Raw genomic sequence first — 57,671 nt, 5'->3', positions numbered from 1 at the left:
CTTCTCTTTCTTAGATATCTCACATACTTTTAAGGCACTTTTTAGATACTCTTTTCTTAAAAAGATAGTTTCGTCTATATATCTTTGCTTTATAGTTGCTTCTTCGTAATTATAAGCTTTTATTATAGATGTCTCAATTAAACTTACTATAACTTTAAATAGATTTTGATAGTATAAATTCATCTTTGAAAACTTAATTTTATCTACCATTATAATACTTATTATTTTATTGTCTTTTACTATTGGTGCTACCATAGAAGGTAACTTTGGATTTAAGTTTTTATTTATATATATTTCTTTATTTAGTAGTTTATCTTTAGCTTCGTATAAATCATTTATTTTGATACTTTTTAGTGGGTTAAAATCCTTATTATTAGATTTTACATTAAGCCTTAAGTAATCATTATTTAAAGTATATATAGATATATTATTATTTTCTAAAAACTCTTCCATAATATCTATAGATGATCTTAATATATATTGAGGCTTTAAACTATCTAGCTCTTTTACATAAGAATATATCTTACCAAAACTATCCTTAGAGCTTATAACTTTTTCTTCTAACTCTCTTTTTTCTTCGTATGTTGAGTTGTATATATCTTCTAAAAATTCATATTTACTATTTTTTTCTTCATTTATTCTTTTTAATTCTTTTATTTGATTGTTCTTAAAGTCACTAGCATATCCTGTATATATTCCTAGCAATACATACATTAACATTTGAACTAAAGATTGACTAAGTACAAATATTGATATAATAGATATTCCCTGTGATAATTGGTTTAATATTAATAATAAACAAGATAATATAGATGCTATTACAGATTGCTTCATTCCATGCATCATACCTATTACAATTATATATATAATTTTTAAGTCTATTATAGTAAATATTGAATTATTCCTAGATAAAAATGATGATATAAAGCATACAATCAAAAACATACCTATGTTTTCTACATAGGGCTTAGTTACTTTTATAAATTCATTTTGTTTTTTATCTTTTTTAATTTCTTTTATTTTTTCAGTACTATTAGATTCGTTTATATACTTATTGTATATAGTTATTATCTCTTTACCTAAACTAAATTTTATATAAAAGTTAGTATCTTCTTTAAATTCCTTAAATCCTTTAGTATTTATTTTTTCTAATGTATAGCTATCTTTATTTTTTATAGTACTTAATACTAAATTATATATGTCTTTATCGCTAGCTAATTCATACCCACAAATATAATACTCTTTATTTTTATTATATTTAGATAATAAATATACAGCCTCTGCCACATCTAAATAGTGAATATATCCATTTTTTAAGCTATTATCATAATTCTTATTTTTATTATCTACTACATCTTTAATTATGTTTAATACTATATCTTCTTTTTCTTTTAAATCTACTTCACCATATACTCTATCTATGTATAAAATAGACATATTTATATCATATAATCTTTTAAATTCTCTAAAAATATTCTCACAAAGTATATGTTCTTTACTTTTATTCTTTAAATTTACCATTATAATTTGAGAGGTTTCATAAGTTTTAGATAACTCTAAAATATTTAACAATATACTACTTTCAATATTATGATTTATATATATAACTTTATCAAAGTGTGTATTTTTAAATATATAATCATATTTATGATTTAATGAATCTAGTTTATAATTTTTATAATATGGTTCTCTTAATTCATCATCACTTAAAATAAACACTTTGTTTCCCTCTTTATAGAATCTATGAGCTATTGATTTTATTAGAGAATCAACCCTCCCCACAATAAGTATTTTCATCTTACACCACCTTTTTATAAATATTACTTTCATCATAATATTTTAGCACTTTTTATTGATTTTTTGTGTAGATTAATCTATTTGTCATATATTTCAATAAAAGATTAAATATTTCAAATTATATATAAAATGAAAAAATTATAATTTTCTTTCTATTAAAAAAAGTAGCTAATATAAGCTACTTTTCATCTTTATCACTTTCTTTTTCTAATGCATATTCTTCTAACTCAGCTTTTAATATATCTTCTCCTTCATCATTTAATATCTTATAACTTCTTAATTCTTTGTATAAGACTATTATAGTAAGTATAGTAGATATTAAATCTGCTAAAGCTTGAGATAACCATACACCATTAAGTCCTAAAAATTGTGGGAGTATTAATATAAATGGTATTAAAAGTATTACTTGTCTAAGTAAACTTAAGAGCATAGCAATTTTAGCCTTACCTATAGACTGTATAAAGTTACTTCCAGTTATTGATATACCAACGATTGGCATCATAAATAGATATATTCTAATTCCTTGTATGGATATTTTCATAAGCTCTTCATCTTTATTGAATAATCCAATAAAAAATTTTGGATACATTTGTATAAAAAATGTACCTATAAACAATATAATTGTTGCTACGCTTAAAGACATTAAATATGCTTTTTTGACTCGATTGTATTTTTTAGCTCCATAGTTGTATCCAATTATAGGTTGTGCACCTTGGTTAAGTCCAAATATAGGCATTAAAAATATCATAGCTATAGAAGAAATTGTTGTCATTGCACCAATAGCTAAGTCTCCGCCATAAGTTCTTAGTGCATTATTAGATATAACTTGAACTAAGCTTGCAGCTAACTGCATAAAAAATGGCGACATACCTATAGCAAATGTGCTAATTACTAAATCTTTTCTTAATATTAAATTATTTTTCCTTATTTTTAAATTAGATTTTTTAGATAAATAATACAAAATAGTAAGTATCGCCGTTACACATTGCGCTATTATAGTAGCTAGAGCCGCTCCTTGTATTCCTAAATTAAAAATAAATATAAATAAATAATCTAAACTTGCATTTAATATGCACCCTAGAATCATTATTCCTGATGATATCCTAGGATTTCCGTCTGCTCTTATAGAATGATATAGTGAAAAAGAAAGTAAGTTAACTACACTTCCTACAAGTATTATATCTATATAAGTTTTTGCATATATTAAAGTATTTTCACTAGCACCAAATAGTATAAGAATATCTTCACTAAATATAATACCTATTATAGTTAATATAATACCTATTATTAAGGATAATGTTACTGCATTTCCTAGCAGTACTTCTGCTTCATATTTTTTCTTTTGACCAAGTTTTATAGATATGTTAGTAGTTGTACCAATACCTATTAACATTCCAAATGCAAGTATTATGGTAGCTATTGGCATAGTTATTCCAAGGCCTGTTATAGCAAGTGGTCCAACTCCAGGAATTTTTCCTATAAACATTCTATCTATTACATTATATAAAGCATTAACAAGCATTCCTATAATTGCTGGTACTGAATACTTAAATAATAAAGAATTGACATGTTTTACTCCTAGTTCAGTTTGTGAATGCATTTAGACTCTCCTTTTATAATTTTCTTTATATTAATATAGATTCTAAATTTTAATATATATTTATAGTTATTGTTCTACTATTTCTTATAAACTATTTGTGACAAGTTTTGTGATACTTAAAAGTTTTTAATCTATATTCCATTATTTATAATATGACTTAAAATTTTTTTAAATAACTTTTGTTTAAATTTTTCATTAAAATTTTATTTCATTTTAATTATGCCTATTTATATCACTTTTATAAATTATACAATTTTTTTATATATAAAAAATTCGCTTCGCTCATGTCTCCAACGACTTTCTCCGTTGCTCAAAATGTCTTTTTTACGCTCTGCAAACACTTAAACCTCAATAGTTATCCACAGTTTTTTAAGTATCATAATTTCCTTGAGCGTAAAAAAGGCTATCTTTTAAAGATAGCCTTACTTACTATTTATTGCTAAAATGTCTTTTTAATAATCCTAAAAATGCTTTACCATGTCTTGCTTCATCCTTACACATTTCATGAACTGTATCATGTATTGCATCTAAGCCTAATTGCTTTGCTTTTTTTGCGAGTTTTAATTTTCCATCTGTTGCACCATATTCAGCCTCAACCCTTGCTTCTAGGTTAGACTTAGTATCTGCAACAACAACTTCTCCTAAAAGTTCAGCAAATTTTGCTGCATGTTCAGCTTCTTCATAAGCTATTCTTAAATAAGCTTCTGCAATTTCCGGATATCCCTCTCTATCTGCTTGACGGCTCATTGCTATATACATTCCAACTTCAGTACATTCTCCAACAAAATTAGCTCTAAGCCCCTCTAGTATTTCTTCATCTATCCCCTTAGCTATACCTATTCTATGTTCATCAGCCCATATTAATTTACTATTCATTTCTTCAAACTTTTCACTTCCTACATTGCATACTGGACAAGATATAGGCAAGTTTTCACCTTCATAAACATAACCACAAACTGTGCATACAAATTTTCTCATAACAACAATACCTCCAAAATTTTTAATTTATCTTAATTTTTAGTTAATTTTAATTATTGCATTTTTTATATATTTGTATTTTTTATATACCCTTGCTTTTTATTATATAAACAGAATATATCATTAAAATTTTATCTTTTATAATATTTAGAAATATAGTTATATTTCTAAATATTATAAAAGAAACGCAACATTATCACTATAATTAGTTTTCTTACTATATTATACATTTTTTTTCCATTTTATAAGTAAAATTACAATATTTAGAAATATTTTTTATTTTTTAATTTTAAATAAATTAACCGTATATTTTTTTGTATACTTAATTAAATTTTAAGATGAAAAAAAATTTTAATTTCATGCAAAAAACCAGTAAAAAATAATTACTGGTTTTTTATTTTATATATGCTTTTAGCTACTAATTCTTCTCGTTCTTTTTGATTGTTATTATCTAAATATACTCTATAAGTATTTACATATATTTTTTCTTCTTCATGTTTTTCATCAGTCCTTATATATAACTTCTCTCTATCTTTATCACATCCATATATTTTAGTTGTTATAGCTCCATTTTTTATTATATTTTTTATATAAACTGGATGACTATATGGATTTTTAAACTTAAAATCTATATAACCGTAGGATACTGCTGCATCTTTTCCTCTAGGTGCATATCTAGATGGATAAGTATGATTGTGTACTTCTACTATTTCCATATTAGATATAAGAGCTGCATTATATATTGTAGTTGAAACTTGACAAACTCCTCCACCTTCTCCGTTTACATATTTACCTCCTACTATAACTTTTGCACTTTTATATCCATTAGACCAAGTTCTAGGTCCTGTAGCTGAATTATATGAAAAAGTTTCATTTGGCATTATAACTATATCACTTGTACTCTTTCCTGCTATATATATATTGTTTCCTCTTGAACTTTTATCATTAAAGCTAGTACTATATTGGCCTAATATAGCATTAATACTTTTTACATCTGATGTATTAATTTTGGGCTTTATTACTTTAACAGGAAGATATATATCTTTTATTTCTTTTTCTTTTATCATTTCATATATTTTTTCTTTTAACTTAGAAACATCTACTTCTAACCCATCTTTTGACTCAGTTGTTTTTATTTGTGAACTTTCACTTATACTTACAGTAGCATCTATCTCACTTTTATCTATTTCTTCTTTTATAGATTCTATTATTTCACTAAGCTTAGCTTCATCATATGATGCTTTTAGCTTTATTTTATGTTGTTTTTTTATAGCTAAATCAAATATTCTTCTTAGATTTAATAAATTATCCTCAGTTCTTGTATAATCTTTTGCTAATTTTACTGCTTTATCTACATTATAATTTAATTTTATTATATCTTTATTTATTACCCATGTTTTTTGATTGTATCTTATATTTATATTTTTAGGATGATAATATTTATTTATTTTATCTTCTGCTTGCCTTGTAGTTAAGTCTTCTACATTAATATCTTCTATATATATATTTTTAAATATTTTAGGATCTTTTATAATTTCATTTTTTTTCATACCTAAATTAAAAAGTGATATTATAACTAGTATAAGTACAATAGTTATTTTGTTTATTTTAGTAGTCATATTTTTCTCCTTAATTTGTTGTCTTTATTATTTTCTCCTCTTAAATATTTTATATTCCTATATATAGCAATGATTTCAAATTGATTCAACTTTAATTTCAATTTTGAAATTTGAATTATTATGGTATTTTTGAAATTTCATTTAATATTTAAATTTTTTTATAAAAAAATATAATTTTTAATATACTTTTTTAAGTATTATGTTATAATAAATTATCAATGAATATTAAATTGAAATCCATCTAATAATATTTGTATTTTTAAAATAAGAAAAGAGGTAAGCTTAGCCTCGTATGTAGAGAAATCTGCATATGGTACAACCTGAATTGCAGGTAATTCCTAAAGCCTAAGTGCCACAACGTAAAAGCGAATAGCTTTAAGCGTGAAGGAACGAAAGTAGAAAGAAGTCTTAGGATGGTATATGGTTAAACCCTAAGTACCAAAACAATGGATGTTCTTGCAGGGAAGTCCCGAATAGGGAAACCTTCAACGACTAGAGATTTATCTCGTACACTATAAGCGATTGATAGTGGAAGTAGGTTGCCCCTAACGAGTAATGTCGAGGGTGAAGAAATAGTCTGCTCTCATATGAAAGTATGAGAAGTTTTTTAAGAAACTGCATAAGCCTAGCGAACTTGTGTGAACAAATGGTGTCTATTATGATAAAAAGAGTAAAGTTATCTAAATTTAATGGAGAACTATGTGAAAACTTATATGCTGATGTATGTTATATAACAGCAACTAACTTTAATGATGTTACTAATTTATACAATAGGGTGAGTGATGCTCTAGATAATAAAAATTGGTTAAAGTCTCGTGATGAGCTTTATTTGATGGATGTTTTAGATAAAGGTGGATTTATAATTGGTTGTTATGTTGAAGAAACTTTAGTTGCTTCAGCTCTTTGTGAAGCTCCTAGTGGAGATTATTTAGATTATCTTTACGAGCTAGGGCTAGATGATTTAGATATTAATTCTAGCTATGTATCTGGATATGTGATGGTAGACCCTGTTTATCGAGGAAATGCTCTTCACAGAACACTTATGGAAACTAGAATAGAAGAATCTTTACTTAGAGGTAAAGACTTTATAATAACTGCTATAGCTACAGAAAATATTTTTAGCTTAAATACAGTTTTAAAACTTGGATTTGAAATACAATTTGAGAGAGAAAATGAATACGGTATAAAAAGAAATATACTTACAAAAAGATTAGTAGAACTTTCTGAAGAAGAATTTACTGCATAGTACTATTTTATGTACTTATCTTGAAGGCATCTTTATGCAACCTAGTTATAACACTTGGCTATATAAAGATGCCTTTTATTTATCTTAATTTAAAAATTATTTGAGTATTTTAAGTGATAAATGTATATCCTAACTTTATAACTTTTTATTTATGTATATTTAGGTAATAAATGGTATAATAGTTATAATTCTAATCATTTTCAAATATATATGGAGGTATATATGAATATTTTAAAATACTTATTAATTTTCATACCTATAAGCTTTGTAGGTGAATTTATGCATTTCCCACCTACTCTTATGTTTATTTTGGCTGCTTTATCGATAATACCACTTGCTGGTCTTATGGGTGAAGCAACTGAAGAAATTTCTTTTTATACAGGTCCTAAAATAGGAGGTTTTTTAAATGCGACCTTTGGAAATGCAACAGAACTTATAATTTCATTCTTTGCTTTAAAAGCTGGCTTATTTGATGTTGTAAAATCTTCTATTGCTGGCTCAGTTATAGGAAATATATTATTAGTTTTAGGAGCTAGCATGCTATTTGGTGGTATAAAGCATAAAAATCAAACCTTTAATAAAAAGGTTGTAGAAGTATCATCTAGTATGCTTTTATTTGCAGTTATAGGACTTTGTATTCCTGCTGTTTTTACACATACTATTGATCCTTCCCTTTTAAATACTAAATATGAAGGTCTTAGCGTGGTAGTTGCAATAATTATGTTTACTATATATATATTAAGTTTAGTTTTCTCATTCTTTACTCATAAAGATATATATTCTATAAACCATAGTGATGATGAAGGTAGCGCTAAATGGACATTAAAAAAATCTATTATAGTGCTTGCTCTAGCTACTATATTTATAGCTATTGAAAGTGAATTTTTAGTTAGTGGTATAGATTCTTTAACTAAAACTCTTGGACTTAGTGAATTCTTTGTTGGTATAATTCTTATACCTATTATAGGAAATGCAGCAGAACATTCTACAGCTATTGTTATGGCTATGAAAGATAAAATGGATGTATCAGTTGAAATTGCAATTGGCTCAAGTTTACAAATAATATTATTTGTTGCTCCAGTTTTAATATTTTTAAGCTTACTATTTACTCCTATGAGCATAGTATTTAACCCTTTTGAATTAGTGTCTCTTATTTTTGCAGTTCTTATTGTTAATAGAGTTGCTAGCGATGGAGAAAGCAATTGGCTAGAAGGGGTCCAATTACTTTCTGTGTACTTTATAATAGCAGCAGGCTTTTTCATATTATAAAGTAGTATGATTGTATTAAAATATAAAAGCACCTAAGTAAGTTTTTAGCTACATAGGTGCTTTTATATTTTAATTTATTTCTATTGATTTTTTTAAGTCAATATCATTTTCAAAATTTTCAATTCTATGAGCATTGGAGAAATCTTTTTCATTTTTTATAATTTCTTTATTTTTATATCCATAATCTTTTTTATTATATTTACCTAAATATCCTCCATTTATTATTGTATATAAAGGGTCTCCTTTGACTATATAGTTTTCTATAAATTTATCATAATTTATAAAAAAATCACTACTTCTCCATTTTTTATCATTAATATCTATAAATCCATCTGATTCTATTGATTTATCAAAAAACTCAATTAATTCTTTTTTATCTTTAATTTTTTCATCTGTTTCTGAGAGTATATCTACATAAGCTGATATATAATATCCTACTAAGCTTTTTTTGAGTATTAAGGGTCCATATTCACCTTTTATATGGTTAGGGTTCATATTATTAGCAGCATTAAAAGTTATTCCTTTTATATTTTTATAACCATTGTTGTAAAGTTCATATATAGCGTATTGAGTTAAAAGGCCTCCTAGTGAATGACCTGTTATATATATTTTATCTTCTTTATTTATAAGTGGAGTAAGAAATTCTATACAAGCATTTCTTTGAGGATGAGGCATAAATTGCGTTAAAAAATTACCTAGCCAATCCTTATAATCTTTACTAGCTTGATAAGCTATTATCAAAGCATCTCCATTTTTTAAAGCTATCGCAGAAAATCCTTTAGTATGTCCTGTAGTTCTTATTATAGTAAAATCACTTAAAAGATTATAATTTTTCCCAAATACTTCTTTTACTGTTTTTCCTACTTTCATTTTCTCTATACCTTCATAACTTAACTTACAACTTTCAAGTAACATCTCACCATTTACTTTTACATTTTTATTTCTAAATCGCGGAGTTATAAATTTATCATTTAATTTTGGATTAGTTTTATATTTTAATTCATATCCATTGCTTTTACCATCATCATCAAAATCTTCATCTTTATCTTCTATCCCATTATTATCACTATCTTTTTTATTTGGATTAAGATTTAATTCAATTTCAATCTTATCATTTAATCCATCTTCATCACTATCTTTTTTATATTTATTACTCCCTATTATTTCTTCAAGTGCATCTGTTATTCCATCATTATCACTGTCAATTCTCCATAAAATATTGTCTTCATCTAATAAATTTTCTAGCATTTCTTTATTATTTTTGTTTGTTTTTAATTGCCCATTGCTGTAAACTACAGTGCTAATAATAAAAAATAAAATTAAAGTTGCACAAAATATTCTTTTTATCATAGTTTATCACCTATTTTTTATATAATATTATTTTGTTAATATTTTATGCTATTTGTAATTTTTTATATAATAACATTTCCTTACATGTAAAAAGTAGCTGAAAAATCAAAAAATTCTTCAACTACTTTTTAATTTATAGCTTTATAATTTTATTATCACTAATACTTCCACTAACTTTACTTTCATAAGCATATCTAATACCTAGATTTTCAACAAATGACTTTATCCATAATTCTCTAAGATTATATAGATATTCTAAATCTCCTTTACCTAGTTCATAATTAGATTTGTGTATATCTTTATTTTCTTGATATTTTATATATTCTTCATTTTTTTCTATTACAGAGCTTGCTTTATCACAAGGCATACCAGCTAATATATAATTATTTAAAGAAACATATACATTTTCTGGTGTATCTATTTTATTAGATTCATTTTTTGCACATTCTATAGCTTGTTGAGTATATGCATTTTTTGTAAGTTCTACACTATCTTCTCCATATATCTCTTTATATTTAGTCACTATATATGCAGTTCTACTTTCAACTTCTTTTATTCTTTCTTGTAACCACCCATGTATATTATCTACATCTATTAATTCTTCTAATGGCTTATTTACTAAATATTTTCCATATAAAGTAACTGCTTCTTCTTGTATTTTTAATGCATCTTTTTGATATCTATCTGCGTGTAATCTTACTATATGTTCTTCTAAATCTTGACTTAATTTTACTTTATTAAATAACCAAGTGTGTATTGGTGCTAAAAATCTACTCATATTTTGTCTCCTTTATTAATTAAGATATTGTTTTTAAGTTTTATTTAACTTTATTTAGTAATCTGTTCATTAATTTTAAAATTAATACTATCAATTTATGTATTTATTATATTGCATTATATACCACCCAATCCGTAACATAAGTTACTGTTTTTTCTATTTTTTAAGAGTATCATATTAAATATACTAAATATCAAAAGGAGTAATAAAAATGCAAGATAAAAATAAAACATTAGAAAAACAATTATGTAATTTTACTATAGAGTATACTTCTATTAGATTAAAAGAGCTTGTACAAAAAGCTAAAGAAAATGAAGTGGATTTTAACGACAATCTATTAAAAGATCTAACAGAAATAAAATTCTCTTATAATTTTTTCAATGAGGTTGAAGAGCTTGAATTAGATTTTCCTCTTCATAATAAGGTAGAAAATCTTTTAAATGCTCTAAAAACAATAAAAGAATTAAATAACCTTACTGATAAAGAATGTTACTTAGGTCAAATTTATAATACATATTCTAATTATTGCGATAAGTGCAAAAATGTAGATGATTATTTAAAAAGAGATGAACTAAAAAAATATCTATTAACTAATATTTTAAGTTTCAATGATATAGATCCTTCATCTATTGTAAATAGTAAAATTGAGTCAGTAATTGATTTATGGATTTCAACATTAAGTGATTTTAATTGCAAAAATGAAAATGGAGTTTCTTCAAAATTTCAAGAACAATTAGGTAAACTTTAGGTAGTATGTATATTTTTTTATTTACAATTATAATTTTATTTGTAAATAGTAAAATTTACATAACTAAAAAAGAGATTAAAGTTAAATATAGTATCATAGATATAGGATATTAAGTGTATTATATACTTGTCCTATATCTTTTTTATATAATATAATACAAAATTAAAAAATCCAATAGTTTGTCTATTGGATTTTTTAGTATTACCATATATGTATAATAAATTAAATATAATATTTATTCAATGGTTATTGCACCTACAGGGCAATTTTCCATTGCATCATTAGCTGATTCTATTTCATTTTCAGGGATATCAGTTGTTACTGGTACAGATTTTCCTTCATCATCCATGCTAAATACATCTGGACATATACCTACACAACCTTCACATCCTATACATGTATCTCTATCTACAAATGCTTTCATTTTATATCTCCTATTATATATTCTAGCTTTTAAAATATTATTGTAACAAGAATTGAACTAAGCTCTTTTGCTATTACATTATGTTCTACCCTTGCATCAAATGGTAAAAAGTCTCCTGGATTTAAAACGAATTTTTCTCCTGTCTTAAATTCAATATCAACACTTCCACTTATAACTTGAACAGTAGCATATCCATTATGAGTATGGTTTGGTAAACCTTTACCTTCCTCAAATTTAAAAAGTATATTTTTGAATTTTTCGTTTTGAACTAATATTTCTCTATTTGTTTCTATATTATTTAAGTTTGTAGCAATTAGTTTCATTTTATCCATCTCCTTTTTTATAGGAAACTTTTTGTATTAAGTAATATTAATTATATAAGTAGTAACTTATATAATTAATATTACTTTTATAACCTATTTTTCTCCTAAGAACATTTTTAAATCATCTTCAACATTAGTTATTCCACCTATACCAAAGTTTTCAACTAAAACTTTAGCTACATTTGGTGATAAGAATGCTGGTAATGTTGGTCCTAAGTGTATATTTTTAACTCCTAAGTATAATAATGATAATAATACTATTACAGCTTTTTGTTCATACCAAGCTATATTAAATGATATTGGTAAATCATTTATATCTTCTAATTCAAATACTTCTTTAAGTTTTAATGCAATAAGTGCTAATGAGTAAGAGTCATTACATTGTCCTGCATCTAATACTCTTGGTATTCCATTTATATCACCTAATGGTAACTTATTGTATTTATATTTAGCACATCCTGCTGTTAATATAACAGTATCTTGTGGTATAGCTTTTGCAAATTCTGTGTAGTAGTTTCTTGACTTAGCTCTTCCGTCACATCCACCCATTACAAAGAATCTCTTTATAGCTCCAGTTTTTATAGCATCTACTATTTTATCTGCAAGTGCAAATACTTGATTATGAGCAAATCCACCTACTATTTCTCCAGTTTCTATTTCAACTGGTGCTTGACATTTTTTAGCATGTTCTATTATTTGTGAGAAGTCTTTATCATCTTCTGAATTTCCTTTTATATGAGTACATCCAGCAAATCCTGCTGCTCCAGTAGTGTATACTCTATCTTTGTAACTATCCTTTGGAGGAACTATACAGTTTGTAGTCATTAATATTGGACCATTGAAGCTTTCAAATTCTTCTTTTTGCTTCCACCAAGCATTTCCATAGTTACCTACAAAGTGTGAATACTTTTTAAATGCTGGGTAATAATGAGCTGGTAACATTTCTGAGTGAGTATATACATCTACTCCTGTTCCTTCTGTTTGCTTAAGTAATAATTCTAAGTCTTTTAAATCATGTCCTGATATTAATATACCTGGATTATTTCTAACACCTATATTAACTTTAGTTATTTCTGGATGTCCATAAGTTCCAGTATTTGCACTATCAAGTAAAGCCATTGCATCTACCCCAACCTTACCTGTTTCTAGTGTTAATGCAACTAAATCATCTGCTGTTAAAGTGTTATCTAAAGTCTTAGCTAATGTACTTTGCATAAATGTATTTACTTCTTCACTATCATAACCTAGTGCATTAGCATGTTTCATATATGCAGACATTCCTTTTAATCCATATATTATAAGCTCTCTTAAACTTCTTATATCTTCATTTTCAGTAGCTAATACTCCTACTTTACTTGATTTTTCATCCATTTCTTCTTTAGTTGATGCATTCCATAAAGCTGCTTCTGATAAGTTTTCTTTATTTTCTAATGTAGCTAATAATTCTTCTTTAGTTGATAAAGTTTTTGCAACTCTTTCATAGAATACTAAATCATCAAAGTTAGCATTAGTTATTGTTGTAAATAAGTTTATAGTTACTAAATTATTAACTTCATCTGCTACTTTTTTTCCTTCATTTCTAAGTCTAGTTGTAACCTCTGATAATCCTTTAGTTACATATATTAATAAATCTTGCATTCTTGCTAGATCTGGTGATTTTCCACATACCCCAAATTTTGTACATCCTGTACATCCTGCTGTTTCTTGACATTGGAAACAGAACATTTTATTTTCCATAATTATTCCTCCATCACTGTTGTGTTTTCTTATCTTTAGGATACTCCTTATTGGTTATTTTTTCTGTAACGTATGTTACATTTTATAAAAATTTATAAGATTTTTTATTAATATAAATCATGATTGGTTATATCTATCACAAAAGTTGTCTTAAAAAATATAATATAGTACAACTAAATTAGGATGTGATAATATTGAGAAATTTAAATTTGTCTAAGGTTAATGTAGTTATAGAACCACCATATACAGCTACGTCACCTATTAGATTTAGAAGGTATAATATACTTCACCTAGATAATCCAAGAGAAGTTAATTTATCTATTTCACCATACTTTTATAATCTAGATTTATATACTACTAGTACGAACTTAATATATAGTCAATGGTATTTTATATATGGTGATAGGTATCAAATAACTTTTGCAGTATTTGTTGGTGATTATCCTTATGATGTGGCTAAATATCGATATGAAAAGTTTTTAGAGCTTCTTCCTATGTCTATAAGTGCTGTAGCTAATGGAGATAAAGGTCTTCTAGAAGCTAATCCTAGCTTATATGAAGCTCCTGTATATGTTAGATTCATCTCCTCCTACCCTCAATTTAATAAAATAGTTCCTTATAAATTTATTAAAGACTATATTGATGATAAAGTAGATGTATCTGTTAAATAAAAATAATTTTTTAATTTATTGGTATTTATAAAAAATGATTAGTACTTTGTATAATTTATAAAATAAGGAGGAACGAATCGTTCCTCCTTATTTTATTTAAATATCTCAATACTTCTATCTAGTATCCCAGTAAAGTAAGCTATAACTAAGCCATAGTTAGTTATAGGTATATTTTTTTCTTTGCATAGATTTATTTTGTTTATTACACTTTTTCTATTAACCATACAAGCCCCACAGTGTATTACTAAATCATAATTTTCTATGTCATTAGCAAAGTCATAACCTACCTTAAAATCAAAATCTAGCTTACCACCTGCTATTTTTTCTAGAATTTTAGGTATTTTAACTCTACCAATATCCTCATGACTTATATTGTGGGTACAACTTTCACACATTAATACTTTTTGACCTGGTTTTAAGTCTTTAAGTTTTCTAGCTCCATTTATAAAATCTTTAAGCTCTCCTTTTTGTCTAGCAAATAGTATTGAAAAACTTGTAAGCTTCATATCCTTTGGTATCATAGCATCTACTTCTTTAAATGCTTGTGAGTCAGTTATAACTAAATCTATATCTTTTAAATCTTTTATTGCGTCAACTAGTTCAGTATCTCTTACCACATAAGTCTTTATGCCATGATCTAAACAATCTCTTATCACTTGGACTTGTGGAAGTATTATCCTACCTTTAGGAGCTTCTGAATCTATTGGTACTACTAATACAACTTTAGAACCATAATCTAGTAAGTCTCCTACTATTGGCCTATCTTCTTCTTCAGTTTCTAATTTTTTTATAATAGTTTCTTTTAAAGAATCTATATTAGTATTTTCTTTAGCTGATACATATATTGGATTTTTGAATTCTTTATTTATATTATCTATCTCATTGTTTTTTAGCTTATCTAATTTATTTACAACTACTATATGAGGTATATTATATTTATTAGCTTCCCTCTTCCAAGTCTTATATGTACTTATATCGGGATTTTTACCGTCTACTACATACATAGCAAAGTCTAATCTTTTTAAATAGTCATAGCTTTTTTTAATCCTCATTTTGCCTAATTCACTTTTATCTTCAAGACCTGCTGTATCTATTAATAATACTGGACCAAAAGGAATTAACTCCATAGCCTTTTGAACAGGGTCTGTTGTTGTTCCTTCTACACTAGATACTAGTGATATTTCTTGGCCTAATATTTTATTCATTAAAGAGGATTTACCACTATTAGTATTACCATATATCCCAATATGTTTTCTATTTGCATTTGGAGTATTGTTCATAATTACCTCCTAAAGATAGAAATCTCTTTCTCCAGACTTCATTTTTTCTAAACTTTCCTTTGTATAAGATTTAATATCTTCTCTTTCTATACTTTCGACTTCAGTGTTTATTATTTCTTGTGCTTTATCATATAACTCTTTATCTCCATAGTCTAATGTAAACTCATGAAGTGTCATAAGTGCATTAGGTTCACATACATATTTTATATTACCAGACTTGGCAAGTTGCATAAATCTATCTCCAGTTCTACCTTTTCTATAACATGCTGTACAGTAACTTGGTATATATCCATCATTTAATAATTCTTTTAGTATTTCTATAGGACTTCTCTCATCATTAGTCTTAAACTGTTTAGTTTCTTTTCCTTCTTCTCTTTCCTTATATCCACCAACACCAGTTGAAGAACCTGCAGATATTTGACTTACTCCATATTTTAATAGTTCTTTTCTCATAGCTGGAGTTTCTCTTGTTGAAAGTATAAGTCCTGTAAATGGTACTGCAATTCTAAGTATTGCTACTATCTTTTTAAACATTTTATCACTAAGTAAATGTGGATAATTTTCTAACGTAACCCCCTTAGCTTCTTGAAGTCTTGGTACTGATATAGTATGGAATCCTACACCATATTTTTCTTCTAAGTGAGCATTATGCATCATAAGTCCTAAAACTTCAAATCTAGGGTCTGCTAGTCCAAATAATACTCCAGCTCCTACATCATCTATTCCTGCCTGCATAGCTCTATCAAAAGCTGTTAAATGATAATTATAATCTCCTTTTATAGACTTAGGATGCATTAAATCATATGTTGGCTTATGATAAGTTTCTTGGAATAATATATACGTTCCTATTCCTTTCTCGTGAAGAGCTTTATAATTTTCTACAGTAGTCGCTGCTATATTTACATTAACTCTTCTTATTTCTCCATTTGCATTTTGAGTTTTATATATTGTATCTAAACATTCTAATACATAATCTATAGGTGCATTAACAGGGTCCTCTCCAAGTTCTAATGCTAACCTTTTATGTCCCATTTGTTCAAGTATTCTTACTTCTTCTGCTACTTCATCCATTGTAAGTCTTCTTCTATTAAACTTATTATCTCTTTGATAACCACAGTACACACAGTTATTTACACAGTAATCACTTACATAAAGTGGTGCAAATACTACTATTCTTTTTCCATAGATGTCTTTTTTAATTTGCCCTGCTAATGAATATATCTCTTCTAAATCTTTCTCATCTTCAGCTTGAAGAAGTATTGCTATATCTTTATAAGATAATCCTTCTCTTTTTTTAGCTTTATTTAATACTTCTTTTATCTCTTCATTTGAAGGATTTTTAGTTTCCTCTAATATTTTGTATATATATTCATGATCTATAAACATTTAAAACATCTCCTTTAGTTAAATTTAAGTAACATTTATTAATTTGTGCTTTTAAAACTTATACTATTTTCATATTAGCCTCTAAAATCAGGATTATCTCCTCTAGTTATTTCAACTTCAAATCCAGCTTCTTTTATTTTTTCTTCAGTTAATCTTCTATATTCTGCATCTTCATCTAATATGTATGCTTTATTATTGTATAGAGAATATTTTTTTCTAACACTCATAGGTGATAAATTTGGCATTATAACATTTCCACCAGCTTTAAGGCCTGCATTTCTTCCATTTTTATCAATACTTGATAAGGCAGTTGTTGCAGGAAGTAATACTTTTGGAAGTAATAATCTAACTATAGCTAAACATATTACAGTTTTTTCTAAGCTCCCATGAGGATAGTCCTTAAGTGGAGTATCTTTATGAGGAATAAAAGGTCCTATTCCACACATTGCAGGTTCAAACTCCTTTACAAACCTTAAATCATTAGCTAAATCTTCATTAGTTTGATTTGGTATTCCTACCATAAATCCTGCTCCTGCTTGATATCCTATTTCCTTTAGATTTTTTAAGCAATTAAATCTAACTTCATAGGGTTCTCCTGGATGAATAGATTCATATAGCTTCTTAGATGCACTTTCATGTCTTAATAAATATCTATCCGCACCTGCTTTAAACATTTTTTCATAAGATTCATAACTTCTCTCACCTAAAGATAAAGTTAAAGCATTATTTGGAAATTCATTTTTTATAGCAGTTATAATTTCTACCATAACATCATCAGTATAATATGCATCTTCACCACCCTGAAGTACAAAAGTTTTATATCCTAGCTTATCTCCTTTTCTAACGCATTCTAAAACTTCATCAATATTTAGTCTATATCTCTCGGCACTTTTATTACTCCTTCTAAGCCCACAATACAAACAATCCTTCTTACAAAAGCTTGTAAGTTCTATAAGCCCTCTTAAATAAACTTTATTTGAATAAGTTCTCATTCTCGTTTCATGCGCTTTTTCTATTAGAAGATTTTTTTCTTCTTCATTTATATTATCAAGTAGATAAAGTAATTCTTCTTTGCTTGCGTCATTTTCACTATATAGTTTATTTATTATATCTATAACATTCATTAATATCACCTCTTTAATTGAGTTAAAATAAAATCTCAATACTACTTAAAATAAGTTTTAAGCACTATTAAAATTTCATTTAATATATTCAAATTAAAATTTTATTATTTTAATTAATTTTCAAAAAATTTTTTAATCAATTTATCAGAGTCTCAAAATGCATAAGTTTTATGAATTAACTATAAAACTCATGTATTCTGAGACATATTATATTAAATATTCCTTTGTACTAAATTATTCATATAAATAACTTTTTATCCAATGCTTTTTTCTTCACTTTTAGCATTATCAACTTTAACATCTCCACGACCTAACATATAATATTTAGAATCAAATTCTGTATGTAAAAGTTCATGAGATACATGAGATAATGGTTTTTCAAAGAATTCATCATAAGCTTTTATAACTTCTGGGTTTTCATAGCTACATTTTACATTTATATGAGCATCTTTATTGTATAATCCTTCTATACGCTTTAATCTTATTTCATTAGTTACTTTCTTTTTAGGCTGTTTAGGTTGTCCAGCCCCACCTATACATCCACCTTTACATGTCATTACCTCTACAAATTGATAATCTACTTCACCACTTTTTATTTTTTCCATTAAAGCTTCCGCATTATTTGTAGTTTGAACAGCAGCAACTTTTATAACTTTATCTTCTATTTGAAGTGTAGCTTCTTTAACTCCTTCAAGACCTCTAACTGGCTTAAAATCTAATAATTCTTTAGTTGGTCTCTCTCCTGTTAATACATGATAAGCTGTTCTTACTGCAGCTTCCATAACTCCACCACTATTACCAAATATAATACCAGCTCCACTACCTTGTCCCATTAGGTCATCAAAGTTAGAACCTTCTAAAGCTTCAAAATCTATATCTTCTTCTCTTATCCACTTAGCTAGCTCTTTAGTAGTTAATATGTAATCATTGTCTCTTAATCCTTCTATATTATTGTATTTGCTAGAAGAATTCATTTCAGGTCTACTTATTTCATATTTTTTAGATGTACATGGTGTTATTGTTACATTTACTATTTTAGCTGGATCTATATTTGCTTCTTTAGCAAAGTATGTTTTTATAGCAGCTCCTTGTATACCTATTGGACTTTTAGTTGTAGATAGATTTGGTATAAACTCTGGGTAGAAAGTTTCTACATACTTAACCCAAGATGGACAACAACTTGTAAATTGAGGTAAGTTCTCACTTTTATTGATGATTCTGTCAACTAACTCATTTGCTTCTTCCATTATTGTCATATCCGCACCAAAAGTTACATCAAATACATACTCTCCACCTAATTTTCTAAGTGCAGCTACCATTTTATCTTCAACATATGAACCTACTTCATATCCAAACTCTTCTCCAAGTGCAACTCTAACTGCTGGAGCTGTATTAAATATTACTATTTTTTCAGGATCATTTATAGCTTCTTTAACTTTTTGATAGTCTTCTACTTGAGTTATAGCTCCTACTGGACATGCTACTGCACATTGTCCACAATGTATACATATAGCTACATCACCTGTTTCCTCTAGGTTAAATCTTCCAGCAACAGCTATATCATTATCACAAGTACGTTTACATAATCCGCACTTTATGCACTTATCGTAATCAATTTGTATAGCTGGATTGTCTAATTCTACTGGTACAACTTTTTCTGTAAATAAATGTTTCATGATTTTTCCCCTCTGCTACTTTATTTTATTGTCTAAAAAAATTTAATCATCTTATATGACAACCCTCTAATATTTATAAGGTTGTCATATAGTGCTTTAAACTTTAAACTATGGTTTTTATATATTAGATTTGCCATTTTTCGACATATCTAATATAAATTTATATACCCAAATTTTTAATTTATTATCATATTTTTTAATTTTTTTTATTTTTTATTAAGAAAACGTTTCCCATTTAATTACAAATTTGTATATTTTCCATTTTACTTTGACTTATATAGCCATTTTCAATTATAATCTACTAATGAATGGATTTTTTTACATGAGGAGGAAAATATGTCTTTTTTAGAGAAATTTAAAAACAAAAAAGTTATGATTGGGGTAAGTGCAGTAGTAATAATAGCACTTGGAAGCGGTTATTTTATTTATAGGAATAATAAAATAAATAATGAAGTAAATGAGTTAAATGCTCAAATAGAAACTTACACTATAGCAGATAGTGAAAAGGTATTTATAAATGGGGTTATAGTACCTACTCAAACAAAAGACTTTAATCCTTCTACTGAGGGTGAAATAAGTAAGTTAAATGTTACAAATGGTAAGATTGTAAAACAAGGGGATTTATTATTTACAACTAAAAATCAAAATATACTAGATGAAATAGATGGTCTTAAAGCTCAAGTTAATGAACTTAAAAAAGCAAATACAGAAAATGACCCTACTATAAAAACAGAAATAAACAAAATAAATGCACAAATATCAGCACTAGATAAAAAAGCTTATGTAAATACTTATGCACCTTTTGCTGGTAAAGTTTATCTAAATAATAATGAATCTGAAAATAATAATATGCAAGGTCAAACTTCATCATTTATGACACTTATAAGTTCAACATTTTATATGCAAGGTCAAGTAAGTGAACAAGATTTAGTCAAACTTCAAATGGATGATCCTGTAGATGTATTAGTATTTTCAAATAACAAAAATTTAAGTGGTAGAATTAGCTTTATATCAGATAGACCAACTACTAATACTAATGAAATGAATATGGGCAATCAAGGAAATATGTCTTACTATGATGTTAATGTATCTTTTGAAAATCAAGAAGGTTTAGTTAATGGATTCCATGTTCAAGGTTCTGTAAAAGTTAATAATTCATTAGTTAAGGTACCAACAACTGCAATATTAGAAAATAAAGAAGACGGTACAGCTTATGTATTTAAAGATTTAGATGGAATACTAAAAAAACAAATAGTCGAAATACATGACAAAAATGAAGAATTTAGTGTAATCAGTTCTGGTCTTGAACCAAATGATATAGTTATTAGATATATATCACCTGAAATGAAAGAAGGCGACCCAGTAAATACAGGTAATGCAGGTGCTAATAATACACCTTCAAATGTAGATGATTCTACTGAAACTACTACTGAAGGAGCTGAGAATTAATTTGAGTAATGTAATTAGACTAGAAAATATAGAAAAATATTATAAAGTTGGAAAAGATAGGCTTCATGTTCTAAAATCTCTAAATCTTGAAATAGAAGAAGGAGAATTTGTAATGATAATGGGTAAGTCAGGTAGTGGTAAAACTACCTTACTTAATTCCCTAGGTCTTTTAGATAAATTTGATGAGGGTAAGTATTTCTTTTTTGATAAAGATGTTACTAATCTTAGTGAAAATCAAAAATCTGACTTTAGAAATAAAAATATTGGATTTATATTCCAACAGTTTAATCTAATAGAAAGTTTAGATATTTATCAAAATGTAGAACTTCCATTACTTTATAGCAATCACTTAAATAAGGCTCAAAGACAAGAGATAATACTAGAAAAATTAGATTCAGTTGGTCTTGGTGATAAAGCAAAATCTAGACCTCTTCAATTGTCTGGTGGACAGCAACAAAGAGTAGCTATTGCTCGTGCACTTGTTAACAACCCATCATTAATATTTGCAGATGAACCAACAGGAGCACTTGATAGTGAAACTAGTAATGATATAATGAACGTTTTAAAAAAGTTAAATGAAGAAGGTAAAACTATAATAATGGTTACTCATGATAGTGATTTAATAAAATATGCCACTAAAGTCATAAGACTTAAAGATGGTGTATTATCATCGGAGGTATAACCTATGAATATGATGAAAAATGCATTAACTAATTTAAAAGGACATAAACTTAGAGTCTTTATAACTCTAGTTTGGATAATAATAGGTATTACATCTGTAATACTTGTAAGTTCTATTGGTAATGGTGTTAAAAAAGAAGTTCTAAAATCAGTTAGCAAAGTTAATCCTAACAAAACTCAAATATACTTTGAACCTACTAACTCTAATATGGCAGGTATGACAAGCTTTTTATCTCCATTTAAACTTAAAGATTTAGAAGAGTTATCATTTTTAGAAGGTGTTGAAAAAATTGGACCTGCTAAAGATGATTTTGCTATGAATTCTATGTTTTATTCTGAAGCTTATTTTGATAAAAAAGCTACATATGTTGATGTTTCACCATTAAAAGATGATACTACTTTAAATCCTCTATATGGAAGAAGTTTTTCTTATGAAGACGAAAATAGAAAAGTTATTATAATAACTCTACAAAATGCAACTGATCTATTTGGAACTCCTGAAGATGCTTTAGGTAAAGGTATCAGTATAAATGGAAATATATATGAAGTAATAGGCGTTATAGACGAAAGTTCCGTTGTTAAAAAAGAAAAGGAAGAATCTAATTCTTTTGAATCTATGTATTATGGAGATATGGATTATCTAACTTCATATATGCCAAAAAAAGCTTTAGATGTGCTAATGAATCAAAATATGTATCCAACTGATATATACCAATTAGATTTAGTTGTATCTAATGGATATGATTTATTTGAAACAGCTTCTAGAGTAACACAAAAACTTCATGAACTTCATCCGGATATAGAAGGAACTTATCAAGTTCATGATCCTAGTGAACAAACTAAAGCACTTGAATCTATGGTAAATAATATAAATATGTTTATAACTGTAATCACTGCTATTTCTATGTTTGTTGGTGGTGTTGGGGTTATGAATATTATGTATATATCAGTAATGGAACGTCAAAGAGAAATCGGTATAAGACGTGCTATAGGAGCTAAACCTCGAGATATAATGTTACAGTTTTTAACAGAATCTGTATTTATAACAGTTTTAGGTGGTATACTTGGTATAATAATAGGATTTATAGTTGTAAACTATGCATCTAGTTACCTACCATTTAAAGCTATAGTTAATATAAATAGCTTATTCTATGCCTTTATTGCTACTATTGTAACAGGAGTTATTTTTGGTATAGTACCAGCTTTTAAAGCATCTAGATTAGATCCTATTAAAGCTATATATAAATAAATACTTTAATTTAACGTATATTTCATACTAACTAATAACGGTATTTAAATAATAAAAAAGGGAGTGTCTTTAAAAGACACTCCCTTTTTTATTATTACATGCTTATTATCTTTGCTAATGATACTATTACAATTAAGTGAACTGGATAGAACCAATAAAACATCCATTTTATAAACTTATTAGATATTCCTAATTTTCCATTGTACATAAGTATTGGAATTATTGCAAATACCATCATCCATTGGTAATCCCATAAAAATGAAGCATCTATAAAATCAGGTCCAATCATAGTTACTAATCCAAGTAAACTAAACACAATGTAAGCTAAGACCATATAAACCTTTTTTTCTCTTAAGAAGTAGAATATTAATACCATACCTACTCCATATAAAGATGCTTCTGTAAAAAATCCTGCTATTCCAAATAAAATAGCTAATAAAATTTTCCAATTTAGAATACTAAATTTATTCGTACTTGATTTTGCATATTCTATCATGCTTAACATACAAACTGCAAGTCCTAATGATAAGAATATATTATTTGGTATCTTAAACACTATATCTACCCCTATCATTAATACAGCCATTGAGAAAAGTCTTTGTATATATTTGCTTTTACTTCTTGTATGATAAAAACCTTCAACTATTAAATAGAAAAATATCGGTGCAGCTAACTTTCCTAAATATCCAAACCATATAGGTACTTGATTGTTTAATGCTCCATTCATATAAGTATAAATATGATCCATAGCCATAAATATAATAGCCATAATTTTTAATGTAAAATTACTAAATAATTTCATTTATGTCCTCCTGTATTGATTTGTGATATTATTTTATTATTTTTTGTTAATACGTACCATCGATTTAGATTACATTATACTTACAAATTTGTAATGTAATAGTGTTTTAAGTCAAAAAAATAACATAAGCCTAATATTAGACTTATGTTATTTTTTATTATATACACTCTTTATCAGATAAACTTAGATTACCATCTACTATAGATATTATTCTATCTGCTTTTTTAGCTATATTTTCATTATGAGTTATCATTATAAGAGTTTGATTATATTTTTTTATAGATGTCTTAAGAAGTTCCATAACCTCCTCAGTAGTTTTAGTATCTAAGTTTCCTGTTGGTTCATCTGCAAGTATTATACTAGGTTTTGATGATAGTGCACGAGCTATTGCTACTCTCTGTTGTTGTCCACCTGATAACTGATTAGGAAGATGTGTTTTTCTATCACTAATTCCTAGTAAATCCATTAAGTCATTTATATATTCTTTATCAACTTTTCTATTATCTAATTTTACTGGCAATTCTATATTTTCAGCTACGTCAAGTACAGGTATTAAATTGTATTGTTGAAATACAAATCCAACTTTTTGTCTTCTATATTTTGCTAGTTCCTTATCACTTAAGCAACATATATCTTTCCCATCTACTTTTATAGTTCCACTACTTGGTCTTTCCAATCCTCCTACTAAATGTAGGAATGTACTTTTTCCGCTTCCACTAGGTCCTACTATTGCAACAAATTCCCCTTTGTTTATCTTTAAATTAGCATCATTTAATGCATGTACAGTTGTTTCTTTTTTTCCATATATTTTACCTAAATTAATAGTTTCAAGTATAACCATAATAAATCCCTCTATTCTATAATATTTATAGCATCTACTATATTAGTTTCTTTTATTTTTCTTGCTGGTAAATATGTAGCAAGTAATCCTATTACTATATTAACTGCTATTATAAGTAGATAAAGTTTATAGTCAATAGCAAACTCTATGCCTATAATTTCAAATCCAAGTCTTTTATACATTCTGATTTGAAGTAGTATACCTAACACTATTACTATAGCACTTGAGAATAAACCATAAAGTAGTCCTTCGTATACTATCATGTTTTTAAAGTCTTTATCACTTATTCCAACTGCTCTTAACATTCCAAATTCGCTAGTTCTTGATGTTAGGTTATAACTTACGTTGTTTATTATATTAAACATACTTATTACAAATATAACAGCTACTATACCATAGTTATATATTAAGAATTTTTCACTCATCTTAGCATCATCTTCTTTATCTTTAATCATGTCTATAGTAGTAGTTCCTGGCACTTTACTACCTATTTTACCTAATTGTTTATTTATAGATTCATGGTCTGCTCCATCTTTTATTGTTGCATATACTAAATCATAATTATCTAAATTAGTTATATTTTTAAATTGATTATCACTAATTATAACGTCTACTCCATTTTCTCCACTATACATACTATCATCTGCATAAGGATAATCAACTATTGCTCCTACTTTAAATTCATATTCATCATATTCATAGTTATCTTTACCTTGCCAATATTTTTGTGTATCTATTTTACCTTTTGGATATTTTACTTTTACAGTATCCCCTACTTTTATATCAACTATTGGTTTTCCATAAGTACTATCTCCTACATCATAATAATCCTTGTAATCTTTATAAGGTTCATAAGCATGTGGAATATATACTACTGCTAAATTTTCTTTTTTCATTTTTTCTTTATTTATCTCACCACTTACTATGTGATTATTTAATTCATCTAGCATTTCATCATTATAGCCTTTTAATTTTTGCTTTAATAGATATTCATTATTTTCTTTATCTTCTATTAAAAGTCCATCTAATACCTTTCCTACATATCCTCCCTTAGCTTGACTTTCATAAAATTTCATATTTAAAATATCATCTTTTTTAACTGGCATTCTACTATTTAATATTTTAGCGGTTTGAACTTTATCAATACCATTTATATTTTTTATGTCTTTTATATCTTCATCTTTTAAACCATTTTCTTCATCAATACTTCCATTGACACTTAGCATAAAATCTCCTTGCCAATATAATTTTTTGTAATTATTTTCATTTCTTTCCTTACTTCCCGTTAAGCTATAATCAGTTTTTATAATCATTATCCCACCTATACTCATAGAAAACATAATCATTATAAATGCTTTTTTATTTCTAAATATATTTTTTAAAGATATATTTTTAGTAGGTGATATATTCTTACTTAGTCTTGATATTATAAAATTACTTCTTTTGATTTTATCTTTATTAAAATTTCTTCTTATAGCTTCAATTGGTGATATTCTTCTTATTTTTATATAAGTTAGTATACTTATAACAAACATTACTAAAAGTATGCATACTATAGATAGTAAAATAACTTGTGTTGGTATAACAAATGGTGTTTCCTTTACTGGTCCTTCAAACTCTATATTCCCTGCAAATTTATTAAATAATTGTGCTCCACCAATTCCAAGTATTATGCCTATAGGAATTGATACTACACTTAATGTTAAAAGTTCATATAACATAAGTAAAAATACTTTTAAATTTGTAGCTCCTATTGCTCTTAATACTCCATATTCTCTTATTCTTTGATATATTGATGTAGTGTATATACTATATATTACAAGTCCTGCAAATAAACTAAGTACTATAGATGTATTTTTGCTTTCTGAATCTAGTCTTCCATTATTTCTTGCAGAATCTATAAGCATAGAGTTTTTACCAACTTGTTTTTCTTTATCGATTTTAGCTTCTTTTGTTATATTTGATATATTTTTACTTATATCACTATTTTCATTAAATTCTACATGAGCTGTAAAATTATTAAGCTTATTTTCATCTAAACCTAAAAACATTTCACATCTTCCAACACTTTTATCTTTATACCTATCTTTAAGTATTCCAACTACCTTAAATGTTTCAGGTTTTTCTTTATTGTATAATTTAAAAGTTATTTCTTGATTTAGTTTGGGCTCAATCCCCATACTATTTAAAATCCACTCTTCTACTACTACTTCATTATTTCCCTTTGGAAATCTTCCTTTTAAAAGTTCAGTATCACTATTTAAGTAATTTTTATCTGAATAAAGTATATTTATAGGTAGTTTTTCACCAACATCACTAGATGCATAATAAGATGTTATGCCTAAATCTTTTATGTCTCTTCCATTTTTAACAGTTTTAAGTTGGTCTTTGTTTATATCTTTAAAATATGCATGATACTTTCCAGTTTCTCTTTTTAATCTATCCAAGTCTGCTTGTTGTGCGCTTCTTGATAATGTCCCAACGCCTACTATTAATGCACTAGCAAGTACTACACTAAGTACTATAGCCAATGACCTTGATTTGTAGCTTTTTATATATTTAAAAACTATCTCCAAATCATTTTTCATATTCACCACTTCCTTCCTTTTGATTAATTTGATTATAGCTTCTTTAAAAAAATGTATCAAACTGCATTTTTTCAAGTTTTTAATGGTTTTGTGTACAAATTCATATATCTATATTCAAGTTTAAAACCTTTGTTTGCAAATTTCCACTTTTTACATATTTTTTTATAAATGTTATAATTTAATTAAAGAATCGAAAACTTAGGGGGAATTATGAATAATATTTATATCTTACCTGTATACATACTTCTTTTGTTTATAGGTACTAGCCTTTTATTTAATAGATATGAATTTTATAGGAAACTTTCTTTAAATAAAAAGTCTTTGTTATCATTTTTTGTATCATTTATAACATTTTTATTATTTAATATTTTATATAAACACATATTGTTTGAGGTTATAAATGATTATTTTTTAAGGGGCATTATTAAAACTTCATTATCTTTTGTTTTAATAATTATTTGTATATATATTGGAAATAAATTTATCAAGTTAGTAGATGATAATATTATTAAAGAAAAAAATCTAAATGCTTCAAATAATAAAATAGAGCATAAAGATAATATTATTGCAAAACTTCGAAGTCAAAAACATGATTATCTAAAGCATCTTCAAGTAGTATACTCTTTATTAAATACTGGGCTTACTAATGATGCTAAAGAATATATAACAAATATATCTAATAACTTTAGAAGTAAAACTTCAAGATATGGTAAAGTATCTTACCTTGATGCTATAGCTTCATTAAAATATGAAGAATGTCTTATGAAAAATATAACTTTTGATGTTTATATACAAGATTTTATAGACAATCTAATTATAGAGCCTAATGAAATGAGCTCTGTACTTCTTAATATAATAGATAATGCAATTGATTCATTATCTACAATATCTAAAGATAATAAATACATCAAACTATTTGTCTATGAAGATGAATTTCAATATGTTATATCTATAAAAAACAACGGCCCTAAAATATATAACACTGATGCAATATTTTTAGAAGGCTACTCTACTAAAGATGGTACAGATAGAGGTTATGGTCTTTATTTAGTAAAAAATATATTAGATAAATATGGGTATTATATATTTGCAAATAGTGATGATTTTTTAACAGAATTTACTATACTAATACCCAAATATAATTAACTAGGAGATTTATATGATAAAAGTTTTAATATGTGATGATGATAAAGCTATAAGAGATGATATAGAAAATATATTAAAAGAATCTGGATATGTAGATTATATAAAAAAAGTTAAAAATGGAATTGAGGCTATAGAGTTTATTAAATCTGAAAAAATAGATTTACTTATAATTGATATTGATATGCCTTATAAAAATGGAATTGAAACTGCTAAAGAAATAACTTCTATTGACAAAGATATTCATATAATTTTTGTTACTGGCTTTTCAGATTATAGCTTAGAAAGCTTTAAAGTTCATCCTGTTGATTTTATAGTCAAGCCATTTACTAGGGATAAAATAATTGATTCTGTAAATATAGCTATTGACCATATAAATTCTCATAAGTTAGCTAAAACAAATTTTATAGATGATACCTTATTTGTATATAAAATAAGAAAGCAAATACATATGCTAAATTTTGATGATATAGTTATGTTTGAAAAGAACTCTAGAGCTATAAACTTATATACTAAAGACCACGATATTATAAAATTTTATGAGAACTTTGATGATTTAGAAAAAAGAATACCTCCAAATTTTTTCAAATCACATAAAAGTTACATAGTTAATCTAAAATTAATTCATAAAGTTATTCCTACTAATAGGTCTTCTTTAGAAATAAGGTTTATTAATTTTCAAGAAAGTGCAACTCTAAGTAAAACCTTAGAAAAAGATTTTTTATACAGATTTTATAGAACTAAAAGATTTTAAATATAAAGAAGGTATATAAATTATTGTAATTTATATACCTTCTTTCTCAATTCAATTGTATTTGTTACTCAAATCTTTCATAAAATAGAGAATTTATAATTTCATTCCAATTAAAAATACTATATTCAGATTAAACTTTTCTGTATATAGTATTGATATTATTTTTATTATATTATTCAAATATAGCTGATTGCTCTTTGTCTTTTATTTTAGATATAACCTCTTCACCTTTACTTATAATATATACAACACATATTCCTATAGTTAAAAATCCAATTCTTAATACTATAGATGTTGGCGTATTAAATATAAACATAGATGCCACTAAAGCATTTATAGCTACGAAAAACATCTTTATTTTATATTCGTATATGAATGTATATATATATCCTAAGCTAAGGGTTACAAAAGTAAAGTATTTTTCTGGCACCAATACTTTAAATAATATAACAAAAGCTATAGCTCCTAATATTGTACTTATAAGTCTTTCTTTCATACGCTGTTTTGAATCTTCATGTTGTGGTTGAGTTAGTGACATTACTGCTATAGTAATCCACATAGCCTTTTGAGTATTTAAAACCCTCCCTATAAGTATTGCTATACTTATACCTATTGCCATTTTTACTGCAAATCTAAACCTTTCACTAGAAAAATCTATATTTTCTTTACATAAATCTTCTTTTATAGATTTTTTTGATATTTGTTTTTTATAATGACTTATATAAAGTGTTAAAGCCATTATAACTCCACCTATAAAAGATGCTACTACCCTCATAATAGCTTGTGTTTCATCAATAGGTGTTCCATCTAAGAATACATAAAGTAAAATAAATGGTAAAAATACTTTTGTTTGTAAATTTTCTGATGTTATATAGATTACCATAAATACTGATATAAGGTTTATTAATATCCCAAGTAATATTCCAACTTGACTAGTTAAATATGTAACTATTCCTATAAAAGTAAATAATCCTATAGTTATAAATACAGATTCTTTGACATTGTATCCTAAATCTATATCCTTAAACATTAATGCACCTGTTATTACTGTTACCCCTGTTAGGGTATTTTCCGTTCCAAATAAAAAAGAGAACATATTTACAAATGCTATTATGATAATAAGTAAAATTAACTTATTAATCATTAATCTTTTAGTAATATTTGTTTCCAAATTCATCCCTCATTTCATATTTGTTTAAACTATTATACCGATATGAATACTTAATCAGTAATCATTTTTTTAATTAAAATTATAATTACTTTTCTTATAATCAAGGAGTAATTATACTACTATAAAACTTTAATTTCAAGTACGTAAATTTTTATAAAATTTTTAATGGCTAATACTTATGTTATATGCGCTTATATTATGAAATGTTAAAATACTTGTATAATAAATTAAAGGCACATAACTGTGCCTTTAGTAAAATTTTATATCTACTATTTTCCCCAAAGCTATTAGCTCTTTTTTAAGTTCATTCATAAGATATAGCTTTATACTTAGCTCATTTGGAAAATCAGGATTTTGGTGTGCTGGATTTATTGCCCTTCCAACTATTAAAGTTATATGTGTACAATCCTCATAAAGCATTCTAGCTAATTTTGATGCACCATCTTCTTTATATAAAAAGTTTAAATTAGTTTCATATTTTATTCTTTTAAGCTTTTTTAGTGTTTCCTTAATAGTTAATACACCTTCTGTTACCAAGTCAATCCCCTTTATATAACCTATAGGTGGTATATTTTTATCAAAAATATCAAAACTAGTTTTTAGTTCTACACCTAGTTCTCTTGCTACTATATTTGCAGTAGTACCACCACATACTATCTTTTTGCCATGAGTCTTCATTATAGTATCTACTATTTTACTATCTATAGCATTATCTATTGGAGGACCTGAAAATAATACTGCATTTTTACGCCTTATGGCCTTTATAGTAGCTACCGTTGTGTCATCCCCTGGCTTTTGCATATATAGTTGATCGCAAGCGCCTAATAATAAATCAGTTACTTGTTTAGCCGACATAGATTTATTTATATTTTTCTTTAAGTATTCATCTACATTTTCCCACTGCCACCCTAAATTTAGGATAGTTCCAACTCCAGCATGTATGACTCCATCGCTGACAAATACTAAAGTATCTTTTTCATGAACTTTAAACTGACTTTCTTTTACCTTGCGTCCACCTATATCAATAGTACTCCATTCTATTTTTTTGATTTCTCTATCACTTAAAAAAAATATACTAGGATTGTCAAACTCTGCAATATAGGCAATATTATCTTTTGCTATTTTAACTATTGTAAAAGTTGAATATGCCAAATTACGCTCTGAGCATACTGGTAAGGTTTTTACTATTGTATCTACAACCTCTTCTATTTTAACTCCTTCTTTTAGCATAGTTATAGCTATTTTAGATGTTAAAGTTGCTAATATATTTGCTTTAACTCCACTTCCAAGTCCATCTGATAGCACTGCGATAAACATCTCTTCATCATTATAAAACTCAACTTTATCGCCACATAATTCTTCACCATATTTATTTAAGCTACTACTAGCAAAATCTATAAAAAAATCCATTATAAATTCTCCTCTTCTTTTATAAGTTGTTTAAGATTTGTTAGTGTAACCTTAGTTTGAGCCGTTGTTTCCCCAAGAAGACTTGCTATTTCTTGTGCTACTATCATTTGTTTGTCTATAACATCTTGAGCCATATTAACAGCATCTATTTTCATATTTTTTATTTTATTTTTTAGTTTTTCATCCTCTGTTATATCGTCTCCTATCCAAAGCAATACCTGATTTTTATCTAACCATATTATACTTTGAATTATAGTTGAGTTACTTTCTTTTAGTATTATCCTTTCTTTGTATATATTTTTCTTACTTGTTTTTACATTTTTAAATTTTTCTTCTTCTAGAAACATTCCTATAGGAATATTCTTAGCTTTATTACTAGACATATTAAAAAAATGTTCTGCCGCTGGATTTAATCTAGCTATTTCTAATTCTTTATTTACTACGGCTATCATATTTGGTGTCATCTCAAATATAGTACTAGTTAGATTTTCTGCTTTTTCTCTCATAAATGGTAAACACATATTTATTTCAGCCATATTATTATATACTGCTATTGCTTTTTCCCTGCAAGAATGATATCCACATCCACCGCAGTTTAGCTCATCACTTTTATCGTATTTTCCCATATCTTTTAATATTTCCTTAAGTTCATTTTCACTTGGTTGTTTTAATTTATAATCTTTTGCTGGGAATTCTTTATAAATTGATATATTTATGTTTTTATTTTTTGAAGTGTCGTTTTCAATTATTAGGCTATTATTTTCATCTAAGTATCTTGAAAATTCTTTTATATTTTCTTTTTTTTCATAAACACTATTATTGTCCTCAGGCATACCAGATCCACCAATACAACCATGTCTACAGGCAGTCATTTCAAATAAAGTATTTTTAAATTTTCCTTTTTTTATTTCATCTAAAACCTCTATACACTCCCTAACTCCATCCACTTGTATGATAGTTCTTTTTGGTTTTTGACTTTTTATTTTATCTGTTATACTTCCGATTATAGGCAACATTCTTTTTTCTTTTTCTATATATTTAAATTCTCCATCCTCTAGACTTTCTAAATCTATATTCTCCTCTTTAAACCACTTATCTAATTCTTCAAAAGTTATAACAGAATTTATAGATTTTTCATCGTGTGCGTCAGTTTTTTTAGATAAGCACGGTCCTATAAAAACCACTTTAGAATCTGGATATTTTTCTTTTAGTATTCTTCCATGTAGTATTGACGGTGATGTTACAGGTATTATATTTTTAGTTAGTTCAGGGTAGTGTTTTTGGATTAGATTATTTATAGATGGGCAAAAGCTTGTTATATACACATCATCATTTTCTTTATTTGCATATTTTATGTATTCATCTAATACTAGATCAGTAACCTCTACAGCTTCTTTTACATAATTAAATCCTAACTTTTTTAGTGCTGTTGGAATTTTTAAGCTATTTTTACCATATATTGCGCTAAAGCTTGGTGCAAGTGATGCAACTACAGTTTTCCCCATTTTATTGTAGTGCTTTATCATAGATACTTCTGATTTTATAAGCTTGGCATTTTGTGGACAAGCTTTAAAACATTTGCCACATATTATACATCTCTCCTTTATAATATGTGCTTGTTCTTCTTTTACTTTTATAGCATGTACAAAGCAAGTTCTTATACATGCATAGCAATTTTTACAATTTGCTTTGGAAAAGCTCATAAACCACATAGTCTATTCCCCCTGATAGTTAATTTTATATCTTAAACTCACGCTCAAATATATCTTTTGCATTTTCTTTATCAACAGAAAATACTACTCCGTCCCATCTCATAACTGATACTGCTTCTTTACAATTTCCTATACAAAAGGATGCGCATAATTCTATCTCTTGTTCTAAGTTATTTTCCTTTATTAGTTTTTTAAATACCTCTATAACTTCATATGATCCTTTTAAGTGGCAAGCACTTCCTATACATATTTTTATGGATTTCATATTATCTTCCCCTTAAGCTTTCTTTATAAGATAATTTTAGTTAACTATGTAGCTTATTTCTATAATATTTTTTAAATTTTATATAATTTATTTTTAGTTTTATTTATATATCATAAATATATAGTCTTAAATTTTGTAGTTTATCCCTAACTAAATAAGCAAGTTGATTTTCATTATTTATACTTATAGAACCTATCCTTGTTATTCCACTTATATTTCCTACCTTACTTAATTTAGTATTTTCACTTCTATTTTTAACATCATATATTCCTATTTCCATCTCATAATTGTTATTTGTAGTTATTATCACAAGTTTACTTCTATTGTTATTTAAATAAATTGATTCTACATTTTTTATATCTAGTTCTTCAGATTTATTTTTAGTATTTATATATATTCTATTTATTCCATCTCTATGTTCTAAAGTTAATATACTTCCATTATTGAATACTTCCATATCTATAATATTATTGCTATTTATTTTAATAGTTGACTTATTCATTTTTAAATCATATTCTAGCAAAATACTTTTTGTATGATTATTTTTCAATAGCTTTTCCATAAACATATATAACTTTGTTCCATCACTAGAAAATTCGACTTTATGTATAAACTCATCATCTTTAAATTTATATATCTCTCTTTTAGTTCCATTGATTATATCATAATAAATTAAGCTATTATCTATAGTATATATAAATCCACTACTATCTAAAACCCAGCTTAATATTGTAATAGGCCTACTTTCTAATATCTTAGAACTATTTTCTTTTAAGTTTAATATACTAGTTACTGGTTTATTTTTATAATCTTGTATGCATAGAAGTACTTCTCCATTTGGAGATATACTTCTATAACCATAGTACATAACTTTTCCAGCACTACTGCTATTTATTAATTTTTTTTCTTTGCTTTTAATATCTATAGATACTATATCAGTTTTGCCCTTTTCTGATTCAAATAGTAATATATTATTATCTAAAATCTTCATGGATAATACATTTCTACTTAAAGATATTACTGAGTTAAGCTTTATAGGTTCATCCTTTTTTTTTAATTTATTCTCATTATATATATATTTACTAGAACTTAAATTTACATTTTTAGTGTATTCCTTATCTTTATTTATACCAAAGTATATTATCATAGAAAGTATACCTACAATACAAAACAAAACTATTAAATTACTTTTCTCTTTTTTAAAGATATTAAAATTTTTCATGTCTCCTCCTTAACTTATTGCAGGCAATTTAACTAAAACCATGGTTCCTTTGTTTACTTCGCTTTGTATTTCAATAATGCCGTTATAACTTTCAACTATAGATTTTACAATAGCAAGACCTAAACCTGTACTACCAATCTCTCTAGTATCACTTTTAGATACTCTATAAAATGGTGATAATATATTTTCTAGTTCACTCTCACAAATTCCTTCACCACTATCAACTACTTTTATATTTATATATCCATCATTAACCTCTGCTTTTACATATATGGTTGTATTTATTTTTCCATATTTAATAGCATTATCTAATAGATTTATTAATATTTCCTTTATCTTATCTTCATTTCCAATTATTTTTAAATTTTCCTTAACATCTACATCTATTTTCATATTATATTTTTGAGACTTGTGTATCATGTCCTCACAAATACTTATTATGATTTTTGATACATTTATTTTTTTAAGTTCATAGTCAAAATCTTTTTTAGAATTTCTAGATATTTCTATTAATTGAACTATCATTCTATTTAACCTATTAGCCTCTGATATAATTCTATCTATACCTTTATTAAAAAATTTTTCATCTGTAAACTGATTATCCTTTAAAACTTCACTATATCCTATTATAGTGGTCATTGGTGTTTTAAGTTCATGGGTTACATTATCAAAAAATCTCTTTTGTTTTTTTGATAATTCAATTAAATCATCTCTATCTTTTTCTATTATCTTAATTTGATGTTTTATTTTTTTTGCCATGGTTTCAAAATCTAAGCTTAAACGACCTAATTCATCATCTGAATTAATATCTATATCTATATCAAAATTACCACTTGCTATCTCTTTAGTTTTATTAGCTAAAGTTATTATAGGCTTAGTTATCTTTTTAGATATAATGTATGCTATTAGTATACTTATAAAAAATACGCCTATAGAAAAATAAGCTATCTTTTCTATAAAAGATTTACTTTGATTATATAAATATGTGTAATCACTTTTATACCTTATAATTCCTATTAACTTATCATCATGTAGTATTGGATATGATGAATATACATTGGTTTTAGAATTACTATGCTTTATAGTGTAAGATACCTTTTGATCTATAGCCTCATCTAAATCTTGCGTTTTCTCTAATTTTTGAGAATTTTTGGTTCTTGGATATACTAGCTTACCTTCACTATCATATATATATACCATACTTTCTAGTCTGTAGCTTAAATCCTTTGATATGTTACTAGAAGCCGCTCTAAAAGATATATTATTAAGGTTTAGTCTATTAAATTCAAAATACTCTTTTAGGTATAAGTCAATGCTTTTAGATTTTTCTTTTATCTCTTTATCAATTATAAATTCATTGTTATTTTTGAGTACTGAATTGCTATATGTTACTATGGAATATATTACAAAAAATATTATTCCTAAGAAAAATAGCATTATTTTATTAGTTATAGATTTTTTCATATTTACCTACTCTTATCATTTAGTTTGTATCCTGTTCCTATTACAGTTTCAATACAGTTATATTCTTTTAATTTTTTTCTAAGCCTTTGAACATGAGTATCTACTGTTCTTGTTTCACATTCAAAGTTTATCCCCCATATATTTTCTAAGAGCTGATTTCTCGTCAATACTTTATTTTTATTATTTATAAAATAAAGTAGTAACTCATATTCTTTACTAGTTAAATGAATTGCTTCATCTTTATCATTTTTTACTCTCATCTCACTTTTATTTATTTCTAATCCATTTTGTAGCTTTATTTTATCTTCTTCGCTTTTAATAGATTTTGATAGCAAATCTATTCTCCTAAATATAGACTTTACTCTTGCTATAACCTCTCTTACATTGAAGGGCTTTGTTATATAATCATCAGCACCTAATTCTATCCCTAGTATTTTATCTATTGTATCTGATTTTGCCGTCAACATTATAATAGGCGTTGAATATGTAGTTGTAACTTTTTTACATATATCTAATCCACTTATATCTGGAAGCATTAAATCTAGCATTATTAAATCTGGATTAAAACTTTCTATAAGCTCAAAAGCCTTTTTCCCATTTTCTGCTACTTCTGTTTTGTATCCTTCTTTTCCTAAAGAATATGCCAGTAAATCTGATATATTTTCTTCATCTTCAACTATTAGTATTTTTTCCATAGATACTTCACTTCTTTCTTTTAAATAATTCTACCTACCTATTATATATTTAACTATAAACTATTTATATATTATGTATGTTACATGAATGAAACAATTTTGTAACATTAATAGGATTTATGGTTATATTTTTTGTATATATATATCTTACTATATTTTAACAACTTATTTTTACCTTAAATGATAAATTTTGACACAAAACTGACACATCATTGACACACCATTGCTATATAAGTTTTGTAAAATTTATATATGTTAAAAAGATATAAAAAATTAGTTTAATATAGATAATAATTAGAGGTGTAATGTTTATGTGCGGATTTGTAGGATTTATTGATAAAAATTCAGATAAAGAAAATATATTAAATAATATGCTAGAAGCTATTGTTCACAGGGGTCCTGATGAAATGGGAACTTTTATTAACGAAGATATAGCCCTTGGATTTAGAAGACTTAGTATAATCGGAGTTGATAATGGGTTACAACCTTTATATAATGAAGATAATAGTTTAGTATTAGTATTTAATGGTGAAATTTATAATTATAAAGAATTACGTGATGAACTAATTGAAAAAGGTCATATATTTAAAACTCAAACGGATAGTGAAGTTTTAATACATGCATATGAAGAGTTCGGAAAATTTATGGTAAAAAAACTAAGAGGTATGTTTGCTTTTTCTATATGGGATAAAAAAGCTAAAACCCTTTTTGCTGCAAGGGACCCTTTTGGTATAAAACCTTTTTACTACTCTAGAATCGATAATGATAAATTATTATTTGGTTCAGAGATTAAAAGTTTTTTAGCTTATAAGGATTTCAAAAAAGAAGTCAATAAAGAGGCTCTAAAACCTTATTTAACTTTTCAATACTCAGTACTTGATGAAACTTTCTTTAAAGGAGTTTATAAATTAAAGCCAGGACATTATATGATTTATAAAAATGGTGAATTGAAAATAAGAGAGTACTTTGATGTAGAATTTAAAAATGAAGAAATTTCACTTGATGAAAGTATTAAAAGAATAGAAAATGTTGTAGCTGAATCTGTTGATATTCATAAAAACAGTGAGGTACCTGTTGGTAGTTTTTTATCTGGTGGTGTTGATTCTAGTTATATAACTGCATCTTTAATGCCTGCTAAAACTTTCTCTGTTGGTTTTGAAGAAGACAATTTTAATGAGTCTGGACTAGCTAAAGATCTATCTGACATGTTAGAAATTAAAAATATACAAAAGCTACTAACTTCAGAAGAATGTTTTGAAAACTTATCAACTATTTTGTATCATATGGATGAACCTCAATCAAATCCATCATGCATACCACTATACTTCTTATCAAAACTTGCTAGAGAACATGTTACTGTTGTATTATCTGGCGAAGGTGCTGATGAAATTTTTGGAGGATATGAATGGTATGATGATGATGATAGATTAAAAAAATATAAAAAACTTCCTTCTTTCATAAGAAAACCATTAGCAATGACTGCAAAAAAACTACCTTATTTTAAAGGTAGAACAACAATAATTAGAGGTGGTTCTAAAGTTGAAGATTACTTTATAGGACAAGCTTTTATATTTGAAGAAAAAGAGGCTAATTCTATATTAAAGCCAAACTATAAAAATGCTCCTTCTATAAAAGATATAACTAAACCTATATATGATAAAGTTTCACATATGGATGACTTAACTAAAAAACAATATCTTGACTTAAAATTATGGTTAGCAGGAGATATATTACTTAAAGCTGATAAAATGAGTATGGCTCATTCTCTAGAACTAAGAGTTCCATTTTTAGATGTTGAAGTTATGAAAGTAGGAGAAACTATCCCTCCAAAATATAGAGTTAATAATGGTACTACAAAACTTGCTTTAAGAGAAGCTGCTAAAAATAAGCTTCCTGATGCTTGGGCTAAAAGAGAGAAAAAAGGATTCCCTGTACCTATAAGACATTGGTTTAAAGAGGAAAGATATTATAATACAATAAAGGAAAGTTTTACAAGTGATTATGCTAATGAATTTTTTGATACTAATGAAATAGTGAAACTTTTAGATGACCACTTTAATGGCAAAACTAATAATGCTCGTAAAATATATACTATATATACTTTCTTAGTTTGGTATAAAAGATTTTTTATAGACCAAATATAAGAAATTGAAAATATAAAAAATTTAAAAGAAGTGAATTATTATAATAGTTCACTTCTTTTAATATTTTAATTACAATACAGTTTTTCTTATTATATAAATTGAATATATTTTTACTTTATATGAAATTTAGTTTATTAAAATAATCAATACTTAACCTTATTAATCCAAATTATTTTTTATTTGAAAGATATAACTTCACTACTTTTTTCTATTACCTTCCAACCATTTTTTACTTTCTCTAATTGGAGTTTAGAATGAGCTATTGCCTCTGAATGTTTTCCACCTTGAGTTACTATTACTTCTTTACCATCTTTGTTAGTGTATTTATTTTCATCTATTGTCTTATGAGTATGCCCTGCAAATATAACATCTATATCACTAGCTTCTCTTACTAATTCTTTTATTTTATTTCCTGGATTTTTGGGCTTTTTAGGTTCTTCCCCACTATGAACCACACTTATTATTATATCAGCCCCATCTTTTTTCATTTTAGGTACCCATTTTTTAGCGTCTTCTACTAAATCATTCATATATAGCTCACCATTATATCCATCTTGATCTTTTAATTCTCTTGACTTAGTAGGAATCAATTTTTCTCCATCCCATTCTTTTGATTCCCCTACTTCTTTTATGGTTAGTCCTAATATTCCTATTTTTAAGTCTCCATATTTTGTACTAATATTTTTTATAATATATGGCTTTGTATAGTTTTCATGATTACTTTTATATGTATTTGCTGATAATATTTCCATATTATTATCTTTAAAATCATTTATTAATGTATCTAAACGACTTTTATTATTAGATACAAACTCATGGTTTCCAAGAATCGCAGCATCATATTTTAATTTTCCCATATTAGTTACTATTGGAGCAACTCCTTCTACTTGATCTTTAAGTCGTCAAATAGGAAATCCATTTTCTTCAACTATTACACTATTTTTGTTAAACCACGCGTTCATTTCTGGAGTTTGCATATCAAAAAAATCTCCACTATCTACTAATACCAAATTTTCATCTTTTTTTCTTTGTTCATTTACATAGTTTTCTAAATCCTTACTTACTATACCATGTAAATCTGTTGTTCCAAGTACATTTACCTCAATATTTTCCTTTTTCCCAAATCCTATGCTAGTTAGTGCTAATACTCCTGCTGCTACTCCTAATATAACCCTTTTTTTCATAACATCCCCCTCATTATGCTTTCTAATTATAGTACATCATAGATATTTATATGTTTACTATGCTTGTGTTAATAGTATAAATTTCTTAATAATTTTGTAATAATTAATACATTGGTTTATAAATTCTTAATAAATCTATAATTTATTGTTAAAATATGTTTTTTAGTTGTATGATATAATTGTTTTAAGGGAGTGATAAAATGAATGAAAATATATTAATAGTTGATGATGATAAAGAAATAGTTGATGCGATAGAATTTTATTTAAAACCTGAGGGTTTTAATGTATTAAAAGCTTATGATGGAATTGATGCTATTGAAACTTTAATAGATAATAATGTAGATTTAGTTATTATGGATGTGATGATGCCAAATCTTGATGGTCTTAAAGCGACTTTAAAAATAAGAGAAAATAATAATATTCCTATAATACTTTTATCTGCTAAAAATCAAGATATTGATAAAATTTTAGGTCTCAATATAGGGGCTGATGATTATGTTACAAAGCCATTTAATCCACTAGAACTCATTGCTCGTATTAAATCTCAATTAAGAAGATTTATTAACTTAAATAATAACTCTAGTAATAAGAGTATTAACGATTCTAACATATTGAAAAGTGGTGGTCTTAGTTTAAATAAAGATACTAAGGTAGTTAGCTTAGATGGAGAAGTTATTAAAGTAACTCCTATTGAGTACAGGATACTTGAATTTTTACTTTTAAATAAGGGAATCGTATTTTCATCTACAGAAATATATGAAAATGCTTGGGATGATATAGCTTATAACTGTGAAAAAACCGTTGCTGTTCATGTTAGAAGGATAAGAGAAAAAATAGAGATAAATCCTAAAGAACCAAAATATTTAAAGGTGGTGTGGGGAATTGGATATAAAATTGAAGACATTAAATAAATCTATTAATATAGAAGACTCAAAATTAAAGGTAGCTTCTTTACTAATTTTATTTTTATCTATGTCTATATGTTTTGAATCACTATTTAATTTAGCATTTAGCTTTCATAACATATATGAATATTCTCCAATAGCAAGATATATATTCTTTGGAAATGTAATACATTTAGATAATCGGAGTATTTTAAGTATTGAAGTGATAGTTACTATAGTTTCTTTAGCTATATCTATAGGTTGTATTGTAGTTTATAACATAACTAAAAAATCTAATATAAAAATATTTGACTCTTTTATAAATCTAACTTCAAATGTTTCTATTGAAGTATTTTTATTTATAATAGGTTTTATATTCTTTATAAGATTTCATACTTGGTCATCTGCACCAGATTTTTTTGATAATTCACTTATAGTATGTGATTTTTTAATCCTTACAACTACTTATATAGCTTATAAAAGTTTTAAATTATCATCTAATAATTTATTATCTAGATTAATAGTACTTTCTATGATTAAGGATTTTTTAGATAAACAAAATAAAAAAACGATAAACAATAAAATAGCTAGTATATTAGTAATATCTATAATAATACAGTTTATAATTATGTTTATATTTTTATCAGTTATAAGCTATTTTTCTATTTTTGCAATGATTTATGCTATGCTATTTTCTCTATTTAGTATTATACCTTACTCTTATATATACAAATTATTAACTAAAAAAACAAAATATATTGAATATATATCTAAAAATATAAAAACTATAGAAAATGGTGACTTAAGCCATAAATTAAAGGTAATTGGTAATGATGAAATATCATCTATTGCAAGCAGTATAAATAATATAAGCTTAGGACTTGAAAAGTCTCTTAATGAGCAACTAAAAAGTGAAAAAATGAAAACAGAGCTTATAACTAATGTAAGTCATGACTTAAAAACACCACTTACTTCTATAGTTAGCTATATAGATATACTTAAAAATAACGAATTAGATTCTAAAACTACTAAAGATTATATAAATATCCTAGATAAAAAAGCTACTAGACTTAAAGATTTAGTTGAGGACATATTTGAAGCATCTAAAATAAGTAGTGGTGATATAGAAATTAATCTAAAAAAAACTGATATAAAGGAACTTCTAATTCAAAGTATCGTTGAATTAGAAGATAAAATAGAGTCTTCTAAGCTAGATTTTATAATAGATACGCCTGATTATCCTGTATTTACCAATATAGATGGTAAAAGAATGTTTAGGGTTTTTGAAAATCTTATAACTAATATTACTAAGTATTCTTTAGCTAATACTCGTGTATATATAGATATTAATGTTAAAGATGACTATATATTTATTACTATGAAAAATATATCTAATCATAGATTAAATATTTCTTCCGATGAACTATTAGAGCGATTTGTCCGTGGTGATGTTTCTAGAAATACTTCTGGAAGTGGATTAGGATTATCTATTTGTAGCAATTTAGTGGATCTTCAAAGTGGTAGTCTTAAGCTTGATATAGATGGAGATTTATTTAAAGTTATATTAAAATTTAAGATTTACTAAATTTATTAATAAAATTATAAAGGGCTATATTTTAATATAGCCCTTTATAATTTTATTTTTTATCTTCAAATACTACCTTACCGCCACATATAGTATATTTTACTTTACCAAATAATTTATGTCCTTTAAATGGAGTATTTTCACATTTTGATACAAATTTATCTACTACAAACTCTTCGTTTTCATCAAATATAACTATATCAGCAACTTTCCCTTCTTCTATGCTCCCACTTTCTAGATTGTATAATCTAGCTGGATTTATAGTCATTTTCTCTATTAACTTCATCATATCTAAATGATTGTTTTTAACTAAGCTAGTTATACCAAGAGAAAGTGCAGTTTCAAGACCTATTATACCACTTGGTGCTTTCGTAAATTCTACATTTTTCTCTTCATATGTATGAGGTGCATGATCTGTTGCTATTATTTCAATTGTATCGTCCTTTAAACCTTCAATTATTGCCATCTTATCTTCTAATGTTCTAAGTGGTGGATTCATTTTAGCATTAGTACCATAAGTTAATACATCATCTTCAGTTAGTGTAAAATGATGTGGTGTTGCTTCTGCGTATACATTAGCACCTAACTTTTTTATAAATCTTACCATTTCTACTGAATTTTTAGAACTTATATGTTGTATATTAACTTTTGCCCCACTTTTTAAAGCTAACATACAATCACGACTAACCATAACATCTTCAGCAACATTTGGCGCACCCAATATTCCCATTTGTTTAGATATTTTACCATTATTTATACCAGCACAAGTTATAAGCGATGGGTCCTCTTCATGAAAACTAAGAGGAACGTTTCGTTCCTTCGCCATGTTCATAGCCTTAAGTATAATATCACTATCCATTATAGGTAGTCCATCATCAGTAAAGCCTACAGCACCAGCTTTAATCATTTTATCCATATCAACTATTTCTTTACCTTTAAATCCTTTAGTTATTGCACTTGCTTGTAATACATTTATTGATGATAGTTTAGCTTTTTCATTTATATAATCTAAAGTTTCTTCATTATCAACTATAGGATTAGTATTTGCCATACATACAACTGTTGTAAATCCTCCCTTAGCTGCTGAAGCTGAACCTGTTAATATATCTTCTTTATGAGTAAATCCTGGATCTCTAAAATGAACGTGTACATCTATAAGCCCAGGTGATACTATACATCCTTTAGCATCTATTATTCTATCAACATCATTTTCATCTATATTCCCTATTTTTTCTATTTTATTATCTTTTATAAGTATATCTACTACTTCATCTCTTTTTGTTTTTGGGTCTATTAGTCTTCCATTTCTTATAAGTATCATATTTATCTCCCCTTTAGCTGATTAATGTATAACTAAATTTACTATATTATACATTAAGTTGTGTATATTTTAAATAGTTTTACGAATTTTATACTAAAATTTTTTTTTATAGTTCACCTTTAAATATATTTTTTCTAAAAAAACTCATATATTATAGTAGAAAATTTTAAATTAGATATTAAATAATAATTATTATACGAATATTTATATAATCTACTTTATTAATTTAAATATTATACTTCTCTTTATATCTATAGCTTTTTTAGGACATAATTCATGGCAACAAAAACATCTTATACATTTATTTAGGTCTATTTCTATTTTATTATTTAAAGTAATAACCTTGGCCGGACATACTTCTATACATTTTTTACATTTTATACAATCTTTATGTGATACAAAAGGCTTTGGAGTTATCATCCTTGTAAGTGGCTCGTGTATAAATTTAGGCATAGTTGATGATAACAGCCTAAAATCTTTACTAGTTTTAGGTATCTTAAAATCTTTTATTATAAATCTTTCTATGTTATCACCCACTATAGATATATCACTTAAGTCTTTTTTTATATATTCTCTTTTTATACTCCCTCTTATAGTAGGTACTTTATTTATATCTAGATTTATAACTTTACATGCTACTATATCTATCATATAAGGACTAGGCGATGCTAATGTTATGCCAATTTTTCTTGGTGTTCCAGCTGAAGGCCCTTCTCCTTCCATGCCTACAATTCCATCCATAATAGTCAAACTTGGGTTTACATAAGAACATATATCTAATAATACATCTTCACAAAATCTTTCTTCATTTGGAAATCTATAATGTATTTCTGCTTTTTGAAGTCCTGCTATAGAGCCATATAAATTTTTAACTCCACCTGTAAATGTTGCCATTCCATGAGTTTTTAATTTACATATATTTATTATATGATCTACTTTAGTTATTGGAGTTATAATATTCATGTATTTTAAAGCTTTAGCATTTTTATTTTCTACCTTAATTTCACTTATATCATAATTTAGTTCTACACCTAGTTCATCCGCTATATCTTTCATACCAGTTGACTTATATATACTTTTTAATGAAGGTACTGTATACGGACCACCTGGGCTATCTCCTATTATTATTTTACAATTTAACTTAAGTAACATTTCACACACAACTTTAACTACCATTGGATGAGTAGTTGTTGCTTCTTTAGGACTTTTTTTCATTAGCAAATTTGGCTTTATTAGTACTTTGCTATTTGCTTTTATATACTTTTCTAACCCACCTAAATCTTCTAAATTTTTACTTATTGCATGTTTTACACTTTCATAGCCATAATCATTACATTCCCTAATTGATACATTCCCCATTTGTTTCCCCCTTGATAAAATTGTTATCCTATATCTTTACATAATTATATCACAATGAAAAAATCTTTCTTGAAATTCTCACATTTATACCTTTTTTAGTTATTATTTTTATATAATGTATAAAAAGTTTTCTATAAAATAACTATATCTTTTAAATTTTAATAATACTTTATATATAATTAGATTATAATTAAATACATAAGGAGGGATATTTTATGAATTCTCATGAAATAGATTATAAACTACATGGACATGACATGCAATTTGTTGAAATTGAGTTAGATAAAGGTGAAAGTGTAGTAGCTGAAGCTGGTTCTATGATGATGATGGATGAACACATTTCTATGGAAACTATATTTGGAGATGGCAGTAAGAAAGGTGGTTCTAAGCTATTTGGTGCTGCTAAAAGAGTTTTAACTGGTGAAAGTCTTTTTATGACGTCATTTACTAATACTTCTAACAATAGAAAAAAAGTATCTTTTGCATCACCATATCCTGGTAAAATAATACCAATTGACTTATCTGAAATGAACGGTAAACTAATATGTCAAAAAGATTCATTTTTATGCGCTGCTAAGGGAGTAAGTATTGGAATAGATTTTAGAAAAAAACTTGGTGTTGGATTTTTTGGAGGTGAGGGATTTATCCTTCAAAAGCTAGAAGGAGATGGACTTTGCTTTATTCATGCTGGCGGTACTATTATAAAAAAAGAATTAATGCCTGGTGAAAAATTAAAAGTTGATACTGGATGCTTAGTAGCTATGACAAAAGATATAAAATATGATATAGAATTTATAGGTGGTATAAAAAATAGCTTATTTGGCGGTGAAGGGTTATTTTTTGCAACTCTTACAGGTCCTGGATATGTTTGGATTCAAAGCTTACCATTTAGTAGACTTGCTTCTAGAGTATTTGCATCTGCTCCTCAAGTTAGTGGTGATCAAAAAGGCGAAGGAAGTATATTAGGAAGTTTTGGAAATTTATTTGAAAAATAAGTAATAGGAGCGAATCTCTACTTGGAGATAGCTCCTATTTTAAGTTAAAGATTAATTTTTAAAAAGGAAATTGTAATAATGATAGGGCAAGTAAAAGATTAAGTGGGAATCTTCTACGTCTAAAACGTCTAAATCTTCTAGGTCTTCCAAATTGTCTGCCACGTCTTAGTTGATTATTATCTTCATCTACAATTACATCTTCCCCAACTAATACAGTAACACCATCTTCATCCACACTCTCAATAATTCCATCAAATACTTGTCCATCTTCCATCATTAATACAACGTGGTAATTTAAAAATCTTTTACATTTATCTCTTAAACTTTGTAAATCTTTATTTTCGTCAATTCTTTTTAAATTCATTTTATTAATCCCCTTTCTAATTATATAGTATTTATTTTTAGGATAAATGGTGATAGTTTTTATTAATATATATTAGATTAATATAATAATATTTTTAATAAAAAAATGTATACTTGCCAGTTCTGACAAGTATACATTTTTTTATTTATATATAAATATTGTATTATTTTTACAAGATATCTTCGTTAGAAATAGATTTTAATTTTAAATAAAAATTCCCTAATGTAGTATAATAATATGGTGTATACCATAAAAAACCTATTCCTAAAGTAAATACACATAATATAGCCCAACCTAGAAAACTTAATTCTAGTATAAACAATTCCCACTTAAAGCCTTTCATCATATTTGCACTTTTCTTTAAACAATCCATTATTGATAACTCTGAATTTTCTGCTAATATATAATATGCTTGTGAGAACATTAACATCACTATAATACCTGGTATTACAAATAAAAATGTTCCTATTACTGAAGCTATAGTTATTATTAAATTTATTACAAAAGATTTTATAAAAACATTAAATCCAGAGAATAAATCTGTAAATTTAGCTTTTTCATTATCTGTTGCTAAGTTTAATATAAATCTACTAAATCCTACTTGTATCGGACCTGCAAATATTAATCCTATTATATTCAAAGTAATAACTATATTTTCATTTAACCAAGATGTAGCTGTACCTGATTCAACACCTGTTCCTTCTATTATTATAGTATATATTAAACATGTTAATATTGCTAATCCCCAATGACCCTTTAATTGCATTTTAGCACTATTTTTTAATTCAACTCTTGAAATCATATGCCTTCCCCTCCAATTATATTGTTAGTTTATTATATTCTAACAAATATTGGATATATTTTATACTATATTAACAATATTGTAATTACTTTGTTTTGTCATTATATTTATTTAATATTTTATTCCACTCCAGTATACATTATCCTTTATAATAGTAATATCATCAAATTCTACACCCTCAAGTGCCCATTTTTTAAACTCCATAAATCCTGTTCTGTCAACAATATATCCAATATGTTCTTTTGGTAAACTTTTATCTATATATTTTTCTACATACTTATAAGTATTTAGTATTATCTTAATTATATTTTCTTCATCTGCCCATATTAAAAAATCTTCTGCTAACCTTGGATTCTTCTTACCGCTTCTTCCCATTATAGCTAATCTATAATATTTCTTAGGATCTCTACTCCATGCATTTGTAGGACAATTAAGTACACATTCTCCACATCCTATACATTTACTGTGGTCTCTTATTACCCTATAGTTTTCTGCATGTAATGCACCTGTTGATAACTGCTTACACTTTTTAACACAAGCCCCACAAGATACACATCTATCTCTTTCGTAGTGCGGTAAAGTCATTCCTATTATTCCAAAATCATGAGTTCTTGCTTTTATACAGTCATTTGGACATCCTGTCAAAGCTATTTTTACATGTAAATCATTTGGAAATACTGCTTTTTCTATTTTCTTTGCAAACTCAGTTGTATTGTATTGCGCTTTCGGACAAACTTTATTACCTATACATGATGCTATATTTCTAGTTCCTGCAGCAGAATATCCTTTATCCTTTTCTTCTTGATTTATTTCCATTTTTTCTATAATTGGTTGGACAAGCTTATTGACCTTTTCCATATCTTCCATTTTTATACCAAGTATTTCAAACCCTTGTCTAGTAGTCATATGTATTTGACCATTTCCATACTCATTTGCTATCTTTGATACTATCATTAAACTTTCAGAGTCAACACATCCTCCAGGAATTCTAACTCTTAATGCTGTTTCGTATCTATTTTTAGTTATTCTATAAGCATTTTTCATTGTCTTTTTAGTATTTAAATCTCTTATCATAACATTCCCTCCTAATCTATAAGATTTTTAGCATAAGAATAATCAAATACAGGCCCATCTATGCAAATATAAGTATCATCCATTTTACAATGACCACACTTACCTACTCCACAACACATTTTTCTTTCATAAGAAACCCATATATTATTTTCTGCCAAATCTCTTTTTAAAAATTCGCCTACTGTAAAATGCATCATCATAGGAGGACCTACTACTATTGCTGATGTATTATTTACATCTTTTATTTCTAAATCTGGTATATATTTTGTAACTAAACCAACATTACCTTTATAATCGTTTTCACCTTTATCCACAGTAACTATTACATCTAATTTTTCACCCCATCTTTTTAAATCATCTTTAAATAATATATCTTGTGGTGATCTAAATCCAGCTATTAATTTAAAGCTTTTGAATTTTTGAGGATTATTATAAAAATATTCTACAATTCCTCTAACTGGTGCAATTCCACTTCCTCCTGCAACTACTATTATTTCTCTATTTTCATATATACTTATATCAAAACCATTTCCATATGGTCCTCTTATGAAGAATTTATCTCCTATTTTATAATTAAATATTTCATTAGTTACTTTTCCTACACTTCTTATTGTAAAATCTATATAATTATCACCATATCCACTTACAGATATTGGACTTTCTCCATATTTAGGTATTGATATCTCATAAAATTTTCCTGGAAGTACATCTTTAGTACTACATTCTACTCTAAAAGTCCACTCTATATCTGTATGTTTAACTATATCTATTATCTTAGCTCCTACTGGAATATACGAATTCATATTACTTTCTCTCCTTACTTATTTCATTTACTTTTTCTATACATTTTGAAAATGATATATATTGAGGGCAAGCATCATCACATCTTCCACACCCTACACACATGTTGTAGCCAAATCTCTTATTGAAATCATATATTTTATGCATTGTTTTAAATCTCATTCTTTCACCCTTAGTTTTTCTAAATTCATGCCCTCCAGCCATACTTGTAAAGCCGTCAACTTGACATCCTGCCCATATTCTTCTTCTTTCACCTACTTTTTCATTTTCTTTGTAAAAAACATCTTGCATAGTAAAACAAGAACATGTTGGACATACAAAGTTGCATCTTCCACAAGCTATACATCTTGAGTTATACTCTTGCCACATTTCATGTTTAGATATTTCTTTAGAGTTTATTTTATCTATTTGTGGCACTTCTATATTAAATAAGTTTTCCTTTACAAAATCTATTTCAAATTCACATTTTTCTCCATTAAATATTTTTAAATCCTTATCTTTTATTTCTAGGAAAACTTCATTATCGTCTATTTTAATTCCCATAGAATAATTATCCGTTTTATTTGAATCCATACTTACACAGAAACAATTTCTAAAACTTTCTCTACATCCAACAAGAACAAATTTTACTTTCTCTCTTAATTTTTTGTAATAATAATCTTCATCAATTCCATTTTTTAAATATATCTCATCTAGTCTTTTCATTGCATTTATATCACATGCTCTTAAAAAGATTAATAGTTTTTTATCATCAATATCGCTTTCCTTAAATTCATTTTCTGTAAAATAAAATAATATTTGTGTTATAGGAAATACTATTTCCTTGGCAGAAAAGTTTGATTTTCTATTTAGTTCCATTTCATCTAAAGAACTTACTTCTTTATATCTTACAACGTCTGTATCTGAGAAAGTTCCCATATATTCTAATGATACTGGTGCTAATATTTTATATTCATTACTAAGTGTTTTCAATTTTTCATTAAAATTTTCTTTGCTTAATTTTATCTTCACAACAATCACCTTTTCCCTTTTCTATTGATAAAATTTTAACATTTATTATAATTATTTTCCGTGATTAATATCACGTTTTTATAAAAATAAAAAGAAATAGCAAAACTTTAATGTTTTACTATTTCTTAAAGTACTCTGATAATCCTTTTTCTTTAACAAATATTTTTTTATTTTCTAATTTAACTAATCCTTCATTTTGAAGTGTTTTCATTGCCCTTGATAAAGTTTCTCTTTTACATCCTAGCATATCTGATAAATAAGTTATGCTTATATTTACATCTATTAATGTCCATACTCCTTTATTTGTTCCAAATTCTTTGCTTATTCTATATAATTTAGCTGCTAACTTTTTATCCATTTTTATAGAAATTGAATTTTTTAGTTGTCTATATAATCTTCTATTTCTTCTTTCCATGTAATTTATTATATTTTTAGTTAAGTAAAAATCTTTCTCCATAACCTTTATAAAATCATCTATATTATATTTTAGTATAGTGGCGTTCTCAAAGACTTCACAAAATACTGATGATTCTCTTTTTTTATCTGTAGTTATTTCATTAATCATTTCGCCTTCATTTAATATAAATATTACTTTTCTATCGCCATTTTCATTTATTTTAAATATAGATACTTTTCCATCTATAACAAAGTATATATTATTTATTTTTTCTTTTTCCTCAAATAAAACTTCATTTTTTTCTAATTTTATTGTGTTGCTATATTTCTTAAGTTCTTCTTTTGTTTCATCTTTTAAATTTTTAAATATATTTATATTATCTATATAACTGCTTTTTATCATCTCTTCACCATATTCACTCTTATTATAGTTTTATTTATCTACTTAATTAGTATATCACATATTATTATAAAAATTAAAAAAGGCCATCTCATATGAGATGACCCATTTATTTAAACTATAATTAGTTTTGCTTTCCAAAATGTCTTTCTAATAATCCTAAGAATGCTTTACCATGTCTAGCTTCATCTTTACACATTTCATGAACTGTATCATGTATAGCATCTAATCCTAATTCTTTAGCTCTCTTAGCTATTTTTAATTTTCCTTCAGTTGCTCCATATTCAGCTTCTACTCTTGCAGTTAAGTTAGCTTTAGTATCAGCTACAACAACTTCCCCTAATAATTCAGCAAATTTTGCAGCATGTTCTGCTTCTTCAAATGCTATTCTCTTGTAAGCTTCTGCAACTTCTGGGTATCCTTCTCTATCAGCTTGACGACTCATTGCTAAGTACATTCCAACTTCTGTACATTCTCCAGTAAAGTTAGCTCTTAAACCTTCTAATATTTCTTCGTCTACACCTTTAGCAACACCTATTCTGTGTTCGTCAGCCCAAACCATTTCACCCTTCATTTCTTCGAACTTATCAGCTCCAACTCCACATACTGGACATTTTTCTGGTGCAGTTTCTCCTTCATGTATGTATCCACATACTGTACAAACAAATTTTTTCATGATTATACTCCTCCAATTTATATATTAATTTAATTTAAATTCATTATTTAACTACTATACTATATACCCTAAAATACATTAACTAAATAATAAATTCTTATTATTTATAAATAAGATATTTAATATCTTATCGATCATATTTTATATATACCCGGTGTAGCATCCCCTAAACAATAAATTTAAATTTTTTACAAATATAAGTTTACCATCTATACAGTCACAATTACAACCTTATTTTCCCATTTTTATATTAAATTATTAATTTTATATAATGTATATTAAGATTTACTTGTATCTTCGTTAGATTCTATACATGCTTCTTCTATGTATATGTCTTTTTTCTTTAAAAAAGATAGTTTAGTTTCAGCCATTATGATGGCTACAAATATTATAAAACTTCCTAAAATCATTCTTAATGTTACTAGTTCTTTTAATATAATTACAGAGAAAATTGTTCCAAATACTGCTTCTGTTGAAAGTATTATAGCAGCCTTATTTCCTTCAACACTTTTTTGACATATAGTTTGCACCAAAAAACAAACAGTAGTACTAAATACTCCTAGATATAATACACCTAGATATCCATCTATACCAGCATTTATACTTCCCTCTCCCATAAGTATTTGTGTAAATAATGAAAGTATAAATGCCACACTAAATTGTATAGCTGTAAGTACTATTGGATTATACCTTACAGCATATTTACTTGTAAAGAATATATGAAATGCAAATCCAAAAGCACATACTAAAGTTAAAAAGTCTCCAAAATTAATAGAAAAATCTGATTCAAGCGATAGTATACCTATTCCTATAACTGTTAATATACTACTTATTATACCCATTTTATCAAGTTTTTGTTTATACATTAAAAATCCTATAAACGGAACTATAATTACATTAGTAGCAGTTATAAATGCATTTTTTGATGGTGTTGTATAAACTAACCCTATAGTTTGGACAACAAAGGCTGTAAATAGAAAAAATCCTAATATACAACCATACTTTATTGCATCTTTGCTCACATTTTCTTTTATCTGTTTAAAAAAGATTAAATTTATCAAAAGCGCTCCTATAAAAAATCTAAGTGTTATTATTTGCAGTGGCGTAAGTCCCCCATCTAGCGCCAATTGTGTTCCTACAAATCCACTTCCCCAAATCATAGCAACTATTAGTAATCCTATTTGTGAAATATATGTTTTTTTCATCTTTTTCCCCCTTTTTTTTGATATAACTCACTATTAACATTAATATACTAGACATATTTTGTAAATACATTAACATTTCTTTTATTCATAATTTTCAAATAATTTTATTTTTATATATAATTTAATTAGTACATAAAAAAAGAACTACATAATATATTAAATGTAGTTCTTTTTATTTTATTTTATAATGTTAAGTGTAAATGGGAAATCATAATCTCTATATGATCCATATCTTATCATAGCTATTATGTTAAGTACTAAATAGGCTATTGATACTAGTGGTAATAATACCATTCCAACTAGCAAAAATACTAATAATCCAGATATTATTTCATATATAAAAAATGATATGTGAAAATTCAAAAGTCTTCTACCATTTCTAGCTATAAAGTCTGAGTCTTTACTATAATCTTTCCATACAAAGTATGATATTATAAACCCTATAAAATTAAAAACTATAATTCCACCTGCCATTAAAAGCATTATAATATTTTCTCTAGATATTGATTTTTTATAATCATCCATAATTATATCCTTTCTTACATAGTTTATAAACTATATAAAATTTAAGTATTAAAAATTTCCCAGGAAAACATTTTTATAAAATTTCCCTTCTCCTCATGAATACATGTGTATTTTTAGTCATATCCACTTCCAAAAATATTATATTCATATTAAAGATATATGAAATATGATTTTTGTATATATCAAAAATTTATTTTATATATCTAGCTTTAATTGTTTATATAGATCTTCTTCTTGATTTTTGTTAGATTCTTTTTGATTTTCATTTATTATATTCATTTTAGATAAAAACCTTTTAACATCTGTTAAGCTATCTACTGCTATTTCTTTATAATTTATCTCTAAAAAATATCCAGTTGCAGTTTTTTCTATCTTTACACTTGGTTTATCCATTATAATAGATATTACATTTCCATTTAAATACTCAACAGCAAATGTCTTTTCATTCTCAGCAAATAACTCAACTAAATTCTCTGATATCTTAAAACTTTTGCTTTTATCAACTTGACTTGTGCTAAACTTCATAAGTAAAGGTTTGATTGATTTTAGATCATTTAATATAACTTTAGAACCTTTTATATCTATTAAATATCCTTTTGTACTAGCACTTATAGTTATATTTTTATTGTCAACTACTACAGATGTTATTTTTCCTTTACTATAGTATATGATATAAGACCTATTCATATTAGATAATATTTTAGTTATTTTACTTGGTAAATACATATAGCTCCTCATCTCTTTTTCGTCTTTAATAGATAAAATATAACATTTATCATTATTTTTTACAACTGCTTTATTCTAATTAGTACTTGTTATATCATCTATTAATCTTTAGTATAATATATCTTATCATTTAGTATAATGTGAGGTATATTAGGATATTAATCCAAAAAGAGATATAAGTTAGTTTCTTATATCTCTTTTAATTATATTATTTTACAACTACTTTTATAAACTTCTTCTTACCTATTTGAACTACTAATTCACCCTCAGCTACTACTTCTTGTAAATCAGCTATTTTTTCACTATTTACTTTAACTCCACCTTGCTTAACTAATCTTCTTAATTCACTTTTACTTGGAGTTAACTTGTTATCAACTATTATTTGAGCTAAATCAAAATCATTAGCATCTGCTTCTACTGTTAATATATCAACAGGTATTTGTCCTTTTTGGAATACTGATTTAAATCTTTCTTCAGCGAAGTTTGCTTTTTCTTCTCCGTGGTATAATCTTACTATTTCTTTAGCAAGTTCCATTTTTATATCTCTTGGATTTTTTCTATCTTCTTTTAAATCTTTTTCTATTTCAGCTACTACATCAGGGTGAACATCAGTTACTAAGTTGTAGTATTTAACTATTAATGAATCTGGTATTTCCATAGCTTTTTGATACATTACACCAGCTTCTTCATCTACTCCTATGTAGTTTCCTAAACTCTTACTCATTTTATTAACGCCATCTAGTCCTTCTATTATAGGCATCATTATAACTACTTGAGAATCTTGACCAAATTCTTTTTGTAGTGCTCTACCCATAAGTAAGTTAAATCTTTGGTCAGTTCCACCTAATTCTATATCAGCTTTTATAGCAACTGAATCATATCCTTGCATTAATGGGTAGAAGAATTCGTGTACTGATATTGGAGTATGGCTTTCATATCTCTTTTTAAAGTCTTCTCTTTCTAACATTCTAGCAACAGTTATAGTTGCAGCTAATTTAACAACATCTTCAAAGTTTAACTTTCCTAGCCATTCACTGTTAAATCTTACTTCTGTCTTTTCTTTATCTAAAACTTTAAATATTTGTTCTTGGTAAGTTTTTGCATTTTCTAAAACTTGCTCTGTAGTTAATGCCTTTCTAGCTTGAGATTTTCCAGTTGGATCTCCTATCTTTCCTGTAAAGTCTCCTATTATTATTACTACCTTGTGTCCTAAGTCTTGTAATTGCTTCATTTTTCTAAGAACAACAGTATGCCCTAAGTGTATATCTGGTGCTGATGGGTCAAGACCTAACTTAACAACTAACTGTCTTCCCTCTTTGTGAGCATTAGTTAATTTTTCTCTTAAGTCCTTTTCATCTATTAAATCTTCTACACCTTTTAATATAATTTTTACTTGTTCATCTAAATTAAACATATTTACCCTCCTGTTATTTTATATTTATAAATTTGCTTAAGTCTTATTTTTTAGCAAATCATTTTTTAAGGATATAAAACTTTTTGTATTAAAAAAAGCCTTCATCCTTATAAAAGGACGAAAGCTTGTGCTTACGTGTTACCACCTTAATTTATTAATACTTCACAGTATTAACCTTATTAGGTACAAAATTATACCCTAGCATTATAACGTATGCTACTCCGTTTTTCCCTAATGGTTGTTATCTTTCAGGAAAACTGCTCCAAGATGTATTCAAATTAACTTTTCTTGCTCCTCTCACCTACCGGAAACTCTCTGTTAGAATACATTAATCCTACTAATTCTTATCATAGCTTTATATTAATATTTTTTCATTTATGTCTATAATATATTCTTAAAATTATATTTTGTCAATACTTTTTAACATTTATTTGGATCTATACCTTCAAATATTATATTATCTGCATATTTGGATGCTTTTTTATATTGATTACAATTAAGTATAGTCCAAGTTATAACTGGCATCTTATTCCTAATTAACTGAACCCTTTTACTTTGAATACTTTTTATATCATAAGATACAAAATCTGGCTTTGTTTTGAAATTTAGTATCATGCCCCTTAAAAATAGTTTTTTGTACCATTTTATTATTGTATCTTTGTAATCAAATGATATTTGCCCTCTTATTATATTATTTGCATTTTCTTTGTACCATAGAAGTACCCTTGGATTAAAAGACTGTATAGCAAACTTACCTTCATAATTTTTTACTATCTTATAAACCTCACTACTCATATCTATAGCATCTCCAAGAGCCTTTAATTCTATTAAGACTGGTACCCTGTTATTTACAATATCTAATACGTCCACTAAAAGAGGTATCTTTTCATCAGTGTTTAATAGCCTTAGTTTGCTTATTTCATTATAAGTCATATTATTTATAGTACCTTTATATCCTGTCATTCTTTCTAAAAACTCATCATGAAATACTACTGCCTTTTTATCTTTTGTAAGTTGTACATCTAATTCTATACCATAGTTATATTTTATAGAATTTATAAAAGCCCCCATAGAGTTTTCTGGATATATATCATTATGAAGTCCTCTATGTGAAAAGGGACATTTTTTGATAAAACTTACATCCTTAACCACATTTTCGCCCTCTACTTAATATATTATTTAATATTCCTATTTGTTGATTTCTTATATTTATCTTTATATCTAATATTATATTAATTATGATTATAATAAATGTAGTTATCTTAAATATTAATACTAATGCTATTAACATTAAAATCGATAATATTCTTATATGAGCTACTTTCTTATTTTTAGATAATAAATAATTTTGTA

At 26.2% G+C, this 57,671-nt stretch carries 53 protein-coding genes and 1 other annotated feature (2 of these 54 cut by a window edge); of the genes, 13 read left to right on the top strand and 40 right to left on the bottom strand.

The window, feature by feature from the left end:
- The 4 genes from I2H23_RS03230 to I2H23_RS03215 form a co-directional block, all read right to left on the bottom strand.
- On the bottom strand, positions 1-1,797 hold the 5' portion of the coding sequence (locus I2H23_RS03230) for an NAD(P)-dependent oxidoreductase (protein WP_195581046.1). It extends 228 nt beyond the left edge of the window; the window shows 1,797 of its 2,025 coding nt (coding positions 1-1,797); its start codon is at positions 1,795-1,797; the stop codon falls past the left edge of the window.
- Positions 1,798-1,975: 178 nt separating this feature from the next.
- The gene (locus I2H23_RS03225; RefSeq protein ID WP_092926184.1) at positions 1,976-3,397 is read right to left on the bottom strand and encodes an MATE family efflux transporter; all 1,422 of its coding nucleotides are present in this window, start codon (positions 3,395-3,397) and stop codon (positions 1,976-1,978) included.
- A 429-nt stretch (positions 3,398-3,826) separates the two neighbouring features.
- Entirely contained in the window at positions 3,827-4,375 is a 549-nt protein-coding gene (locus I2H23_RS03220) for a ferritin family protein (protein WP_092926186.1), read from the bottom strand.
- A gap of 383 nt (positions 4,376-4,758) precedes the next feature.
- Complete coding sequence (locus I2H23_RS03215; RefSeq protein WP_092926188.1) at positions 4,759-5,994, bottom strand: VanW family protein; 1,236 nt, start codon at positions 5,992-5,994, stop codon at positions 4,759-4,761.
- Between the two features lie 595 nt (positions 5,995-6,589).
- Between I2H23_RS03215 and I2H23_RS03210 the strand changes: the two genes are divergently transcribed.
- Both I2H23_RS03210 and cax read left to right on the top strand, forming a co-directional pair.
- Positions 6,590-7,240 (top strand): GNAT family N-acetyltransferase, encoded by a 651-nt coding sequence (locus tag I2H23_RS03210; RefSeq protein ID WP_176698686.1) that lies wholly within the window; start codon positions 6,590-6,592, stop codon positions 7,238-7,240.
- A gap of 222 nt (positions 7,241-7,462) precedes the next feature.
- Entirely contained in the window at positions 7,463-8,509 is a 1,047-nt protein-coding gene (cax, locus tag I2H23_RS03205) for a calcium/proton exchanger (RefSeq protein ID WP_092926192.1), read from the top strand.
- A 69-nt stretch (positions 8,510-8,578) separates the two neighbouring features.
- Here cax and I2H23_RS03200 read toward each other — a convergent pair whose 3' ends face one another.
- Together I2H23_RS03200 and I2H23_RS03195 are read right to left on the bottom strand one after the other, a co-directional pair.
- Positions 8,579-9,859, bottom strand: coding sequence for a DUF2974 domain-containing protein (locus tag I2H23_RS03200; protein WP_195581045.1), 1,281 nt, complete (start codon positions 9,857-9,859; stop codon positions 8,579-8,581).
- 133 nt (positions 9,860-9,992) lie between these two features.
- A complete protein-coding gene (locus I2H23_RS03195) occupies positions 9,993-10,637 on the bottom strand; it encodes a hypothetical protein (RefSeq protein WP_195581044.1) in 645 nt (214 codons plus the stop codon).
- 211 nt (positions 10,638-10,848) lie between these two features.
- Here I2H23_RS03195 and I2H23_RS03190 point away from each other — a divergent pair, with 211 nt between their 5' ends.
- Positions 10,849-11,385 carry a hypothetical protein gene (locus tag I2H23_RS03190; protein ID WP_195581043.1) on the top strand — a complete coding sequence of 179 codons (537 nt, stop codon included), beginning with the start codon at positions 10,849-10,851 and terminating at the stop codon, positions 11,383-11,385.
- Between the two features lie 235 nt (positions 11,386-11,620).
- Here the strand turns inward: I2H23_RS03190 and I2H23_RS03185 are convergent, their stop codons facing one another.
- The 3 genes from I2H23_RS03185 to hcp form a co-directional block, all read right to left on the bottom strand.
- Positions 11,621-11,809, bottom strand: coding sequence for a ferredoxin (locus tag I2H23_RS03185; protein ID WP_092926200.1), 189 nt, complete (start codon positions 11,807-11,809; stop codon positions 11,621-11,623).
- A gap of 29 nt (positions 11,810-11,838) precedes the next feature.
- Entirely contained in the window at positions 11,839-12,132 is a 294-nt protein-coding gene (locus I2H23_RS03180) for a cupin domain-containing protein (RefSeq protein ID WP_166505276.1), read from the bottom strand.
- A 93-nt stretch (positions 12,133-12,225) separates the two neighbouring features.
- A complete protein-coding gene (gene hcp, locus I2H23_RS03175) occupies positions 12,226-13,869 on the bottom strand; it encodes a hydroxylamine reductase (RefSeq protein ID WP_195581042.1) in 1,644 nt (547 codons plus the stop codon).
- A 209-nt stretch (positions 13,870-14,078) separates the two neighbouring features.
- On the opposite strand from hcp, the gene I2H23_RS03170 reads away from it, so the two are divergent.
- Positions 14,079-14,540, top strand: coding sequence for a staygreen family protein (locus tag I2H23_RS03170; RefSeq protein WP_195581041.1), 462 nt, complete (start codon positions 14,079-14,081; stop codon positions 14,538-14,540).
- A 92-nt stretch (positions 14,541-14,632) separates the two neighbouring features.
- Here the strand turns inward: I2H23_RS03170 and hydF are convergent, their stop codons facing one another.
- From hydF to I2H23_RS03150, 4 genes are all read right to left on the bottom strand, one after another.
- Complete coding sequence (hydF, locus tag I2H23_RS03165; RefSeq protein WP_166505274.1) at positions 14,633-15,820, bottom strand: [FeFe] hydrogenase H-cluster maturation GTPase HydF; 1,188 nt, start codon at positions 15,818-15,820, stop codon at positions 14,633-14,635.
- A gap of 9 nt (positions 15,821-15,829) precedes the next feature.
- A complete protein-coding gene (gene hydG / locus I2H23_RS03160) occupies positions 15,830-17,206 on the bottom strand; it encodes a [FeFe] hydrogenase H-cluster radical SAM maturase HydG (protein ID WP_195237093.1) in 1,377 nt (458 codons plus the stop codon).
- 74 nt (positions 17,207-17,280) lie between these two features.
- A complete protein-coding gene (hydE, locus tag I2H23_RS03155; protein ID WP_092926212.1) occupies positions 17,281-18,330 on the bottom strand; it encodes a [FeFe] hydrogenase H-cluster radical SAM maturase HydE in 1,050 nt (349 codons plus the stop codon).
- A gap of 254 nt (positions 18,331-18,584) precedes the next feature.
- A complete protein-coding gene (locus tag I2H23_RS03150) occupies positions 18,585-20,006 on the bottom strand; it encodes a [FeFe] hydrogenase, group A (RefSeq protein ID WP_092926214.1) in 1,422 nt (473 codons plus the stop codon).
- A 336-nt stretch (positions 20,007-20,342) separates the two neighbouring features.
- Here I2H23_RS03150 and I2H23_RS03145 point away from each other — a divergent pair, with 336 nt between their 5' ends.
- Genes I2H23_RS03145 through I2H23_RS03135 form a run of 3 tightly spaced genes read left to right on the top strand, consistent with a single transcriptional unit; the run spans position 20,343 to position 23,385 of the window.
- Positions 20,343-21,455, top strand: coding sequence for an efflux RND transporter periplasmic adaptor subunit (locus I2H23_RS03145; RefSeq protein ID WP_092926216.1), 1,113 nt, complete (start codon positions 20,343-20,345; stop codon positions 21,453-21,455).
- Position 21,456: 1 nt separating this feature from the next.
- On the top strand, positions 21,457-22,137 hold the full coding sequence (locus I2H23_RS03140) for an ABC transporter ATP-binding protein (protein WP_330405593.1): 681 nt from the start codon (positions 21,457-21,459) through the stop codon (positions 22,135-22,137).
- A gap of 3 nt (positions 22,138-22,140) precedes the next feature.
- Complete coding sequence (locus I2H23_RS03135; protein ID WP_092926220.1) at positions 22,141-23,385, top strand: ABC transporter permease; 1,245 nt, start codon at positions 22,141-22,143, stop codon at positions 23,383-23,385.
- Positions 23,386-23,479: 94 nt separating this feature from the next.
- On the opposite strand, the gene I2H23_RS03130 is transcribed toward I2H23_RS03135, so the two are convergent.
- From I2H23_RS03130 to I2H23_RS03120, 3 genes are all read right to left on the bottom strand, one after another.
- Positions 23,480-24,187, bottom strand: coding sequence for a TraX family protein (locus I2H23_RS03130; RefSeq protein WP_195581040.1), 708 nt, complete (start codon positions 24,185-24,187; stop codon positions 23,480-23,482).
- 157 nt (positions 24,188-24,344) lie between these two features.
- Positions 24,345-25,028 carry an ABC transporter ATP-binding protein gene (locus tag I2H23_RS03125; protein ID WP_092926224.1) on the bottom strand — a complete coding sequence of 228 codons (684 nt, stop codon included), beginning with the start codon at positions 25,026-25,028 and terminating at the stop codon, positions 24,345-24,347.
- A gap of 11 nt (positions 25,029-25,039) precedes the next feature.
- Positions 25,040-27,616 (bottom strand): ABC transporter permease, encoded by a 2,577-nt coding sequence (locus I2H23_RS03120; protein WP_092926226.1) that lies wholly within the window; start codon positions 27,614-27,616, stop codon positions 25,040-25,042.
- A gap of 210 nt (positions 27,617-27,826) precedes the next feature.
- Here I2H23_RS03120 and I2H23_RS03115 point away from each other — a divergent pair, with 210 nt between their 5' ends.
- Both I2H23_RS03115 and I2H23_RS03110 read left to right on the top strand, forming a co-directional pair.
- The gene (locus tag I2H23_RS03115) at positions 27,827-28,762 is read left to right on the top strand and encodes a sensor histidine kinase (protein ID WP_092926228.1); all 936 of its coding nucleotides are present in this window, start codon (positions 27,827-27,829) and stop codon (positions 28,760-28,762) included.
- 13 nt (positions 28,763-28,775) lie between these two features.
- The gene (locus I2H23_RS03110; RefSeq protein WP_092926230.1) at positions 28,776-29,513 is read left to right on the top strand and encodes a LytR/AlgR family response regulator transcription factor; all 738 of its coding nucleotides are present in this window, start codon (positions 28,776-28,778) and stop codon (positions 29,511-29,513) included.
- 172 nt (positions 29,514-29,685) lie between these two features.
- Here the strand turns inward: I2H23_RS03110 and I2H23_RS03105 are convergent, their stop codons facing one another.
- The 7 genes from I2H23_RS03105 to I2H23_RS03075 all read right to left on the bottom strand — a co-directional run bounded on the left by I2H23_RS03105 (position 29,686) and on the right by I2H23_RS03075 (position 37,452).
- Positions 29,686-30,684 carry an FUSC family protein gene (locus I2H23_RS03105; protein WP_176698688.1) on the bottom strand — a complete coding sequence of 333 codons (999 nt, stop codon included), beginning with the start codon at positions 30,682-30,684 and terminating at the stop codon, positions 29,686-29,688.
- 249 nt (positions 30,685-30,933) lie between these two features.
- Positions 30,934-32,094 (bottom strand): SpoIIE family protein phosphatase, encoded by a 1,161-nt coding sequence (locus I2H23_RS03100; protein WP_092926234.1) that lies wholly within the window; start codon positions 32,092-32,094, stop codon positions 30,934-30,936.
- Positions 32,094-33,806 carry a [Fe-Fe] hydrogenase large subunit C-terminal domain-containing protein gene (locus I2H23_RS03095; protein WP_195581039.1) on the bottom strand — a complete coding sequence of 571 codons (1,713 nt, stop codon included), beginning with the start codon at positions 33,804-33,806 and terminating at the stop codon, positions 32,094-32,096. The genes I2H23_RS03100 and I2H23_RS03095 overlap by 1 nt, the downstream gene beginning before the upstream one ends.
- Positions 33,807-33,831: 25 nt before the next feature.
- Positions 33,832-34,071, bottom strand: coding sequence for a (2Fe-2S) ferredoxin domain-containing protein (locus I2H23_RS03090; RefSeq protein WP_092926238.1), 240 nt, complete (start codon positions 34,069-34,071; stop codon positions 33,832-33,834).
- 103 nt (positions 34,072-34,174) lie between these two features.
- A complete protein-coding gene (locus I2H23_RS03085) occupies positions 34,175-35,293 on the bottom strand; it encodes a hypothetical protein (protein ID WP_092926240.1) in 1,119 nt (372 codons plus the stop codon).
- 9 nt (positions 35,294-35,302) lie between these two features.
- Entirely contained in the window at positions 35,303-36,757 is a 1,455-nt protein-coding gene (locus I2H23_RS03080) for a HAMP domain-containing sensor histidine kinase (RefSeq protein ID WP_092926242.1), read from the bottom strand.
- 2 nt (positions 36,758-36,759) lie between these two features.
- Positions 36,760-37,452, bottom strand: coding sequence for a response regulator transcription factor (locus I2H23_RS03075; RefSeq protein ID WP_092926244.1), 693 nt, complete (start codon positions 37,450-37,452; stop codon positions 36,760-36,762).
- 311 nt (positions 37,453-37,763) lie between these two features.
- On the opposite strand from I2H23_RS03075, the gene asnB reads away from it, so the two are divergent.
- Positions 37,764-39,596 carry an asparagine synthase (glutamine-hydrolyzing) gene (gene asnB, locus I2H23_RS03070; RefSeq protein ID WP_166505263.1) on the top strand — a complete coding sequence of 611 codons (1,833 nt, stop codon included), beginning with the start codon at positions 37,764-37,766 and terminating at the stop codon, positions 39,594-39,596.
- Between the two features lie 176 nt (positions 39,597-39,772).
- On the opposite strand, the gene I2H23_RS03065 is transcribed toward asnB, so the two are convergent.
- Complete coding sequence (locus tag I2H23_RS03065) at positions 39,773-40,453, bottom strand: metallophosphoesterase (protein ID WP_195581038.1); 681 nt, start codon at positions 40,451-40,453, stop codon at positions 39,773-39,775.
- A 45-nt stretch (positions 40,454-40,498) separates the two neighbouring features.
- Positions 40,499-40,780 (bottom strand): hypothetical protein, encoded by a 282-nt coding sequence (locus tag I2H23_RS03060; RefSeq protein WP_195581037.1) that lies wholly within the window; start codon positions 40,778-40,780, stop codon positions 40,499-40,501.
- A 200-nt stretch (positions 40,781-40,980) separates the two neighbouring features.
- Between I2H23_RS03060 and I2H23_RS03055 the strand changes: the two genes are divergently transcribed.
- Together I2H23_RS03055 and I2H23_RS03050 are read left to right on the top strand one after the other, a co-directional pair.
- Complete coding sequence (locus I2H23_RS03055) at positions 40,981-41,691, top strand: response regulator transcription factor (protein ID WP_195581036.1); 711 nt, start codon at positions 40,981-40,983, stop codon at positions 41,689-41,691.
- The gene (locus I2H23_RS03050; protein WP_243248178.1) at positions 41,663-43,249 is read left to right on the top strand and encodes a HAMP domain-containing sensor histidine kinase; all 1,587 of its coding nucleotides are present in this window, start codon (positions 41,663-41,665) and stop codon (positions 43,247-43,249) included. The genes I2H23_RS03055 and I2H23_RS03050 overlap by 29 nt, the downstream gene beginning before the upstream one ends.
- A 52-nt stretch (positions 43,250-43,301) precedes the next feature.
- On the opposite strand, the gene I2H23_RS03045 is transcribed toward I2H23_RS03050, so the two are convergent.
- On the bottom strand, positions 43,302-44,570 hold the full coding sequence (locus I2H23_RS03045; RefSeq protein ID WP_195581035.1) for a dihydroorotase: 1,269 nt from the start codon (positions 44,568-44,570) through the stop codon (positions 43,302-43,304).
- Positions 44,571-44,783: 213 nt separating this feature from the next.
- Complete coding sequence (locus tag I2H23_RS03040; protein WP_195581034.1) at positions 44,784-45,929, bottom strand: DUF362 domain-containing protein; 1,146 nt, start codon at positions 45,927-45,929, stop codon at positions 44,784-44,786.
- A 215-nt stretch (positions 45,930-46,144) separates the two neighbouring features.
- On the opposite strand from I2H23_RS03040, the gene I2H23_RS03035 reads away from it, so the two are divergent.
- Complete coding sequence (locus tag I2H23_RS03035) at positions 46,145-46,924, top strand: TIGR00266 family protein (RefSeq protein ID WP_195581033.1); 780 nt, start codon at positions 46,145-46,147, stop codon at positions 46,922-46,924.
- 58 nt (positions 46,925-46,982) lie between these two features.
- On the opposite strand, the gene I2H23_RS03030 is transcribed toward I2H23_RS03035, so the two are convergent.
- The 13 genes from I2H23_RS03030 to I2H23_RS02970 all read right to left on the bottom strand — a co-directional run.
- Entirely contained in the window at positions 46,983-47,288 is a 306-nt protein-coding gene (locus I2H23_RS03030; RefSeq protein WP_166505259.1) for a hypothetical protein, read from the bottom strand.
- 169 nt (positions 47,289-47,457) lie between these two features.
- A complete protein-coding gene (locus I2H23_RS03025) occupies positions 47,458-48,090 on the bottom strand; it encodes a DUF975 family protein (RefSeq protein WP_207741685.1) in 633 nt (210 codons plus the stop codon).
- 111 nt (positions 48,091-48,201) lie between these two features.
- Positions 48,202-49,164 (bottom strand): sulfite reductase subunit C, encoded by a 963-nt coding sequence (gene asrC, locus I2H23_RS03020; protein WP_166505258.1) that lies wholly within the window; start codon positions 49,162-49,164, stop codon positions 48,202-48,204.
- 11 nt (positions 49,165-49,175) lie between these two features.
- Positions 49,176-49,967, bottom strand: a complete 792-nt coding sequence (gene asrB / locus I2H23_RS03015; protein WP_166505257.1) for an anaerobic sulfite reductase subunit AsrB — start codon at positions 49,965-49,967, stop codon at positions 49,176-49,178.
- Between the two features lies 1 nt (position 49,968).
- On the bottom strand, positions 49,969-50,976 hold the full coding sequence (asrA, locus tag I2H23_RS03010; RefSeq protein WP_166505256.1) for an anaerobic sulfite reductase subunit AsrA: 1,008 nt from the start codon (positions 50,974-50,976) through the stop codon (positions 49,969-49,971).
- A gap of 118 nt (positions 50,977-51,094) precedes the next feature.
- Positions 51,095-51,775: a Crp/Fnr family transcriptional regulator gene (locus I2H23_RS03005; protein WP_166505255.1), complete on the bottom strand. Its 681-nt coding sequence runs from the start codon at positions 51,773-51,775 to the stop codon at positions 51,095-51,097.
- Between the two features lie 121 nt (positions 51,776-51,896).
- Positions 51,897-52,448: an NADH peroxidase gene (locus I2H23_RS03000; protein WP_092926268.1), complete on the bottom strand. Its 552-nt coding sequence runs from the start codon at positions 52,446-52,448 to the stop codon at positions 51,897-51,899.
- 278 nt (positions 52,449-52,726) lie between these two features.
- The gene (locus I2H23_RS02995) at positions 52,727-53,653 is read right to left on the bottom strand and encodes a DMT family transporter (protein WP_092926270.1); all 927 of its coding nucleotides are present in this window, start codon (positions 53,651-53,653) and stop codon (positions 52,727-52,729) included.
- A 177-nt stretch (positions 53,654-53,830) separates the two neighbouring features.
- A complete protein-coding gene (locus I2H23_RS02990; protein WP_092926272.1) occupies positions 53,831-54,178 on the bottom strand; it encodes a DUF4870 domain-containing protein in 348 nt (115 codons plus the stop codon).
- Between the two features lie 195 nt (positions 54,179-54,373).
- Complete coding sequence (locus I2H23_RS02985; protein ID WP_166505253.1) at positions 54,374-54,904, bottom strand: hypothetical protein; 531 nt, start codon at positions 54,902-54,904, stop codon at positions 54,374-54,376.
- Positions 54,905-55,112: 208 nt separating this feature from the next.
- Positions 55,113-56,318: a tyrosine--tRNA ligase gene (tyrS, locus tag I2H23_RS02980; RefSeq protein ID WP_092926276.1), complete on the bottom strand. Its 1,206-nt coding sequence runs from the start codon at positions 56,316-56,318 to the stop codon at positions 55,113-55,115.
- A gap of 110 nt (positions 56,319-56,428) precedes the next feature.
- Positions 56,429-56,678: a binding site (T-box leader), on the bottom strand.
- Positions 56,679-56,738: 60 nt separating this feature from the next.
- Complete coding sequence (locus I2H23_RS02975; RefSeq protein WP_195581032.1) at positions 56,739-57,470, bottom strand: glycerophosphodiester phosphodiesterase family protein; 732 nt, start codon at positions 57,468-57,470, stop codon at positions 56,739-56,741.
- A protein-coding gene (locus I2H23_RS02970; protein WP_195581031.1) for a DUF2232 domain-containing protein crosses the window boundary here: on the bottom strand, positions 57,463-57,671 show its end. Its footprint extends 763 nt past the window's final position; only the last 209 of its 972 coding nucleotides appear in the window; the start codon falls outside the window, past its right edge — the gene reads right to left on this strand; its stop codon occupies positions 57,463-57,465. Before I2H23_RS02970 ends, I2H23_RS02975 begins: the two co-directional genes overlap by 8 nt.

Origin of the sequence: Romboutsia sp. BSD2780061687b_171204_C1 (genome assembly GCF_015560225.1) — a bacterium.
In the GTDB taxonomy this organism is placed as follows: Bacteria; Bacillota; Clostridia; order Peptostreptococcales; family Peptostreptococcaceae; genus Romboutsia_C; species Romboutsia_C hominis.
This window is presented reverse-complemented; position numbering and strand designations above follow the sequence as displayed.

Coding starts and splice junctions, on each gene's coding strand:
- I2H23_RS03225 (WP_092926184.1), bottom strand. CDS start 3,397: ATGCATTCACAAACTGAACTAGGAGTAAAACATGTCAATTCTTTATTA.
- I2H23_RS03220 (WP_092926186.1), bottom strand. CDS start 4,375: ATGAGAAAATTTGTATGCACAGTTTGTGGTTATGTTTATGAAGGTGAA.
- I2H23_RS03215 (WP_092926188.1), bottom strand. CDS start 5,994: ATGACTACTAAAATAAACAAAATAACTATTGTACTTATACTAGTTATA.
- I2H23_RS03210 (WP_176698686.1), top strand. CDS start 6,590: ATGAGAAGTTTTTTAAGAAACTGCATAAGCCTAGCGAACTTGTGTGAA.
- cax (WP_092926192.1), top strand. CDS start 7,463: ATGAATATTTTAAAATACTTATTAATTTTCATACCTATAAGCTTTGTA.
- I2H23_RS03200 (WP_195581045.1), bottom strand. CDS start 9,859: ATGATAAAAAGAATATTTTGTGCAACTTTAATTTTATTTTTTATTATT.
- I2H23_RS03195 (WP_195581044.1), bottom strand. CDS start 10,637: ATGAGTAGATTTTTAGCACCAATACACACTTGGTTATTTAATAAAGTA.
- I2H23_RS03190 (WP_195581043.1), top strand. CDS start 10,849: ATGCAAGATAAAAATAAAACATTAGAAAAACAATTATGTAATTTTACT.
- I2H23_RS03185 (WP_092926200.1), bottom strand. CDS start 11,809: ATGAAAGCATTTGTAGATAGAGATACATGTATAGGATGTGAAGGTTGT.
- I2H23_RS03180 (WP_166505276.1), bottom strand. CDS start 12,132: ATGAAACTAATTGCTACAAACTTAAATAATATAGAAACAAATAGAGAA.
- hcp (WP_195581042.1), bottom strand. CDS start 13,869: ATGGAAAATAAAATGTTCTGTTTCCAATGTCAAGAAACAGCAGGATGT.
- hydF (WP_166505274.1), bottom strand. CDS start 15,820: ATGAACAATACTCCAAATGCAAATAGAAAACATATTGGGATATATGGT.
- hydG (WP_195237093.1), bottom strand. CDS start 17,206: ATGTTTATAGATCATGAATATATATACAAAATATTAGAGGAAACTAAA.
- hydE (WP_092926212.1), bottom strand. CDS start 18,330: ATGAATGTTATAGATATAATAAATAAACTATATAGTGAAAATGACGCA.
- I2H23_RS03150 (WP_092926214.1), bottom strand. CDS start 20,006: ATGAAACATTTATTTACAGAAAAAGTTGTACCAGTAGAATTAGACAAT.
- I2H23_RS03145 (WP_092926216.1), top strand. CDS start 20,343: ATGTCTTTTTTAGAGAAATTTAAAAACAAAAAAGTTATGATTGGGGTA.
- I2H23_RS03135 (WP_092926220.1), top strand. CDS start 22,141: ATGAATATGATGAAAAATGCATTAACTAATTTAAAAGGACATAAACTT.
- I2H23_RS03130 (WP_195581040.1), bottom strand. CDS start 24,187: ATGAAATTATTTAGTAATTTTACATTAAAAATTATGGCTATTATATTT.
- I2H23_RS03125 (WP_092926224.1), bottom strand. CDS start 25,028: ATGGTTATACTTGAAACTATTAATTTAGGTAAAATATATGGAAAAAAA.
- I2H23_RS03120 (WP_092926226.1), bottom strand. CDS start 27,616: ATGAAAAATGATTTGGAGATAGTTTTTAAATATATAAAAAGCTACAAA.
- I2H23_RS03115 (WP_092926228.1), top strand. CDS start 27,827: ATGAATAATATTTATATCTTACCTGTATACATACTTCTTTTGTTTATA.
- I2H23_RS03110 (WP_092926230.1), top strand. CDS start 28,776: ATGATAAAAGTTTTAATATGTGATGATGATAAAGCTATAAGAGATGAT.
- I2H23_RS03100 (WP_092926234.1), bottom strand. CDS start 32,094: ATGGATTTTTTTATAGATTTTGCTAGTAGTAGCTTAAATAAATATGGT.
- I2H23_RS03095 (WP_195581039.1), bottom strand. CDS start 33,806: ATGTGGTTTATGAGCTTTTCCAAAGCAAATTGTAAAAATTGCTATGCA.
- I2H23_RS03090 (WP_092926238.1), bottom strand. CDS start 34,071: ATGAAATCCATAAAAATATGTATAGGAAGTGCTTGCCACTTAAAAGGA.
- I2H23_RS03085 (WP_092926240.1), bottom strand. CDS start 35,293: ATGAAAAATTTTAATATCTTTAAAAAAGAGAAAAGTAATTTAATAGTT.
- I2H23_RS03080 (WP_092926242.1), bottom strand. CDS start 36,757: ATGAAAAAATCTATAACTAATAAAATAATGCTATTTTTCTTAGGAATA.
- I2H23_RS03075 (WP_092926244.1), bottom strand. CDS start 37,452: ATGGAAAAAATACTAATAGTTGAAGATGAAGAAAATATATCAGATTTA.
- asnB (WP_166505263.1), top strand. CDS start 37,764: ATGTGCGGATTTGTAGGATTTATTGATAAAAATTCAGATAAAGAAAAT.
- I2H23_RS03065 (WP_195581038.1), bottom strand. CDS start 40,453: ATGGGAAAATTAAAATATGATGCTGCGATTCTTGGAAACCATGAGTTT.
- I2H23_RS03060 (WP_195581037.1), bottom strand. CDS start 40,780: ATGAAAAAAAGGGTTATATTAGGAGTAGCAGCAGGAGTATTAGCACTA.
- I2H23_RS03055 (WP_195581036.1), top strand. CDS start 40,981: ATGAATGAAAATATATTAATAGTTGATGATGATAAAGAAATAGTTGAT.
- I2H23_RS03045 (WP_195581035.1), bottom strand. CDS start 44,570: ATGATACTTATAAGAAATGGAAGACTAATAGACCCAAAAACAAAAAGA.
- I2H23_RS03040 (WP_195581034.1), bottom strand. CDS start 45,929: ATGGGGAATGTATCAATTAGGGAATGTAATGATTATGGCTATGAAAGT.
- I2H23_RS03035 (WP_195581033.1), top strand. CDS start 46,145: ATGAATTCTCATGAAATAGATTATAAACTACATGGACATGACATGCAA.
- I2H23_RS03030 (WP_166505259.1), bottom strand. CDS start 47,288: ATGAATTTAAAAAGAATTGACGAAAATAAAGATTTACAAAGTTTAAGA.
- I2H23_RS03025 (WP_207741685.1), bottom strand. CDS start 48,090: ATGATTTCAAGAGTTGAATTAAAAAATAGTGCTAAAATGCAATTAAAG.
- asrC (WP_166505258.1), bottom strand. CDS start 49,164: ATGATAAGAGATTTAAATACTAAAAAGACAATGAAAAATGCTTATAGA.
- asrB (WP_166505257.1), bottom strand. CDS start 49,967: ATGAATTCGTATATTCCAGTAGGAGCTAAGATAATAGATATAGTTAAA.
- I2H23_RS03005 (WP_166505255.1), bottom strand. CDS start 51,775: ATGATAAAAAGCAGTTATATAGATAATATAAATATATTTAAAAATTTA.
- I2H23_RS03000 (WP_092926268.1), bottom strand. CDS start 52,448: ATGAAAAAATTTGTTTGTACAGTATGTGGATACATACATGAAGGAGAA.
- I2H23_RS02995 (WP_092926270.1), bottom strand. CDS start 53,653: ATGAAAAAAACATATATTTCACAAATAGGATTACTAATAGTTGCTATG.
- I2H23_RS02990 (WP_092926272.1), bottom strand. CDS start 54,178: ATGGATGATTATAAAAAATCAATATCTAGAGAAAATATTATAATGCTT.
- I2H23_RS02985 (WP_166505253.1), bottom strand. CDS start 54,904: ATGTATTTACCAAGTAAAATAACTAAAATATTATCTAATATGAATAGG.
- tyrS (WP_092926276.1), bottom strand. CDS start 56,318: ATGTTTAATTTAGATGAACAAGTAAAAATTATATTAAAAGGTGTAGAA.